The sequence below is a fragment of the Atlantibacter subterraneus genome, assembly GCF_007570865.1.
Classification (GTDB): Bacteria; Pseudomonadota; Gammaproteobacteria; order Enterobacterales; family Enterobacteriaceae; genus Atlantibacter; species Atlantibacter subterraneus.
In genome coordinates, this window is the sequence record NZ_VLPS01000002.1 from 57,672 (window position 1) to 115,342 (window position 57,671).

The 57,671-nt window shown below is 56.4% G+C and carries 50 protein-coding genes and 1 pseudogene (2 of these 51 cut by a window edge); 23 read left to right on the plus strand and 28 right to left on the minus strand.

What is annotated here, in order from left to right:
- Positions 1-289 carry the 3' portion of a helix-turn-helix transcriptional regulator gene (locus FND52_RS05550; RefSeq protein WP_244290552.1) on the plus strand. 161 nt of this gene lie to the left of the window's left edge, so 289 of the gene's 450 nt are visible here — the last part of the coding sequence; its start codon lies off the left edge, out of view; the stop codon is at positions 287-289.
- Positions 290-691: 402 nt separating this feature from the next.
- Positions 692-1,144: an IrmA family protein gene (locus tag FND52_RS05555; protein ID WP_144129939.1), complete on the plus strand. Its 453-nt coding sequence runs from the start codon at positions 692-694 to the stop codon at positions 1,142-1,144.
- 317 nt (positions 1,145-1,461) lie between these two features.
- Here the strand turns inward: FND52_RS05555 and FND52_RS05560 are convergent, their stop codons facing one another.
- The 13 genes from FND52_RS05560 to FND52_RS05620 all read right to left on the minus strand — a co-directional run bounded on the left by FND52_RS05560 (position 1,462) and on the right by FND52_RS05620 (position 20,232).
- Positions 1,462-3,030: a formylglycine-generating enzyme family protein gene (locus tag FND52_RS05560; RefSeq protein WP_144129941.1), complete on the minus strand. Its 1,569-nt coding sequence runs from the start codon at positions 3,028-3,030 to the stop codon at positions 1,462-1,464.
- 50 nt (positions 3,031-3,080) lie between these two features.
- Positions 3,081-4,295 carry an ABC transporter permease gene (locus tag FND52_RS05565; protein WP_144129943.1) on the minus strand — a complete coding sequence of 405 codons (1,215 nt, stop codon included), beginning with the start codon at positions 4,293-4,295 and terminating at the stop codon, positions 3,081-3,083.
- Entirely contained in the window at positions 4,285-5,010 is a 726-nt protein-coding gene (locus tag FND52_RS05570; RefSeq protein WP_144129945.1) for an ABC transporter ATP-binding protein, read from the minus strand. The genes FND52_RS05565 and FND52_RS05570 overlap by 11 nt, the downstream gene beginning before the upstream one ends.
- Complete coding sequence (locus FND52_RS05575; protein WP_144129947.1) at positions 5,010-6,971, minus strand: vWA domain-containing protein; 1,962 nt, start codon at positions 6,969-6,971, stop codon at positions 5,010-5,012. The genes FND52_RS05570 and FND52_RS05575 overlap by 1 nt, the downstream gene beginning before the upstream one ends.
- A complete protein-coding gene (locus tag FND52_RS05580) occupies positions 6,968-7,975 on the minus strand; it encodes a hypothetical protein (RefSeq protein ID WP_167509337.1) in 1,008 nt (335 codons plus the stop codon). Before FND52_RS05580 ends, FND52_RS05575 begins: the two co-directional genes overlap by 4 nt.
- On the minus strand, positions 7,969-10,677 hold the full coding sequence (locus FND52_RS05585; RefSeq protein ID WP_144129949.1) for a virulence factor SrfC family protein: 2,709 nt from the start codon (positions 10,675-10,677) through the stop codon (positions 7,969-7,971). Before FND52_RS05585 ends, FND52_RS05580 begins: the two co-directional genes overlap by 7 nt.
- Complete coding sequence (locus FND52_RS05590; protein ID WP_144129951.1) at positions 10,677-13,745, minus strand: virulence factor SrfB; 3,069 nt, start codon at positions 13,743-13,745, stop codon at positions 10,677-10,679. The genes FND52_RS05585 and FND52_RS05590 overlap by 1 nt, the downstream gene beginning before the upstream one ends.
- Positions 13,746-13,762: 17 nt before the next feature.
- Entirely contained in the window at positions 13,763-15,241 is a 1,479-nt protein-coding gene (locus FND52_RS05595) for an SrfA family protein (protein WP_144129953.1), read from the minus strand.
- Between the two features lie 50 nt (positions 15,242-15,291).
- Positions 15,292-16,428, minus strand: coding sequence for a tellurite resistance domain protein (locus FND52_RS05600; protein WP_144129955.1), 1,137 nt, complete (start codon positions 16,426-16,428; stop codon positions 15,292-15,294).
- Positions 16,429-16,543: 115 nt separating this feature from the next.
- Positions 16,544-17,050, minus strand: a complete 507-nt coding sequence (locus tag FND52_RS05605) for a hypothetical protein (protein ID WP_244290553.1) — start codon at positions 17,048-17,050, stop codon at positions 16,544-16,546.
- A 64-nt stretch (positions 17,051-17,114) separates the two neighbouring features.
- Positions 17,115-17,852: a coiled-coil domain-containing protein gene (locus FND52_RS05610; RefSeq protein WP_144129957.1), complete on the minus strand. Its 738-nt coding sequence runs from the start codon at positions 17,850-17,852 to the stop codon at positions 17,115-17,117.
- A gap of 918 nt (positions 17,853-18,770) precedes the next feature.
- On the minus strand, positions 18,771-19,940 hold the full coding sequence (locus tag FND52_RS05615) for a J domain-containing protein (protein WP_144129959.1): 1,170 nt from the start codon (positions 19,938-19,940) through the stop codon (positions 18,771-18,773).
- A gap of 130 nt (positions 19,941-20,070) precedes the next feature.
- Positions 20,071-20,232, minus strand: coding sequence for a DUF1127 domain-containing protein (locus FND52_RS05620; RefSeq protein WP_125295101.1), 162 nt, complete (start codon positions 20,230-20,232; stop codon positions 20,071-20,073).
- A 175-nt stretch (positions 20,233-20,407) separates the two neighbouring features.
- Here FND52_RS05620 and FND52_RS05625 point away from each other — a divergent pair, with 175 nt between their 5' ends.
- Positions 20,408-21,844: an aminotransferase-like domain-containing protein gene (locus FND52_RS05625; RefSeq protein WP_125295100.1), complete on the plus strand. Its 1,437-nt coding sequence runs from the start codon at positions 20,408-20,410 to the stop codon at positions 21,842-21,844.
- Between the two features lie 111 nt (positions 21,845-21,955).
- On the plus strand, positions 21,956-22,930 hold the full coding sequence (locus tag FND52_RS05630) for an apurinic/apyrimidinic endonuclease family protein (RefSeq protein WP_144129961.1): 975 nt from the start codon (positions 21,956-21,958) through the stop codon (positions 22,928-22,930).
- Here the strand turns inward: FND52_RS05630 and nepI are convergent.
- The gene (nepI, locus tag FND52_RS05635) at positions 22,917-24,098 is read right to left on the minus strand and encodes a purine ribonucleoside efflux pump NepI (RefSeq protein WP_144129963.1); all 1,182 of its coding nucleotides are present in this window, start codon (positions 24,096-24,098) and stop codon (positions 22,917-22,919) included. The two genes, FND52_RS05630 and nepI, sit on opposite strands and share 14 nt — an antisense overlap.
- A 110-nt stretch (positions 24,099-24,208) precedes the next feature.
- Positions 24,209-25,141 (minus strand): LysR family transcriptional regulator, encoded by a 933-nt coding sequence (locus FND52_RS05640; protein ID WP_125295097.1) that lies wholly within the window; start codon positions 25,139-25,141, stop codon positions 24,209-24,211.
- 99 nt (positions 25,142-25,240) lie between these two features.
- On the opposite strand from FND52_RS05640, the gene FND52_RS05645 reads away from it, so the two are divergent.
- Positions 25,241-25,675: a DMT family transporter gene (locus FND52_RS05645; RefSeq protein WP_144129965.1), complete on the plus strand. Its 435-nt coding sequence runs from the start codon at positions 25,241-25,243 to the stop codon at positions 25,673-25,675.
- Between the two features lie 9 nt (positions 25,676-25,684).
- Complete coding sequence (locus FND52_RS05650) at positions 25,685-26,173, plus strand: DMT family transporter (RefSeq protein WP_144129967.1); 489 nt, start codon at positions 25,685-25,687, stop codon at positions 26,171-26,173.
- Between the two features lie 64 nt (positions 26,174-26,237).
- Here FND52_RS05650 and FND52_RS05655 read toward each other — a convergent pair whose 3' ends face one another.
- Positions 26,238-27,164: a LysR substrate-binding domain-containing protein gene (locus FND52_RS05655; protein WP_125295092.1), complete on the minus strand. Its 927-nt coding sequence runs from the start codon at positions 27,162-27,164 to the stop codon at positions 26,238-26,240.
- Between the two features lie 171 nt (positions 27,165-27,335).
- Between FND52_RS05655 and FND52_RS05660 the strand changes: the two genes are divergently transcribed.
- From FND52_RS05660 to glgX, 10 genes are all read left to right on the plus strand, one after another.
- Positions 27,336-28,286 (plus strand): branched-chain amino acid ABC transporter permease, encoded by a 951-nt coding sequence (locus FND52_RS05660; protein ID WP_125295091.1) that lies wholly within the window; start codon positions 27,336-27,338, stop codon positions 28,284-28,286.
- Between the two features lie 8 nt (positions 28,287-28,294).
- Entirely contained in the window at positions 28,295-29,401 is a 1,107-nt protein-coding gene (locus FND52_RS05665) for a branched-chain amino acid ABC transporter permease (RefSeq protein WP_144129968.1), read from the plus strand.
- On the plus strand, positions 29,398-30,165 hold the full coding sequence (locus FND52_RS05670; RefSeq protein WP_144129970.1) for an ABC transporter ATP-binding protein: 768 nt from the start codon (positions 29,398-29,400) through the stop codon (positions 30,163-30,165). Before FND52_RS05665 ends, FND52_RS05670 begins: the two co-directional genes overlap by 4 nt.
- On the plus strand, positions 30,158-30,877 hold the full coding sequence (locus tag FND52_RS05675) for an ABC transporter ATP-binding protein (RefSeq protein WP_144129972.1): 720 nt from the start codon (positions 30,158-30,160) through the stop codon (positions 30,875-30,877). Before FND52_RS05670 ends, FND52_RS05675 begins: the two co-directional genes overlap by 8 nt.
- A 27-nt stretch (positions 30,878-30,904) precedes the next feature.
- Complete coding sequence (locus tag FND52_RS05680; protein WP_144129974.1) at positions 30,905-32,062, plus strand: branched-chain amino acid ABC transporter substrate-binding protein; 1,158 nt, start codon at positions 30,905-30,907, stop codon at positions 32,060-32,062.
- A gap of 17 nt (positions 32,063-32,079) precedes the next feature.
- A complete protein-coding gene (locus tag FND52_RS05685) occupies positions 32,080-32,562 on the plus strand; it encodes an L-2-amino-thiazoline-4-carboxylic acid hydrolase (protein ID WP_144129976.1) in 483 nt (160 codons plus the stop codon).
- Positions 32,559-33,785: a Zn-dependent hydrolase gene (locus tag FND52_RS05690; RefSeq protein WP_144129978.1), complete on the plus strand. Its 1,227-nt coding sequence runs from the start codon at positions 32,559-32,561 to the stop codon at positions 33,783-33,785. The genes FND52_RS05685 and FND52_RS05690 overlap by 4 nt, the downstream gene beginning before the upstream one ends.
- A gap of 417 nt (positions 33,786-34,202) precedes the next feature.
- Positions 34,203-35,987 (plus strand): malto-oligosyltrehalose trehalohydrolase, encoded by a 1,785-nt coding sequence (gene treZ, locus FND52_RS05695; RefSeq protein WP_144129980.1) that lies wholly within the window; start codon positions 34,203-34,205, stop codon positions 35,985-35,987.
- Positions 35,987-38,530 (plus strand): malto-oligosyltrehalose synthase, encoded by a 2,544-nt coding sequence (gene treY, locus FND52_RS05700; protein ID WP_144130021.1) that lies wholly within the window; start codon positions 35,987-35,989, stop codon positions 38,528-38,530. The genes treZ and treY overlap by 1 nt, the downstream gene beginning before the upstream one ends.
- Before the next feature lie 50 nt (positions 38,531-38,580).
- On the plus strand, positions 38,581-40,656 hold the full coding sequence (gene glgX / locus FND52_RS05705; protein ID WP_125295083.1) for a glycogen debranching protein GlgX: 2,076 nt from the start codon (positions 38,581-38,583) through the stop codon (positions 40,654-40,656).
- Between the two features lie 43 nt (positions 40,657-40,699).
- Here the strand turns inward: glgX and FND52_RS05710 are convergent, their stop codons facing one another.
- Positions 40,700-41,602, minus strand: coding sequence for an EamA family transporter (locus tag FND52_RS05710; RefSeq protein WP_144129982.1), 903 nt, complete (start codon positions 41,600-41,602; stop codon positions 40,700-40,702).
- Positions 41,603-41,764: 162 nt separating this feature from the next.
- Positions 41,765-41,962 (minus strand): annotated as a pseudogene (locus FND52_RS05715) (hypothetical protein); the annotation flags it as partial.
- Between the two features lie 349 nt (positions 41,963-42,311).
- Here FND52_RS05715 and nanR point away from each other — a divergent pair.
- From nanR to FND52_RS05730, 3 genes are all read left to right on the plus strand, one after another.
- Positions 42,312-43,103, plus strand: a complete 792-nt coding sequence (nanR, locus tag FND52_RS05720; protein WP_144129986.1) for a transcriptional regulator NanR — start codon at positions 42,312-42,314, stop codon at positions 43,101-43,103.
- 121 nt (positions 43,104-43,224) lie between these two features.
- Positions 43,225-44,127, plus strand: a complete 903-nt coding sequence (gene nanA / locus FND52_RS05725; RefSeq protein WP_144129988.1) for an N-acetylneuraminate lyase — start codon at positions 43,225-43,227, stop codon at positions 44,125-44,127.
- 61 nt (positions 44,128-44,188) lie between these two features.
- A complete protein-coding gene (locus tag FND52_RS05730) occupies positions 44,189-45,679 on the plus strand; it encodes an MFS transporter (RefSeq protein WP_144129990.1) in 1,491 nt (496 codons plus the stop codon).
- Here FND52_RS05730 and FND52_RS05735 read toward each other — a convergent pair.
- The 10 genes from FND52_RS05735 to FND52_RS05780 all read right to left on the minus strand — a co-directional run bounded on the left by FND52_RS05735 (position 45,676) and on the right by FND52_RS05780 (position 54,375).
- Complete coding sequence (locus FND52_RS05735; RefSeq protein WP_244290554.1) at positions 45,676-46,524, minus strand: MurR/RpiR family transcriptional regulator; 849 nt, start codon at positions 46,522-46,524, stop codon at positions 45,676-45,678. The two genes, FND52_RS05730 and FND52_RS05735, sit on opposite strands and share 4 nt — an antisense overlap.
- 98 nt (positions 46,525-46,622) lie before the next feature.
- Positions 46,623-47,093 carry an N-acetylneuraminate anomerase gene (gene nanQ / locus FND52_RS05740; protein ID WP_144129992.1) on the minus strand — a complete coding sequence of 157 codons (471 nt, stop codon included), beginning with the start codon at positions 47,091-47,093 and terminating at the stop codon, positions 46,623-46,625.
- 3 nt (positions 47,094-47,096) lie between these two features.
- Positions 47,097-47,963 carry an N-acetylmannosamine kinase gene (nanK, locus tag FND52_RS05745; protein ID WP_144129994.1) on the minus strand — a complete coding sequence of 289 codons (867 nt, stop codon included), beginning with the start codon at positions 47,961-47,963 and terminating at the stop codon, positions 47,097-47,099.
- Positions 47,960-48,649, minus strand: coding sequence for an N-acetylmannosamine-6-phosphate 2-epimerase (locus tag FND52_RS05750; protein WP_144129996.1), 690 nt, complete (start codon positions 48,647-48,649; stop codon positions 47,960-47,962). The genes nanK and FND52_RS05750 overlap by 4 nt, the downstream gene beginning before the upstream one ends.
- A 120-nt stretch (positions 48,650-48,769) precedes the next feature.
- Positions 48,770-49,246, minus strand: a complete 477-nt coding sequence (locus FND52_RS05755; protein ID WP_125295073.1) for a tellurium resistance protein TerW — start codon at positions 49,244-49,246, stop codon at positions 48,770-48,772.
- Positions 49,247-49,384: 138 nt separating this feature from the next.
- Positions 49,385-50,341: an HpcH/HpaI aldolase/citrate lyase family protein gene (locus FND52_RS05760; RefSeq protein ID WP_144129998.1), complete on the minus strand. Its 957-nt coding sequence runs from the start codon at positions 50,339-50,341 to the stop codon at positions 49,385-49,387.
- Positions 50,341-51,420: a cysteine protease StiP family protein gene (locus tag FND52_RS05765; RefSeq protein WP_144130000.1), complete on the minus strand. Its 1,080-nt coding sequence runs from the start codon at positions 51,418-51,420 to the stop codon at positions 50,341-50,343. Before FND52_RS05765 ends, FND52_RS05760 begins: the two co-directional genes overlap by 1 nt.
- The gene (locus FND52_RS05770) at positions 51,413-52,192 is read right to left on the minus strand and encodes an HAD family hydrolase (protein WP_125295070.1); all 780 of its coding nucleotides are present in this window, start codon (positions 52,190-52,192) and stop codon (positions 51,413-51,415) included. Before FND52_RS05770 ends, FND52_RS05765 begins: the two co-directional genes overlap by 8 nt.
- Complete coding sequence (locus tag FND52_RS05775) at positions 52,185-53,306, minus strand: phosphoribosyltransferase domain-containing protein (protein ID WP_425277904.1); 1,122 nt, start codon at positions 53,304-53,306, stop codon at positions 52,185-52,187. Before FND52_RS05775 ends, FND52_RS05770 begins: the two co-directional genes overlap by 8 nt.
- Complete coding sequence (locus tag FND52_RS05780; RefSeq protein WP_144130004.1) at positions 53,299-54,375, minus strand: ATP-grasp domain-containing protein; 1,077 nt, start codon at positions 54,373-54,375, stop codon at positions 53,299-53,301. The genes FND52_RS05775 and FND52_RS05780 overlap by 8 nt, the downstream gene beginning before the upstream one ends.
- A 326-nt stretch (positions 54,376-54,701) precedes the next feature.
- Here FND52_RS05780 and FND52_RS05785 point away from each other — a divergent pair, with 326 nt between their 5' ends.
- The 4 genes in view from FND52_RS05785 to FND52_RS05800 are tightly spaced (at most 22 nt apart) and all read left to right on the plus strand, a layout consistent with a single transcriptional unit that may run on beyond the window.
- Positions 54,702-55,286, plus strand: coding sequence for a TerD family protein (locus tag FND52_RS05785; protein WP_125295067.1), 585 nt, complete (start codon positions 54,702-54,704; stop codon positions 55,284-55,286).
- On the plus strand, positions 55,283-56,443 hold the full coding sequence (locus FND52_RS05790; protein WP_144130006.1) for a TerD family protein: 1,161 nt from the start codon (positions 55,283-55,285) through the stop codon (positions 56,441-56,443). The genes FND52_RS05785 and FND52_RS05790 overlap by 4 nt, the downstream gene beginning before the upstream one ends.
- A gap of 22 nt (positions 56,444-56,465) precedes the next feature.
- Positions 56,466-56,921: a tellurite resistance TerB family protein gene (locus FND52_RS05795; protein ID WP_144130008.1), complete on the plus strand. Its 456-nt coding sequence runs from the start codon at positions 56,466-56,468 to the stop codon at positions 56,919-56,921.
- Between the two features lie 22 nt (positions 56,922-56,943).
- Positions 56,944-57,671: the 5' portion of a TerC/Alx family metal homeostasis membrane protein gene (locus FND52_RS05800; protein WP_125295064.1), read on the plus strand. The gene runs 316 nt beyond the window's last position; only the first 728 of its 1,044 coding nucleotides appear in the window; it begins with the start codon at positions 56,944-56,946; the stop codon falls past the right edge of the window.

Genomic DNA, 57,671 nt, shown 5'->3' on the forward strand with positions numbered 1-57,671 from the left:
ACTTCCTGATCATCCCGGCATTAAGCTCGCCGAAATACTAGCTGCCTCACATATAGGGCTGAATAAATTTTCGGTTTACATGGGATGTCGCGAGCAAGAGATAGTTGAATTGTTAATCGGTTCAGTTTCTTTGACGAAAGCTATGGCGCTCCGCTTATCGCATGTGGTCGGTGGAAGTTGGTCAAAATGGATGTCTATTCAAGAGCAATTTGAATTACAGGTGGCACAACGAGAGATCAAAGAATTAATGATTTTGACTAATTTAGGGGATGAGATTGTTGGGTTATAACCCAACAATCTCAATGGCATGTGCGAGTTGCCTGCAAATGAATTGTGATTGTCCTCTTACATAGATGCTTCAAGAGGTATTAATATTGACTGCGGCCAAAATATAAGCACACCCGTTTTCGTTCCAGGCACTTTTTGAGATTTACGGGGTTTCAGCCATCAACCGGCAACAGTTAGAAAATCAGACCCTCGCTCAGGGGCGTGTCCACATTCTGTGCGAAAGGTTATTGGATATCTTTTTTTATGCTCTGCACGCGTTAGAAAGCCATTGATTTTCCAGCATCTCAGGGGGGAAGATGGGAGACATCAATAAAAAGATAACTGCCGCATTTTACGTTATCGTTAGCTGTCCGGAATGATTTACCTCTTTAAGGTTTTGCACTTCAAAATAGAGAAACATAATATGAAAAATGTCATGGCTGGTTTATTTCTGTTAAGTGGTCTTTGCGCAGCGATTAATCCGGCAATAAGCGCTGAAAATGAGCAACGTTATATCAGTATTCGTAATACCGACAGCGGTTGGATACAGGGCGTTTGTTCACTGGTGTTCACCTTGGATAATGGTGGATACGGGGAATTTAATCATTTGTCTGTTACGTTGCAGCTAACCGACAAATCCGGTGCAGCGCTGGAAACGGGTACGCTTGAAGTGGAGCCGTTTGGTGATAGCGACGCAACCCGTTCAACGAGTGCGGCAACTGAATTCAGTTGTGACGCGGTTGAAAAGACAGCCAGCGTCGTTATTAGCCGGGTTAACGAGCTCTCTGCGAATGGCGCATCACATGCATTGCCTCTGTCAATATTCGACCCGCAATATTACCAGCCGTTGAAAGTTAGCGTCGGGCCGGGAAAATAGATTTCTTGCATCTTTACCGGGGATGCCTAAGGCATCCCCTTCAAACAGGCTGCGTATTTACTTTTCGATTAAACCGATTATTCGATCGCCTTCAGCATCTTCCTGAGCAGCACGGCTAAATATACTGCCATCGCTTTGCGTACCTACCTTGATCGGCTCTTTACAGAGTTAATTGTTCCTGATCCTCATTGCTATAAATCTCGGCAAAAGATGACTGGACGCTGGCAACAAAACCTAAAGTTATTGCCGCGATTTTTAAGCTAAATTTCACGTTATTAACTCCTTAATAAATATGTGCGCTAAGTCAGAGGTTGCGATCAGTGACTGCTTTTAATTTGCTTACAGGTCTCAAGCCAACTGGCAGTATCGATTTTGCCGTTTGCCAGGTATTTTTGTTGGTTCTGCCAGTGCGCGGCGAGGAATGGCTTAAGGCCTGAAAGACGTTTGTTCAGGGTGAGCATTTGATCAAATACGGTCACTTCATGCTTCAGACCTTCCTGACCATAAAGCGTGGCGGAATCAACCAGGCTGCTGGCGTAATATCTGGTCAATTGTTGCAGGCGATCGGTTTGTTCGCTGAGTTTCGTTTTACGGATGGCACAGTTTTTGTCGCTGTCGTCTTTATCCTTGCATAACAATTCATAGTTGTGGTTCAGGAAATCCAGGAATCGGCCATCATCCTGTAATTTTGTGCACAGGAAAGACCCTAAATTTAAGCTGGCGCGGATTGATTGCGCTCGCTCTTCTTGCTGTTGCTGATTGCTGGCGCGAAGCTGGTTCTCCAAATCTTTCAGTTTCTTTTTCAGTTCCGTATCTTCAACGCCTGATGCCAGGCTGCCCAGCGCTTTTGCGGTGTCTGCTGACTCCGCTTTGTTCTTATCCTCGCCCGGTTTATTTTCACCGAGCGTGGCCCAGTTTTTCTCAAGCTCTTTCAACCGGTTGGTCGAGGTAATGGCCGGGGATACCATGACCAGACGCAGGCCCGTCGTTTTACTGGTGAAGGGATGCGCCTCATCGTAGTAGTTAATTTCTTTACGGGTGGCGCTACGGATCTCAGACTCATTTGAGATTACGCTGCCGCCGCGTACCACGAATCCGCCCGCCTGGCCATGAAGGCGGTTGATTTTATTAAGATAAAAGGGGGTAAACATCATTTCAGAGACATTGCCCAGCATATCGTACAGGCCGAGAGGGTTGGGATTTAGCAGACCGACCAGCTGTACTTTGCCGTTAGAGGATTGTGAGCCGGAATACCACTCATAATTTTTCATGTCATCCATCGGATAATGGGAATCGCGGAATTCCGCGCTATTCACCTTCAGGCCGCCACGAGCCGCAAATTCCCATTCGACTTCGGTGGGCAGGCGTAAAAATCCTGGATTACCGTCTTCTTTCGGCAATTTGTCGAGGGCGTTACTGCGTAACCATTGGTTATATTTATCGGCGAGGTTGACCGCATCAAACCAGCTTATATTGGTTTCTGCAATGCTCATCTTGCGCGATGGGGTAGGGCAGGTACCGCTGGTTAGTGCCTGGTACTGCAGCGCCGTCAGTTCATATTTGGCCATAAGATAGTAGCGGCCTTTGCTTTTTTTGGTCTCGGTAAAACTACCGGCGATAAAGGTCGGATAACTGTGTTCAACAAAGCCCCATTCCCCACCGTCTTCACCTAAGGTAATCGGCATATCATCCAGAGGGCCGGCTACCGGGATCTCAACCCGACGGAATACCATCGCGCCTTCGCAGGGCATGGGTAAGATAATATCTTCGCTATCCGGTTTCGGGTTATAGGTTTTCTCTGCCCAAGGCTCTGCCAGCACGGAGGACATTTTCAGCAGCAGGGTCAGCGCCAGCCAGCGTAATAAGGTGGAAGGAGTAAAGGCCATGAACGATCTCCGCGAACAATAAATGCTTTACGCAATAAAATGGATAAGAGTCATACCTCGCGCAGGCTCTGCGCAGGTTCAATATTTATGGCGCGCCAGGCACCGATGCCAGCGACCAGCGTCGCTACGATAAGGGTTAATAACAGAGCGACGAGACAGTGCCACGGTGTGATCCTGCAAATCATCTGTCCGGTTGCCTGGCTACCGGCTAATGCCCGATTAAAGACCTGGCTGGCCAGGAAATAGATAGCGAAACCGCCCAGATAGGCCATCAGGCTGAGCAGGCAGCCCTGAATAATGACATACGCGCCTACTGCTGGACGGGTAAAACCGAGCAGGCGCAAGACCGCGATTGGCTTACGTTTACGGTCAACATTCGCGATAAACGAGCCAATAAGTGAAGCGATGCAGCCAATCAGCGCCGTGGCGGCGATGGTGTTAAAAATAATGCCCAACACCCGATTGATGCTTTTTACATTCTCAATATCGGCTAAGCGACTGGTGGTTTCGATACGCTTCGCTCTGAGGTCGCGCTCAAGGCTGGCGACCCGATCGATATCCCGGGCATATAATCTGGCGCGAGCATAAAGCGGCGGTTTGCCGTTAAGCGGAGCGCCGCTGGCGATGCCCAGTTCCGTGACCGCATAGCCATCACGGAAATTCTCCAGCGCCAGCAATAATGAAGGATGCGTAAAAATGGCATCGCGATTGAAATAGGTCGCTGGCAAAATACCCGCCACGGTAACGCTTTTTCGGCCCCATTCCCGGCGTTCGTCAAACAGTCGGCTCACCCGCAATGTCAGCGAATCGCCCACGCTGGCTGCCAGCTTTCGCGCGGCTTCCTGGGTGATCACCACTTCGCTTTCCTGATGAAGTTCACGTTTTCCTAATAGCGGATCTCCGGAGCTTGTCGGGATAACTTCAGCATTTTCAATAAAATGCGTGTTGTCAGTTTGCAGGTCGGCCAGCGTGTTCAGCGAGCGCGTTTGCCCGATGGCAAAGCCGACATCAGGGCGCTGCTGTAACTGAGTAAGCCACGTCTGGTCATAGCTGCCGCTGCTTAGCATACGGATCTCAAGGTTACGAGGATCGTGGGCCAGATCTTGTTGTAATTGGTCCACAATCCCAAACCGCAGACCAAAAAGCAGCAGCAACGGTGCGATGACGGCGACAAGAGAGGAGACGATGCAAAAAGAGATGATGCGATCGTGCCACAGGTCTTGTAAGGCCAGGCGGGCCAGCAGTCTGGCTCGGTTAAAGGACAAAATAGGTTCCTTCCTGTTCGTGCTGCGCTGATGCCGTCAACGGTTCAGGTTGGGCAGTTAAACAGGGTAAATTGAAGTGCTGCACCAGCGGCCAGTCATGGCAAACAACCAGGGACATCATGCCCTCCTGGCGGACTAACTCAATAAACAGACTGAATAATTTCTGCGCGTTGTAAGGATCAAGCGCCGCGGTGGGCTCATCTGCCAGTACCAGCGCAGGACGGTGTAATATCGCGCGCGCGAAAGCGGTTCTCTGCCTTTCGCCAAAGGAGAGCTGGGTCGGATATTTAGCCAGTAACGGCGTCAGTTTTAGCGTTTCGATAACCCGTTCCAGCATGGCGTTGTCGGGAGGTTGCCCCAATAACTGGCACGGCAGGAGGATATTATCGTTGACATTCAGGTAGGGCAGCAGGCCGCCGTTTTGCAATACAAAACCAAGCTGGCGGGCGCGAATGGCGGCCAGCTCGTTATGCCGCTCGCCATTAAGTAGCGCCATAATATCGACATGCTGCGCGCCTTCGCTAAGCTCAAAGCGCCCAATTTTATTGGGCTGCAACAAAAGACCAATGGTCTCCAGTAAGGTGCTTTTACCACAGCCGCTTTCACCCGTTACCGCCATCACCTGGCCTGGCCGCAGCGTGAGCTGCGGCAGGTAAACCCGGTGGGAATGGCTGCCCTGGCCGCGAATGACGCACAGATCTGCAATCTGCAACATCAGGGCATCATTTCCAGTGGGATTGGATAAACGCGATCGCGCGGATCGCTGCCTTTGGCAAGCTCAACCCAGCGATCCACATCGGCGTTATATTTCTGGTAATGGCGCAGCTTGGACGACAGCGTGCGGATAAATTTCTCCTGCGATAATCCATCCCAGCTTTTCCATGTCTCTTCATCAAGGTTCAGCACATCGCTCTTGTAGGGAAGATCGGCCAGATATTCCCCCAGCACACCCAACTCGCCGATCCGGGCACTGTCATTTTGTTTAAGCTGGTTAGGGTCTGTCCCCATGGTTGCAGCAACGGTACGCAACTGTTCAAACATTTTAGTTGGCGAGATCATGCCTTCATTGGCCGCTTTCAGGATCTGGCTGACAGCATCGCTTAAATCGCTGAGTTGTCCCTTAGTCAGCAGAACGCGGACATCGGTAGTGGGGATATTTTGTTTGATCAGATCGCGGTCGCTGATCCATGCCTGGAAGACTAACGGCGCCTGGGTGCTGTTGCGTTTACCCAGATAAGCCAACTGCATGGCGTGCCCAATTAATGCGGTATCCTGCAGCAGTTTCTGTTCCGGCGTCAGTTTTTTCCCGTCATCCTTCGCGTACAGGGCGCTGCCAATTGCGGCATCCCCCATATATGCCGATTTCACCTGTTCAGTAATCGCGGCGGCAAGTGCATCTACCTGTTGCCCAAACATGGTGAGATCGCCGGCATTTACCGCCTGGTAAAGGTTGGATTGGGTGCTATCAAAGTTAGAGAGATCGCGATACTGGCTTTCGGCTTTAGCATGGTTCTCTTTACCGCCCGGCGTTTTAAGATGCAACGTATAGATAGCAATGCCGCGGTTACCTGCCTCCAGACGAAGCTGGCTGGCATCAAGGCCGGAGCCGGACAGCTTGTTGCTGCCGTCAATAGCGCCGGCATCGGTAATCAGAACCATGTAACGCGCGCCATACGGGCTCCAGTCAATGTCATCAATAGCGGACAACACGCCGGAGTACGCATCCTCGTCATACAGAGAACTGGATACCTTCGCTTCTTTAAGATCGGCAACCTTCTTCAGGAAATCCGGGCCATCTTTTACCTGGTTAGGGTCTGCATAGATTTTGGTGCGGTATTCAAGCCCCGGTACGGCTTTGGTATTTGAACGATAAGAGACCAGACCAAACTTGACCTGCCCATCCAGATGCTCGGCTTTGATCTTGTCATAAATCTTATTAACCGCTTGTTTGGTGCGCTCGATGTATGGCCCCATCGAGATGGTCGAGTCAATCACGAAGACCACCGAGGCATTAAACCCTTTTAGCTGGTTCACGCTCTCTTGTTGTTTCGGCGTCTCATCGGCTTTACTGACAGAAGCCACGTTCAGCAGGCGGGTGTAGAAGCCATCTTCGGTCATAACCTCTTCGCCGCTCAGGATGGGCAGCAGATAAAACTGTTTTTGCAGATCGACAAAATATTCGGGCTCTTCCGCCTGAATCCCTTCGGCATGCCCGTCACGCTTCAGTTTGGCGCGCAGCGGCGCAACCAGAGATACCGGATCAGGGGCAGAGAGAATGCTGTCAAGGCTTTGTTTTTCTTTAAAAAACAGCAAGCGATCGCGGTTTGCCGGGTTGGTAAACGCCAGCGTTAGCTGCATTTTCCAGTCGACGGTGCATGACGATGGCAACCAGCCGATAGTTTTGCCATAGCTGTCTGGCCCAACGTTGACCCAATTTTGACCCTTTACTTCTTCTTTTTTATACACATACAGGCTGCTAAAAGCAGGCTGTATCTGACCGTTCTCATCGCCCGCGGCTGTTCCGAGCTTGCAGCCAGGTGTGGTGAGAACCCGTTGGTATAACGTTTTTTTCCCTTCCTGGAGCAGCGGCTTGTCGCCATCGGCGGCAAAAACATGACCGCTAAGCAACAAACCGCACACAGGCAGAACCAGGCGACTCACTGGATTGCGGATCATTTTCCTAGCTCCTCAAGACGCTGTTTAGCCGTTTGATTGTCGGGTTCGGTTTGCAATACGGTTTCGTACCAGTAGGCTGCGGTATCTTTATCCGGCTCTTTGAAACACTCGCCTGGCTGGTGGAATTTAGGATCGTATTCAGCCGCGTATGCCAGGGCGATTTTGGTGTCGCCGCCCTGAGCGCGATTCGCGTAAAGACGCTGCGCGACGCCGCACTTGTTCGCCTGTTTCGCGGCCTGAATAATGGTCAGCAGCTTGTCGCTGTCGAGTTTTTCCTGCACGCAACTCTGTACGAAATCAAGCTCGTTAAGGTTTTGCAAACGCTCTGCCGAGCAGCCATTCTGCGCCGCTGGGGCAGGGGTCGGCGCAGCCGCTGCGGTTTCCTGTTGCGCTTGTACCGCCGGGACGATATCTGGCGCGTTATCCCGGCCTAAAAACCACCACAGAGCGCCGGCAATCACCACTAAGGCCAGCACTGCCGCGCCAATAAGCGGAAAACGGGATGCCCCGGATGCTTGCGGCGGCTGTTCCTCGGCGTGGATGACTGGTGAGGCGGGGGTAGGCTCAACAACCGTTTCTGCCGCAGCGACGGGGGCGTCTGCGGGCTCCGGCGCCGCCAGCATACTGCTGCTGCTGTAGTCACCCGTTTCGCCTCTGGCCTCTGAAGAGAGAAGTTCATCGCGTACCAATTGCAGCGTGGTATTGCGCGTTTCTCCTGACGGCAATTTGATTTGAATCTGTACCTGGCTTGCGGTCGCCAGCAGCGGATCAAGCAACGTGGGCCCAATACGAAAGCCGCTGCCGCTGGCAAGCGGGTAACCACCGTTCACGGTAAACCAGTGTGGAGCTGAACTCCAACTGGCATCAGGTTGCAAATAGTGCTGCGTATTGTTGCAAAGCGTGAAGGTCAGGTCTGACAAGAGTGCGGTATCGCCACGTAGACGAACCATCAGTTGTGCAGTACCCGGCGCTGCCGGTTGGCAGGCGATGATTTTAGCTAGCATGGTGTGTTCTCTTGTTTCAGTTGACTGATAATCTGGCCAAGTTGTCGATTATGTTCGAAGGAAATATCCCGAGTGGCGCTATGGCCCGCATTGTCCAGTACGACGCTCATCAACGCGGATAGCCAGTCTCCCAGATAGGCGACGCCAGGCGGTGGCGCGACGGCCGCGAGTTGAGGGAGTTCCTCACTGGCGAGCTGCTTCTGGCGTAGAAACACTTTGTTTTTCTCACCGACATAGCTATTGGGAACCTTCTCTGGCGGCAGGGTGAGGTAGCCAAACCAGGCGATAAAATCACGCATTGCCAGATGAGCGCGCAAAACCTGGCGCGCTCTCAGGTGCTCGCGAGGCGTTTCTGTCTGTTCCTGACCGGCAAGGGCTCGTTTCAATGTTCCTTCCAGATCCAAACGCGTGCCGGCGGTGATCAGCTCCTCGCAAAGCGGATTAATCAGCTCGCTACTCATGCCAAGCTGGCGCCACTGCGATGTTTGCTGGGGCAGTTCGCGCAGATGCGCCACCCAGGCTTTAAAGGCCTGGTGGGCAAAATCATCGTCCTGGCCCACGCGTTCCGGCGCGGAGGCTACCGGGGCATCGACAACAGCGGTATCAGCAGGCGTAGCCGCGAAGGGATTGCTGGCAAAGGGGTTATCGGCGAACGGATTCCCGCCAAACGGGTTGGCAGTAAACGCGTTGGCTGCCGGGGTTTTACCCTCTGTTTTCGGTTCAAGATCGCGAATACTGAGATAGATGTTATTCAGTTCCTGGGTGGGCAGAACCAGACGTTCGATCATCTCCCCCATACTGTGGGAACATGCGGATAGACCCTGCCATAGGTCTTTGGCAATGGCCTGTTTTTTCACAATCTGGTCGTCGCCGTCTTTTTCATACCAACGGCCAAGTCGATGATCGCCCGTGTCCAGACGGCATTGCTCGAGTTGATGCTGTAAACGCTGTAGCTTGAAGTCCAGATGGGCGACGCCGCGCAGCGCTCTGGTCAGACGCGCCATACCTCCGTCGTTTAACTCCAGCATCGCCTGCCAGGCCGCTTTTGGATCGGCAACGTGACGCTGCACGTTTTTACCGCAGACAAAGGTATTGCCCATGGTGTCGAGCACATCGCGATACCGTTCGGTGATACCGACCTCCTGGAGTCGCTCCTGGCCGGCGTCACCTTCCAGTTTCAGGAAAGGGTTATCCAGCCCCGGTTTGCGTACCAGGAAGCAGTTATTGAAAGGCTGATTGGTCGACCACTGTTGAAGCCAGTCATACTGTGAGAAGCGCTCCAGTAGTGTCATATGCAGCATGCCTTCCCAGCCTTCTTTTAACTGGCTTTCGGTGTGTTGCAGACTGTTGTTGATGCGCATATCACACATAGTGATCGCCCAGAACAGACCGGGTTTATTGCCCGCGCGCTCTTCGGCGCTTTTACCCTGGGTTTTCTCTACCCAGCGGTTCAACACCGGGCCAACGTCGGCAACATCGCTCTGTTTGGCAGAACTGGCGCAGACGACAAGGGCATTCATTTCCTGGTTATCGGTATAACGCTCGAACAGGTACGCGACTTTTCCGCGAAGCAGTAATTGCGAAATCGCGTTAAGGCCATCTCTGCCAGCCTGTTCCAACGCGGTAATTTTGAGACGGCCGCGATAGCCCGGAAAGTCGAGTAGATCCACTTTTTCCACGACGCTGTCCGTTTCCACTTCCGACAACGGGAAGATCAGCTCGGTGGTTAAGGCCGCCAGCTCAGCCTGAGTTAAGCTGGCGCTGCCAATTTGTTGATCCTCTTTCCAGTAGCGAATCTCAACGTTGCGATCCTGGCTGGATCCTAGCCGGTTAAGGCTATCTACGTTCATGATACTGCCGCTGCTGTGGTCGGTAAGCGTCTCTAACGGGGCAAAGACCATCCGTGCATGATTAAGCTTCGCCAACACATTGGCTAATGAGCGGTAAGTTTCAGTGAGGGCCGGCTGCTCTCCCCACAGTAAAGAAAAGAGCTCCGCGCGCTCATTTGGGCTCAGCGCCGGGGCGATTTTCAGCACCTGCGGCCAATAAGCGTGTTCCAGCTTCTCCACTGACTTTTTAAAAGAGGCGTTAAGATAATCCCATAAGGCGACCACATCTTCCTGGCTAACGCCGTTATCGTTTTGGCCCTGAGCGGCACGCTGGAGGAACGGGCGCAGACGCTCTTCAATCCGGCTCTGTTCCAACTGGTAGCTCAGTTGCTCATGGTTAAAGTCGTTAAACCAGGCGTTTGCCAGAATCTTGGCCAGATCGATTTCACTGAACAGGCGCAAGGGTACCGGATAACCGGCGGGAGCGGCTGGCGCCTGGCGGGTAAAGCGGGTGACCAAACCGGTGGCCTCTTTACCTCCGCCTACCGGGTTAACCTCTTTGATAAAGTCGACGCGTTTTTCGCCGTAAAGCGCTTCCAGCGAACCGTTGCTGCCCGCCGCCAACGCTGAAATCAAATACGATTTCCCGGCCTGAGAAATACCGAAAAAGCCGACGGTCATTGGCGTTCTGGCAACCTGAGTCAAGCTGTTGGCCAGATTACGCGTGCGCAGCAAACTCAGGCTGAGTTTGTCGGCTTCGTTGTCCAGTCGACGCGATCCAGTGCGTACGCTGTCGATCCAACCGAGCCCGTCCAGACAGCCCTGAGCGATAGCCGCCCAACCCTGAGAGAGAGATTTTTGTTCGCGATTCATTATTTTTTTACACTCCCGCTATCGAGCCAGTGTCGGCTATCAATGAGCCCTCTGTCGGGCATGGTATTGAGTTCCAGTTCTACATCACGCTTGCTGAACGACTTATCGGTGTTGCTGCTGACATCAGCAATGGTCAGACGATCGCTGATTAACCCGAGTTGATGAGCGCGTTTACCTTTATCTATCGTCAGTCTGACTTTGAGATACGGAGAGCCGTTATCCGTAGAGAGGGCGGCGGAGAATTTTTTACGTCCTTCTTCGCTAAAACGTAGGGTATAAAGCGGAGCCGCAGTCCAGCGTTCAGCATCAAGTTGCCGATAACCCAGGCGCAGATCGCCGCGCATAATGATGCTTTGCGTGGTCTTTTCACCGTTTTCATCAATAATGGCGGGCAGCGCGATCTGCCCATTTTCAGATTCGATATGTCGGTAAATGATGTCGGCATCGCGAATCAGGTTGTCCATATCGATGGTGCCAATATGGCGGATCGTCGAATAGGGTTTCAGCGCCGAGGTACGGAAATGGAAGTTCGGAATGCTGTGGTTTGCGCATAACTGCGTGAGCATGGCACCCACGGAGGCGGTACTTTTCGGATCGTCGATATGACCGTTTTTATGGAATGGGTACCAGGTGCCGGTCTGATAGCCATGCAACGGTAAAATGCGCCCCGGAGGCAACGGAAGGTTACGGCGAATAATTGCCTGAATCCCCGATAGCTGGGACGGACGACCGGTTAACAGCAGCAGATCGCAATGATAGCAAGACAGCACTTCACAGAGTGACGTAAGCACTTTATCGATGTTGAACTTACCTGCGCAGAAATCGTTATGTACTTTGGCTAGCGGAAGATTCAGCATAATCTCCGCCAGTTGGAAATGGGATGAGCCACCGGCTTTCTGGACTTCACGCCGTACAAATCCTTCCACTTCATCCCGAATACTGCCCGCAGGTAGCAGCTCGCCGACACGTTGGTTAATCAACGTGTGTGTTTGTTCATCCAATGGATCGTATTGCTCATAGGCACCAAGGATATGCAACGCGAGTGGAACGAACAGTTGCAGGCTGAGCTGTTGGCGCAGAACCGCTTCGGCCGCGCTGATATTCTGCGAACCGCACAGTTGGGACATCAGCGTTTCAATGGAAACCACCCCAGCTTCACGCAGAGCCTGCTCAAAAGCAGGCAGAACGTACGCCTGAATGACATCGAGCAAGATATCATCGCCTGCGATCTTAAAGCTGTCGCGAAAACGTTGGTGAGGGATGATATGCACATTGGTGCCGCCACCGGTGTGACCATTATGATCGAGCCGATAATCACTGATCACCAGATCGGTGGTGCCGCCGCCAATATCGATTGAGGCCAGAGTAATGCTTTCGCGATCGGTGCGGTCAGGCCGGCCAATGGCATCAAAAAACTCCTCCGGGTGACCGGCAAAGTTCTGATTAATCTCCGTATAGAGATAAACCAACTGCGCGCACGACGCTTCATCCCATTCAACTCTGATTTTAGGCAGTGGGATCTTGATATGGCCCTGAGTGTGTTCTTCCTGCTCGTCCTGGTAGGGCTCGTTCTCGCCATTATGCCAGCGCAGTGATTTCCACACCAAACCCACGGCCTGACGCATGCGCGCGTCAAGGACGCAGCGCTCCGCCATTGGCATGCCTGGCGGCACAGTGAGAATAATATGGCGCAACTGACGCGGGATACCGGCATGCCCCTGGCGAATACGCTGCTCCGGGCTGTTAATCTGGCTAATAGCCTGGGTCAGCACTTCGGCCAGCATAAAGGTCATCAGCGAGCTACGTGAATAGCGCGGGGTAAACACCGGGATGCGATCCATTTCATCTTCAATGGTGTGCAGCGCTTCGCCCCGTTCATCGATCAGGTTGGCAAAGGGCGCAGCAGTCGCGAGCGGGTTGCTGTCCTGCACGTAGCTGCCGTTAAAACGCCAACCCTGACCATAAAACTTCTCATCCCACAGATAGCGTTTAGGGCTCGATAAGCCAGTTGATCCTTCGCTGCCTTTACGACGCGCCGCTAAACGGCTAGCTTCGCCGCCAATACGGGCGATGGTTGGCCACTGGAACGCATCGTGGCGACCGCTGCGCACGGAGCAGTGATCTTTGCCGAAGAAGGCTTGCGAAAACTCGACCCGGCTTTCAAAGGGATCGGTATAGATGTGTTCCGGCGCGCTGAGATCGCGTAGTTTCAGCACATAGTTGTGCCTCAGGCCTGAACCTGACTGCCCATGATCTTCAATAAGAATGCCGCAGGTACGTGAATTTCCGACATCGAGGATAAGATCGACGGCGATGGGTTTGATGGCGTTGGTTTCCCGATTAGCAATCACCCTGAACTGCGGTAATTCAACGATCGGCGCCGTCTGGGTTTGCAGACCTTCAACCGGGATCGCCATTAGCGACAGGAGGTTGAGGTAATGCGCCAGTGGATACTGTTGATTAAGCTCCTGCTCCCGCTCGTCAAGATCCCGGCCTTTGCTCGCTTCTTTAAAGACTTCGATGAGCCAGTCGGTGATCCAGTCCTGAGTCAGGTACCAGTTAAGGGCATAGGTTGCCGTCGCGACAGCGAAGGTCGCGCCGGCATTAACATCTTCCTCATTCGGGCTAAGGTCTGCGGCAGCATGCTGTTTGGCCATAATGCGCGTGTCAATCGCCACCGTCATACGATGGCTATGCCCGTCTATATCGGGTTCCGGCAGTTTGACTAAACGAAAGCGCGCCCAGTTCAGCGGCCCTTCCTGATAGACATTGGGTGGGCTAAAACGCAATAAAGGCAGCGGCAGCCAAATGCCATCAAACAATTTAAGGCTTTGCTCAACCGGAATATCGTACTGGCTTTTTGCCTTCTCAATATTATTGGGGGCCGGTTGATAGAAATAGTAATCGCGCTGTTCGTTGTAGATTAAACGCGTCAGTACTCCGTTTGCTAATTTAACAAACTCGCCTGCGGGCAGACGGCCAGGGGACAAACCAAAATCCATAAACTGGATCCCGGAGTCACCCACCAGGGTAATTTGACGATCGAAAGATACAATCTCAGGCAACATAGTTATCTCGTCCCTGTTCAGGAATTAGGTTGAAGCATGCGAATAGGAAACGTTTTTTCCCCATTATTGCTGCCCATACAATCGGCATGACCGGCAGCCGGTGATTTGCACTCGATTGTCGGCACGATAAAGTTTGAACCGTCGCTACATTTCATTTGTTCAGAATTGGTAATGCTTAGCGCGCCCTGCTGCACCGTGCCGCTGGCAGGGCCAGTGCAGGTAACGCCGCTGGACTGGCGGACGCTGACGCTGCCATTGCCCTGGTCAAAGTTATATTGCAGTTGCAGAGGACGTCCGGTGAGCTTGTCCTGAATACCGCCATTCACGCGCCATTCGCCGTTAAGAAACTGCGCTGGCCCCTCGGGTAGCGTGGCAGGAAGCGTCAGCGGCTTGCCCTGCGCGGGGATCGCTGGTGGCGCGGTAACCGGTTGCACCGCTGGCAGCGTTTGGTCATCCGTGGCGAGCGGTGCCGCGGGAGGCGGCGTGACAGGCTGGTCAGCACCGGTTTCATTCGCGGCAACGGGCGGGGGCAGTATGTCGCCGCTGGCCAGGGCAGGAGAGACTTCTGCCGGAACGACAGGCTGAGAAGTCTCACGGGCAGGCTGCGCGTCTACCGCAGCCCCTTCCGGCACGTCGTGGACGGCAGGTAAGCCAGCAACGGTGTGTGAATGGGTATCAGAGATCGGGGGAGTTACGTTATGAACGTTTACCCCTGAGCGTTCCAATGTGGGATCTGCCACTGCCACTGCCGCTGTTTTATCCGTAGAGACGGCAGGCAGACCGGGGAGTGAAAGCGAAGGTACGCATCCGCGCAGCAGTCCCAGTAACAGTGCCAGCAGCAGCAATGCAAGCAGCAACCAGAGTAGCCAACCCCAGCGCCAGCGTCGGCGCCGGCGCGCCACAGGAGTGACAACAGGGGGAACTGGCGGCGCGACGGACGCTTCCGCTGGGGGCAGAGGCGCTGCGCTTGCGAGGGGGGCGGCTGGCACTGATGTCGGGCTCAGCCAGTGCATTGGATTACGTTGCTCGCCCTCCGGATGGATAAATCCCCAAAAGGTAATGACCAAAATGCCGTTGACCAGATAGACAAACTCGTAGTCGGGAAAATGGGTCACGGACTTCAGCAACTGGGCGAAAACACGGCGATCGCCGCCGGTGCCGCTTTGCTCTGCATTGAGCAGCTGTTCGCTGAGTGACTGAACCGCCATCTGAAATTCAGTAAACTGCAGGCGGGCTGATTCCCGCTCCGCTTCGCTTGCACCGCTCCATGGGATCACGTCGCCAGGGAAACTGCTATACCAGTCAGTTCTGTCCCCGCCCTGATCGTTTTGTGGGATGGCCAAATGCCGGGCCAGATCGCGCCCGGCATCGAGACGGTAAATGGCTTCACGGAGCTGGAAGGCCATTTTGAAAACCGGATAGCCGGTTTCACCCAGCGCCTTAAATGAGGAGTTATGCCCGGTACGCAGCAGGGGGCCCTGAATCGAATTTCGCATTATCTGAATCCTTTAAGGCTATGATTTAACAAAAGCCATTGTGGTGCAGGCTACTTTTTGCTCGCGCCAGGCGTCCATTCAAAACCCCAGCCATAGTGCTTATCCAGCGCCTTTCGATTGGGAAAGAAGCTGTCAAGCCGCTCAACGGTGATGTTGCCGTTGACGTTTTTGAGTCTGGCGATTGCCGCGACGTTATTAAGCTGATTGCTATCAGTGAGCGTCGATGTAATCGGCGGCTGATCGGGAACATAAATCGTGATGGTGGCATCCGTTCCGCGCCAGTTATCGGTGCCGCCATAAATGAAGCTATAAATCAGGACCTCATCAATCTCCTGCCAGTGGCTGCCGTTGATAAAGAGCCATTCTCCATCCTGCGCATTGCCCTCGCGTAAATCTTTTTCCAGCATCAGATACGGTTTTTTGTCATAGTTTCCGCGGAAATTACTCAACGCTTCGGCGCCGCTGATGTGGCCATCTTTCAGCCGAATAAAAGCGGCGATATCGAGATCAACCGGCTCTTTATGATTGCCCTGTTGCCACGTCAGGTTAATTTTGATGCGACCGAAATCGTTGCGTTTCTCCAGATTAACGCTGGGGTTCGTCTGGGTTAATTGCGTGCTGGCAGGCCTGACGACGGGCGTATCCTGTTGTACCGGCGCGGGGAGCGGGGCAGAGGGTTTTTTAGACCACCACCACCATGCACAGGCCACCAGCAATAACAACAGCAGCAGCAACAATAGCCACGGCAGAAAACGCCGCCACCACGGAATAACGACTACAGGCTGTGGCGCTGTTTTTCTGACAATGGCCCAGTTGATCAGCACCGGTTCGCCCCCCACGCTATAACAGTGGAGACCCTGCGAATGCGTTAATAGCGTTTGTAAGGCTTGAGCCGAGTGGTTTTCGCCGCGCGCGACCAGTTGGTCAATCAAACCAGCCAGAATATCGTGATATTGCTGGCGCTTGCTTTGTACGGCGAGTTGTTCGGTATCACTGAGTGCCGAAAAGGGCTTCGCCAGCCCCTGGCGTTCAGTCCACCATTCCAGATGACCTTGTGTACTACGCCGCACAGTGGCGTAAAGCAACGCCAGAGACGGCGGAAGATGACGGTGTATGATAGCAACCGTCTCCTCATAGATTTTCAGAGTCGCTTCATCAATAGGCGCAGCAGTTGTTAAACGTTGCATAACCGAAATCATTGTTGTTGTGAATTATCTGCGTGATATGCATACAACCGCATACCAGAGCCGTTGGGCGGTGGGCAAAAAATCGCTATGCAACCAGAGCCGCTTTTTTACGCCTTTAGCGAAGTGTATTGGCTTCCTCAAGGACTTTAATTCTCTGCCTGGCTTGCGCGACTTTCTTTTCAATTTCCGCAATCTCACTTGCGCTGCTGGCATGCTGAGACTGGCGTTGCAGCGCCTGCAACTGCGTTATTTCCCGCTGACGTTCACTGCTTTTGATTTTGCTGGATTTCAGTTGGCTAAGGGTTTGCGACAGGTCCGAACGCACGGCGTTTAACCTTGCCTGTTCATCGGCAACCTGCTGATTGACGTTTTGCTGTCGGTTTTGGGTATAGGCTTGCTGTTGTTTCGCTGACTCATTTTGATACTGGCTGAGTCGAACCTGTTGTTCTTTTTGATCAACCTGCTGGCGATAACCGCCGGAGGTTGCGCAGCTCAGTTTGGTGATAAAACTTGGATCCTGCGCATGCAAATCACAGTCCTGCGGAGAAGTGGCGCAACCAGTCAGTACGATAGATGCGAGAAGTACGTATTTTCTCATCGAATTGTCCATAAACAGAGTCAAATAACGATGGTTTACCTGCTAAAGCCATCTTAAAAAGGCCGATAATCTTATCGGCCAAAGGTTGTTAGCCAAGAGAAATCGCCTGGCGTTGTTCGTACAATTCGTTGGTTTCTTTTTCCAGGTCGCTGATCTTGCTATTCAGACTGGCGTACTCTTTGTTCAAACTTTCCAGTTTGTTTTTATCGGCTGAGGTGGTGGCGGCTTGACCTTGTAAAGCGACTTTATAGGCAGAGTCTTTTTCCTTCATGCCTTTCATCGTTTCTTTCATCTTGCTGATGTTGGCATCGATTTGCGATAACTGGACTTTAGCAGCCGCTTTATCAAAGCCTGCTTTGTCTTTTTGGATGCTCATTTTAGTTAAGGTGGCCTGGTTTTCGCTGATGACCTGCTTCATCGTCAGCGTCGATTTGTTCACTGCCGCAGTATCATTGCTGATGTCTGTATTCATTGCATCCAGGCGATCGGATGTTGAGGCATAATTTTTTTTCAGACCATCAAGATAATAGTTAGCCGTCATACCCGCCGCACATCCCGCAGCGCCACCAATAGCGGCACCCGCTACTGCTTTTTTGGTATCGCCAGCCAGGGCACCTATCATAGCGCCGAGAGCAGCGCCTGATAACGCGCCAACACCACAACCCTGCGCACCGGAAGCGCTAAAGAAGCGGGATTGCTCAGTGGTTGTCAAACGCGGATCGGGTTTTGTTCCCGACAGCAGAGAGCTTCCGGTATTAGCGCAGCCGCTTAACAACAAGGTTGCGGAGACCAGTAAACAGGCAGTAGTTCGCTTAAAGGTATTCACTATTTTTTTCCTTAAAAAAGTATTAAATCAACAACAAAAGGCTGTGTAATAAATCAATTTTGATTAAGTGATGTTTTTATAGGGAATAAACTGAATTTTTTATAAAGTGCGAGCAGAGATCCCTACAAAAAAGTAGGCTAATAACCGTCAAGTTAATTTCGTTGTGCAACTATTACGGTGTTAAATAATAGTTATCTTTTTTCATCGTTATTTGCCAAATGACTAAATGGTATTTTCAGAGCGCGTTATGATAGGATTTCGATTCAGATTGTGGGCTTCACCTGCGCGATAGATTGGTATACAAACCACCCACAGCCGGGTATCGAAGACATGATCCCTTGTTCACGACTCATAAGAATTTTCCCCGATTATACCCGATTCATTCATGATGTGAATTTAAAATAACGTTGAAATATTGCGCGCTTATTTTTGTAAGCTATTGATTAGTATGTCTTATATATATCAAATGAAAAAACGTCAAGTTTGGTAGTTGCATAGTGATTTTTTTGCAGACGGCAAATGTTGTTTTTTAGTTAAGGTTTGCGAACCGAGGTTAACCAATATTTCTAAATGCATGCTTATTGATGCTGAATTCGTTGTGATGTGTGATATAAATATTCCTTATTCTAAATTTTGTTAATTTATTAGCTTGTCGACATTACTATTATCCGGTTAAACCGACGTATTCACTTTTAGCACTCTCCAGTGCAGAGCCGGTAAATGAAATACAATAGCGAGCGGGCTGATGCATTGCTGAATAACCTGAAATTAGAAGGATGCCGGTGAATGGACAATAAAACCGGATATCGCGAAAAGGGAGCAGAATTAAAATGGCTATGCTTACCTGTCTCTTACTCACCTCGACCCACAGCACGCCTCGCCCTGGTGGGGGGCGCGTAACCTCACCACCTGTAAACGCTACGCCGCCGCATCCACTTGCGCTTCGCTAACCTGATGTTCAAGCGAGGCGCGCACGTCGTGCAGGGCTTTTTCCTGCTGAGCGAAATAGGCTTCCATATTGCTCAGCGAAGAGACCAGCAGCCAGGATTCCTCTTTTTCCAGTTCTGCCAGCTCGTTAACCAGGGTATCGATTTGCTCGCGTACCTGCGCGATTCGTTTGCGAATGCGTTCCAGATCGTTAAGCCTGTCGCTCGCCATCAGCGGCTCGAAGCCATGTTGCAGGCGGGCGACCAGCGAGCGAATGGCTTTCACGTCGCCGCGCTGCTTCGCCTGATTGAGCTGGACCATGATGGCGTTGGCTTCTTCTTTGCGATCGTCGGCCACCAGATCCGGGTGGCAGAGCTTGCTGGCCTGTCGCCACAGCCGTTTTAGCTCGTTGCGATCCTCTTCCGATAGCGCCTTGCCTTTACGCAGCCGAACCTCGACATCGTGATGCTGTTCGCGGTATTTCTCGAACTCTTCATTTGCCTGGTCCCGGGCCTGACGGGCAGGCTCCTCTTCGCGGGTTAACCCCGTTTCCAGCTCCAGCGCTTCGGCAAGCAGGTTGGCGATCAGGTTACTTTGCTGCTGGAGTTGCTTACGCGCATCGGCAGCCTGAACGGAATCCGCTGGCAGATCGCGCCAGCGTTGCGTCAGGGTTGCCAGCACCTCCACCGCCTGAGCCGTATACTGTTGGCAGCGGCGATAATCTTCTTCGCGACGGCGCGCTTCCGCCTGCTGGCGGCGCAGGTTCAGCTCTGCCAGCGTTTTACGCAGGGAGAGGATCTGCTGCATCAGCGGCCCGAGGCGCGAGAAATAGAGATCGTTAAATTCATCCAACTGCTGGACCCGCGCGTTGCGGCGATCGATCAGATCGCGCAGGCGTTCCTCCAGCGCTTTCAGCTCCAGCTTACTGGCCGCCATCTGCGGATCGCGCCACTGCGTAACCGCGCGCTGGCTTTGCAACCAGGCGGTAATCGCCGCCATCGCGCGGGTGTAGTTTTTGCCTTCCAGCGCGGTGACGATCCCCTGAAGCTCATCGTCAAACGCTTCGCTTTTCAGCCGTGCCAGCTGGCTCTGGATGATGTCATCATCTTCCAGCTCGATGGCATATTTAATGATTTCCAGCCGCTTGATCGGTGTGCTCATGATGCGTTTCGCTTTGGCGCTTAAGTAGTTGAGTTAAGGTTAGTTGTGGTTCAGTTCAGCGCAAATAATACACACGGATTATGATCGGCGCGATGGGGGATTTCTTTAGTATTAATACTCTCAACGCGCGTTAAATATCATGACGCGTCAGCCCGACATCCTTCAACTGCTCATCACTCATCCTCTGCAAAATCCGGCGCGTCCGGTGAATGCGATACCCGCTTTTTAGCGCTTCCCACAGCCAGATAAACACGACAAACGGACGTTTTGCACGATTTTCATTGAATTCCATGATGTTTTCCTCACTGGTCAGAGGCTTTATCATCAGGCAATTTCCCTGTGGCAATACATAGCCAAAAACAACTTTTATTTAACATACAGATTGGTTAAAACAGTATCTGAATGCCGTTTTCAGCGGCAAACTGTACCGGTTTATTTATCTGTATGACGCAACCCAAGGATACAGCATGACCCGTTACCAACATCTGGCTAATCTGCTGGCAGAGCGTATTGAACAAGGCTTGTATCGCAGCGGCGAGCGTTTACCTTCGGTGCGCACCCTGAGTCAGGAGCACGGCGTGAGCATCAGCACCATACAGCAGGCCTACCGATTGCTGGAAAACCTTCAGCTGATCACCCCGCTGCCACGCTCCGGTTACTTTGTCTCGCCACGTAAAGCGCAGCCGCCGGTGCCCGCCATGACGCGCCCGGTCCAGCGCCCGGTGGAAGTTTCCCAGTGGGACGAGGTGATGACGCTGCTTGATACGCGTGGCGATAAAAACGTGGTCCCTTTTGGCAGCGGCTCGCCGGATCTGGATCAGCCGGGGCTTAAGCCTCTGTGGCGTGAAATCAGCCGGGTGGCCCAGCATCAGCCGGAAGCGGTGATGAGCTATGACATGCTGACCGGGCGGCAGGAGCTGCGCGAACAAATCGCTCGTCTGATGCTGGATGGCGGGGCGGTGGTTTCGCCAGATGAAATTGTGGTAACCAGCGGATGTCACGGCGCGCTGGCTATCGCGCTGCTGTCGGTGTGCAAGGCCGGCGATATCGTGGCCGTCGAATCGCCGTCTTATCATGGCACCATGCAGATGCTGCGCGGGTTCGATATCAAAGCTATTGAGATCCCCACCGATTCGCAAACCGGCATCAGCATCGAGGCGCTGGAAATGGCGCTGGAGCAGTGGCCGATCAAGGGCGTGATCCTGGTGCCAAACTGCAATAATCCGCTGGGTTTTATCATGCCCGATAGCCGTAAGCGGCAGATCCTGTCGCTGGCGCAACGTCACGATATCGTGATTTTTGAAGATGATATTTACGGCGAGCTGGCGGCGGCTTACCCGCGTCCTTCAACCATCAAATCGTATGACGTGGACGGGCGCGTATTGCTGTGCAGTTCCATTACCAAAAGCGTCGCGCCGGGCATGCGGGTAGGCTGGATTGCGCCGGGCCGTTACTACGACAGGGTGGTGCATATGAAATACGCCGCCAGCAGTTTTGGCGTACCGGCAACCCAGATGGCGGTCGCCAGCTTTATCCGCGACGGGCACTATCACCGGCACGTGCGGCGTATGCGTCAGATTTATCAGCAAAATATGGAAACGTATACCTGCCTGGTGCGGCAATACTTCCCCTGCGGGATCTGCATGACGCGCCCGCAGGGCGGCTTTTTGCTGTGGCTTGAGCTGCCAGAGGATGTGGATATGGTGTCGGTCAGCAAACAGCTTCGGCTCCAGAACATCCAGATTGCGCCCGGCTCGCTGTTTTCGGCGTCGGGGAAATATCGCAACTGCCTGCGCATTAACTGCGCGCTGCCGCCGAACGAGCGCAACCGCAATGCGCTGAAGCAGATTGGCGAGGCGGTTCAGGGCGCGATGGAGCATTTTGCCATCGTTCGGGGGACATAATTCGCCACGCCACAGGCGAGGTCCTGGCGGTATTGCCCCTCTCAGATACCCGTACCGCGCGTGAAGCCGACAAGCTGCTACACTCACCCGAGGCCATCTCCCGGAGGACGCATGAAATTAGGCTTTGCTTGTAAATATCTGGACGCTGACTTCAAACAACCGTTTCCCTGCAAATCCACCACCCGCACCCGGTTTTTAAGCCTGAGCCATGACGAGAGAGCCACGCTGCTTCATGCGTTAGCCACCACAAATCTCACCAATCTGTATCTGATTTTCCAGCAGTTGGCCCAGCAGCCGCCCGCGCTGCGAATGATGCGTATCGGCAGCGATTTGCTGCCGCTGTACACCGTGCCCGAGGCTACGGCACTGTATAACGAATTTTTGCCGACGCTGGCTCCGCTGTTCACAAAATGCGGGGCGTTCGCCAGGGCTAATGCTATCCGGCTGTCGTTTCATCCAGGGCAGTATTCGGTGCTGGCGTCAGACAATCTGCTGGTGGTGGAAAGGGCGCTGGAGGACGTTGAGTATCACGCGCTGTGCGCCATGCTGATGGGCTATGGCCAGGCGTTTCAGGATTTCAAAATCAATATTCATATGAACGGCAAAGCGGGTTTTGCAGGATTTAAACGCGCGTTTGGCAAGCTTAGCCCGCAGGCGCGGCGCATGCTGACGGTGGAAAACGATGAAATCTCCTGCTCACTGGATGATGTGCTGCAGGCGAAAGCGCTATGCCCGGTTGTGGTGGATATCCACCATCACTGGGTGAAAGAGAATGAATTTCTTCAGCCGGACGACCCACGTATCGCGCAGGTCATTGAGTCCTGGCGCGGCGTGACGCCGGTGATGCATTACTCCATCTCGCAGGAGGGGATGATCCCGGAGCAGGGGTTCCCGGATCAAAACGCCCTGGGCATGGCGAAAACCAGGCTCAGGGCGCACTCGGATTTTTACTTTAACCCCACGCTGAACGACTGGGCGCTGTCATTTGACGGTTTCGACATCATGTGCGAAGTGAAAATGAAAAACCTCGCCCGCGACCGGCTGTACCACTATGCGCTGTCGCGGTCATCAATTACTTCACTTTAACCTTGCTCGCCACCAGCAGCGCGGTTAACAGCATCAGGGTGCCGGAGAGCGCCAGCGGGGAAAGCAGCCCGAGATTATCCAGCGCATAGCCGCCTACCGCTGCGCCGCAGGTATTGGCTAACTGGATCACCGCCACCTGGATAGATCCGGCTTTTTCTGCCTGATCGGCCAGCGAGCGGGTGATCCAGGTCGACCAGCCCACCGGCACCAGCGCAAACGACAGTCCCCAGATAATGGCAATCGCAGCGGCGACCATCTGATTCTCGCCCCACATCATCAATACCGCAGCGCTTAATGCCAGGATCAGCGGCGCGCAGGCCAGCGCCAGCTTCACGGAACGTTTCAGAATGTGGGAGGAGAACGAGGTGCCGACAAAGCTGGCGATACCGAAGCTCAGCAGTACCAGCGTCAGGCCGTCAACGTCGAACCCCGCCAGGTTCATATAGATGGGGCGGATATAGGTAAAGAAGGAGAACTGCCCGGCGAAGGCCATAAAAATCGCCAGCATGCCCGCCAGCACGCCCGGACGCTTCAGCAGGCCAAACATATTCTGGTGATGCTCGGTCTGACCCGGCATTGCTGGCAACGCCTTCCAGACCCAGATAATACAGGCAAATCCCATCAGCGCCGCCGCGTTAAACACGTGCCGCCAGCCGATAATTCCGCCGAGGAAACTGCCCAGCGGCGCGGCGATCACCAGCGCGATCGACACCGCGCCAAAAATCACCGACAGCGCTTTGGGGATGCTGCGGCTGGGCACCAGCCGCATAGTCAGCGAGGCCGACATCGCCCAGAAACCGCCGAGCGCCAGCCCCAGACAGGCGCGGCCCACCAGCATCAGCGTGAAATTATCGGCAAACGAGACCAGCAGGCAGGAGAGCGTCAGCAGCACGGAAAAAGCGATGACTACCCGGCGGCGATCGGTTTTCCCGATGATCTGGGTGATAAACAGGCTGGCGAACATCGCGACAAACGCGGTGACCGTGACGGACTGTCCGGCCACGCCTTCCGAGACCCCGAGATCCTGCGCCATCGGCGTCAACAGACTCACCGGCAGAAATTCAACGGTAATCAGACAGGCCACGCAAAACGCGACGGCAAATACCGCCGACCAGTTGGGACGAGCTATCTCAGTAGTAAAAGGCGGTGCCGGTTGCGCATCGATCATTATTGTTACCTGGCTTGGTTTTCAGCGAGAAAGTTGCGCAGTGTAACAAACTAAATCGTGATCTAATTAACATTTTGGCAACTTAACGCCAGCCTGTACTTTCAGACGCATTAATTCTGCCAGTAAAGCGGCTCGCCAAATACCTCAACAAAGTAATCGATCACCACCCTGACGTTGAGCGGTTGATGCCGCGTGTGGGGATAAATTGCCGCAATATACAATGGCTCAGTTCGGATTGACGCTTCACTCTCCGGCAGCAGCCTGACCAGTTCGCCTGTTTTCAACCGATCGTTAATCAGCCAGTCCGGAAACAGGACGATGCCCATGCCATTAAGCGCGGCTATCAGTAGCGTTTCGGCGTTATTCGAGGTGAGTAACGGCGCGATTGCGTAATGCACCCACTCGCCGCCTGGCGATTTGAGCAACCAGCGATTCGGGCCGGAAGAACCCCGATACACCAGGCACTGATGCTGATGAATGTCGGCGGGGGAGTGCGGTGTGCCGTAGCGCGCCAGATAAGCGGGTGACGCGGCGAGGTGATAACGCTGCACGCCAAAAACACGCGCCTGGAAAGAGGAATCCGTTAACGGCCCGATACGGAATAGCAGGTCAGCCGCATCGCGATGCGGATCGATATAATCATCCGTTTGCGTCAGGTCGATCAGCAGGCGCGGAAAGCGTTCAGACAGGCCCGCCAGCCAGGGCGCAATATGCCGCTGACCGAAAAACACCGGCGCATTGATGCGTACCAGCCCGGACGGCTCCAGCGTCCGCTCCAGCAGTTCAATTCGCGCTTCTTCAATTTGTCCGGTCATCATCCGGGCATGCTCAATGAACAGATGCGCGCTCTCGGTGGGAATAATCGCCCGGGTATTACGATAGAAAAGCTGCTGGCCCAGCGCATCTTCCAACTGCTGAATCACCCTCGACACTTGTGACGCCGAGATGCCTTCACGCCGGGCAATAACAGAAAAATTCTGCGTCTCGTAGACGTCGATAAACATTTTCAGCGCGCGGAGAGTAATGGAGCCGGGATCGTTCATTAATGCATATCCTGCAAAAGTGTTTGGTTGATTATACGGTTTTTAACGGTAGCTTGCCGCTATAAGCTTCTGCGTCTTGATTCCAAAAGGCGAATGGCGATGCATTTTTTACTGATTTTATGCGTGATTGCGGGCGGCATGGGGCTGTCGGTGGAGGCGGGTTTACTGGGGCCATTGGGTAAAGAGGTCGGCGATTTATGGGCGACGTTCAGCATCTTCAGCGTTGGTGCGGCGCTAACCTTTCTCCTGATGCTGTTTTTCAGCCCGCGCAACAGCCCCTCTTTTTTCGCCCAGCCTGCGTGGCAATTATTGGGCGGCGTTCTCGGGCCGATTTACGTCATCATCCTGACCGTTGCCGCACCGGTTATCGGCATTGCCATGACCATGATTGGTATCCTGGCGGGCCAGGTGTTTAAGAGTCTGATCATCGATCACTTTGGACTGCTGGGCACGGCGCGCAGAAAGATAGATGCGAAGCGCATCATCGCACTGATTTTTATCATTATCGCACTTTCATTAGTGGCGAAAGGGTAGGTTAACACTATGACATTTATCATCATTATGCTGACGGTGGCAGGCGGAGCCATGCTGAGCATCCAGGCCGCTATCAATGGCCAATTGGGCAGTAAAGTTGGCGTTTTTCGCAGCGCATTTCTGACGTTTTCCGTGGGTGCGCTGATTACCGCCTTACTTATCTTCTTCTTCGAGCCGAAACAAACGGTTACGCTACTGGATGTGCCAAAATGGCAACTGCTTGGTGCCTTATGTGGCGTACCTTATATCGTCATCATGGTGATTGCCGTGCAGCGTATTGGTACCGCCGTCGCGACGGTGGCCGTGATCTTCGGACAGCTCGCCATGAGTATGCTGATCGATCATTTCGGCTGGCTGGGCAACGACGCCATTGCGTTCTCCTTCACCCGCTTGGGCGCGGTGATTTGCCTCGGGATCGCGCTGTGCTTTATCTACGCCAGTAATCGTAAACCTTCGTCTGTATCGGCAAAAAATGACCAGCAGTTGCTGAAGAGTTAAGTTTCATCGCCGCATCCCTTTGCCGTGAGGTCAGTGGGATGCGCTACTAAATTTCTCGTCACCTTTACTGTACCGCCTCACTCCTTAACCAGTTCTGCAACAGCACGCCATCCGGCGTCATATCGCTGTCTTTACGCACGCACAGGTAATAATCCCGGCCATCATCAATCGCGTGCTCAAATATCTTCACCAGCTCGCCGCTTTTCAGATACTGGGCGATCAACGGCTCGCGCATCAGCGCACAGCCCAGCCCCGCCTGCACGCCTGCCAGCGTCAGCAAACCATCTTCAAACAGCGGTCCGGCAGAGCGGGGAGGGCGCTTAACGCCCTGCTGCACAAACCACTGGCCCCAGGTGGTGCGCTCTTCATCATGCAGCAGCGGCATTTGCAGCAGCTGGTCCGGCGTATCGATATGGCCGTGCAGGCGCAAAAAATCGCGGCTGCATACCGGCACCATCCGCCCGGAGATCAGTTTTTCACTCTGGTAGCCCGCCCACTGACCGTTGCCAAAGCGGATCGACATATCCGACGCGTCGCTCAGGTAGTTGCGATGGTTGGCGTAGACCACGTTAATTTCGGTTTGCGGATTGGCGCGCATAAATGCCGGAAGGCGTGGAATAAACCAGCCCATGCCGAACAGCGGGATCAGGCTAATCGTCACCTGGCGGGTTAACGCCTGATCCACCAGATGCTCCGTGGCCTGGCGCAGCACGTTAAACGCCGCGCGGATCGAACGGTAATATTCGCGCCCCTGCTGGCTGAGGATCAGCCTGCGCCCCTGACGTTCGGTAAGCGGCATTTGCAGATAGCCCTCCAGCACTTTCAACTGGTGGCTCACGGCGGAAGGCGAAATCGCCAGCTCCTGCGCCGCCAGGGTAACGCTGCCCAGCCGGGCGATGGCTTCAAACGCGCGCACTGCCCGCAGCGGCGGATCGTTAGCGAGCCGGCTGTCGGCATAATCAGGCAGCAGAGACTGTTCTGTTTTATTCATATATTGATTTCTTTAGGGTAATTCGCCCATGTCGTGTGTTGCGCATTGTCTTGTAAATCATTCACATAAAACAAGTTCGAAAAAACATAAGAAATAATATATGCGTATTTTACAATTTAATTCACTTATTAGATGTTACCCGCTGAAAGAGCAATTTGTCGGGTAACCACGTTGGACACACTCATACAACAACTGATCAATGGCGTGATGCTGGGCAGCATCTACGCGCTGATCGCGCTCGGCTATACCATGGTGTATGGCATTTTGCGCATTATTAACTTTGCACATGGCGATATTTTGATGGTCGGCGCGTTAACCACGCTGTCGGCGCTTAACGTACTTAACAGCCATTTTCCCGCGATGCCGCAGCTGCTCCAGCTCGGTTTCGCGCTGGTCATTGCCATGGCGGTCTGCGCCCTGCTGGCGATGGCAGTGGAGCGCTTCGCCTATCGCCGCCTGCGCAACGCGCCGCGTCTGGCACCGCTGATTTCCGGGATCGGCGTTTCGGTGCTGCTGCAAACCGTGGCGATGATTATCTGGAGCCGCAACCCGCTGATGTTCCCGCAAATCCTGCCGATGGACCCGATTACCGTCACCGCTGGCAGCGAGGCGCACCCGCCCGCGATTATCACCGTGACCGGCATCGTCACCGTGGTACTGGCGCTGGTGGTGATGGTCGGCCTGTGGCTGCTGGTGGAATACACCCGCCTGGGTCGCGGAATGCGCGCCGTGGCGGAAAACCCGCGCGTCGCCACCCTGATGGGCGTTAACCCCAACGCGATTATTACCCTGACTTTCGCCATCGGCGGCGTGTTTGCCGCGCTGGCAGGCGTGATGATGGCCAGCAACTACGGCAACGCCAGCTTCTCGATGGGCTTCCTGCCGGGCATCAAAGCCTTTACCGCGGCGGTTCTCGGCGGTATCGGCAATATCCGCGGCGCAATGATCGGCGGCATTCTGCTGGGGATTATCGAATCCCTCGGCGCGGGCTACCTGGGTGAACTGACCAACGGCGTGTTCGGCAGTAACTATCAGGATGTGTTCGCCTTCATGGTGCTGATTCTGGTGCTGGTGTTCCGTCCGGCGGGATTACTTGGCGAGCGCGTGGCGCACAGGGCGTAGGGGAAAACATGACAACTGCACAACTTCAGGCACCTGCCGTTCCTCGCCGTTTCTGGTCCGGCATGACGCTGTTTATTCTCGCGCTGCTGATTGCCCCGGTGGTCGCCAGCCAGCTTGGCGGCAACTACTGGGTGCGCGTTATCGACTTCGCGCTGCTCTACATCATGCTGGCGCTCGGGCTGAATATCGTGGTCGGCTATACCGGCCTGCTGGATATGGGCTTTATCGCCTTTTACGCCGTGGGCGCGTATCTGGCGGCGCTGCTGGCCTCGCCGCATCTGCTGGAGGTGTTTCCGGTGCTGGCGGCGTGGTTCCCGGACGGGCTGCACACCTCGTACTTATTGATTATCCCGATTGCCGCGCTGGTCGCGGCGGTGTGCGGCATTCTGCTTGGCGCACCGACCCTGAAACTGCGCGGCGACTATCTGGCGATTGTCACCCTCGGCTTTGGGGAAATCATCCGCATCCTGATGCGCAACCTCGATCGCCCGGTCAACATCACCAACGGCGCAAAAGGCATTACCGGCGTCGATACCCTGAACCTGTTCGGCCTGAAATTCAGCGGCGTCTACCACTGGTTTGGCGTGAAGGTTCCGGCGCTGTGGCTGTGGTACTACCTGCTGATGCTGGTGATTGTGGCGATTATTTTCGTCTGCCTGCGACTCCAGCATTCGCGCATTGGCCGCGCCTGGCACGCCATTCGTGAAGACGAGGATGTGGCCCGCGCCATGGGCATCAACGTGCGTAATTATAAGCTGCTGGCCTTCGCCATGGGCGCATCGTTTGGCGGCGTGGCGGGGGCGCTGTTTGGCGCGTTCCAGGGTTTTGTTTCCCCGGAATCTTTCACCCTTCAGGAGTCGATCGCGGTACTGGCGATGGTGGTGCTGGGCGGCATGGGCCATATCCCCGGCGTGATCTTCGGCGCGGTGCTGCTGACCGCGCTGCCGGAAATCCTGCGCAGCCAGGCGGCACCGGTGCAGCAGGCGCTGTTCGGCACGGTGCTGATCGACCCGGAAATCCTGCGCCAGCTGTTCTACGGCCTGGCGCTGGTGGGCGTGATGCTGGTGCGTCCGTCCGGCATCTGGCCGGTGCGCCACAAGGAGATAAAAGCATGAGCCTGTTAACCGTGCGCAATATGTCTAAACGCTTTGGCGGCCTGACGGCGGTGGATAACGTCTCCCTGACGATTAACGCCGGAGAGATCTACGGCCTGATTGGCCCGAACGGGGCAGGCAAAACTACCTGCTTTAACCTGATCACCGGGCTGTATCCGGCGGATTCCGGCGAGTTTCTGATTGCCGATAAGCCCTATACCCCAAAGCACATCGAAAAGGTCACGGCGGCGGGTATCGCCCGCACCTTCCAGAACGTGCGGCTGTTTAACGAAATGTCGGTACTGGAAAACGTAATGGTGGGCCGCCATGTGCGCACCCGCAACGGCTTATGGGCGGCGCTGTCGCGCCATAAGCGCGCCCGCGCTGAAGAAGCCGATACCCGCGAACAGGCGTGGCGCTGGCTGGAATATACCGGCATCGCTAAATTCGCCCACTATCGCGCCTGCGACCTGGCCTACGGTCACCAGCGTCGGCTGGAAATCGCCCGCGCGCTGGCGACCGATCCGCTGCTGCTGGCGCTGGATGAACCCGCCGCAGGGATGAACGCGGTGGAAAAATCGGCCCTCGGCGAACTGCTGATGCGCATCCGCGACGACGGTAAAACCCTGCTGATTATTGAACATGACGTGAAGCTGGTGATGGGCATCTGCAATCGTCTTACCGTGCTGGATTACGGCAAAACCCTGGCCAGCGGCACGCCGGATACCGTGCGCCGCGACCCGGCGGTGATCGCCGCATGGCTTGGAGGCAACGCCCATGTCTGAGTTATTAACCGTTGAACGCCTGGACGTGCATTACGGCGGCATTCAGGCGGTGCGCGACGTCTCATTCAGCCTGAAAGAGGGCGAGCAGGCCACGCTGATTGGTGCCAACGGCGCGGGGAAAAGCTCCACCGTGCGCGCCATCACCGGGCTGGAAACCTTTGGCGGCGAGATTGCCTTTAACGGCCAGCCGGTGCGCAAGCGCAAAGCCGAAACGCTGCTGCGCGACGGGCTGGTGATGGTGCCGGAAGGGCGCGGCATTTTCGCCCGCATGACGGTGCTGGAAAACCTCCAGATGGGGGCCTGGCTGCGCCGCGACGCGGCAGCGGTCAGGCAGGAATTGAACCAGATATTCGAGCGCTTTCCGCGCCTCGGCGAACGCCAGAACCAGCTTGCCGGGCTGCTGTCCGGCGGCGAACAGCAGCTACTGGCGCTCAACCGTGCGCTGCTCAGCCGCCCGCGCCTGCTGATCCTCGATGAGCCGTCGATGGGCCTGGCCCCGAAGATGGTTGAAAACATTTTTGAGGTGATCGCCGGGCTGCGCCATCAGGGCGTGGCGCTGCTGCTGATTGAGCAAAACGCCCGGCTGGCGCTGGAGGTGACCGACCGCGCGTGGGTAATGGACAGCGGCAGCATCGTCCACCAGGGCGACTCGCAGGCCATGCTGGACGATGACCAGATTGCACAGATTTATTTGGGCGATATGCCCGTTTAACACACCAACCAACATCAGGGAAAAACAATGAAAACAGCAACAATCCGTGCGCTCAGCGCCGCCATTCTGCTCAGCGGTTTTGCCACAACCGGCGCGTGGGCCGCCGATAGCGAAACCGTGGTTATCGGCCTGGCAGGCCCGCTGACTGGTCCATCCGCCCGTATCGGCAAGGATCTGGAAAACGGCGCGCAGCTGGCGATCGATGACGTTAACAAGCAGCACCTGACCATCGGCGGCAAAGCGGTGACCTTCAAACTGCAATCCGAAGACGACCAGTCCGACCCGCGTACCGCCGTCGCGGTGGCGCAGCGTCTGGTGGACAGCGGCGTCGCGGGCGTGGTGGGCCACTGGAACACCGGTACCAGCATTCCGGCGGCGCGCGTGTATCACGATGCGGGCATCGCCCAGGTGGCCCCGGTCGCTACCGGCCACGCCTATACCAAACAGGGTTTCGACACCAGCTTCCGCGTGATGGGCCACGACGATGACGGCGGTCAGTACGCCGGTAAATACGCCGTTGAAACCCTGAAGGCGAAACGCATCGCGGTGATCGACGACCGTACCGCGTTTGGCCAGGGTCTGGCAGATGAGTTCATCAAATCACTGGAAGCCCAGGGCGTGAAAATCGTTGACCGCCAGTACGTTGACGACAAAACCGTGGACTTCAGCGCCGTGTTGACCGCCATCCGCAGCAAAAATGCTGATCTGATCTTCTTCGGCGGCGTGGACAGCCAGGCGGCACCGCTGGCGCGCCGTATCAGGCAATTGGGCATGAACGCCACGCTGATGGGCGCGGGCGGCTTCGTCAGCCAGACCTTCCTGCAACTGGCCCAGAAAGAGGGCGAGGGCGTGGTGGCGCTGGAGCCGGGCCTGCCGGTGGACCAGATGCCGGGCGGTAAAGCCTTCGAACAGGCGTACCAGTCGCGCTGGCACAGCCATATCGAACTGCACGCGCCGTTCGCCTATGACGCGACCCGCGTACTGGTGGCCGCAATGCAGAAAGCCGACTCCGTGGATCCGGCGGAATACCTGCCCGCGCTGCGCGCCATCAGCTATTCCGGCGTCACCGGCCAGATCGCCTTTGACGCGCAGGGCAACCTGAAATCCCCGTCATTTACCGTTTACAAAGTGGTCGACGGCAAATGGCAGCCGCAAACCGTACTGGGCGGCGCAAACGCGAAGTAACGCAGTGAGGCAATGTGATGAGTGATAATAATGAGCTGGGCATTCTCGCCCGCCGCAAAATTGAAGCAGAAATTATTAAGCCGATTTATGAAATCCTGGTGCGCGAGATAGGGAAAGCCCGCGCCCAGGCGGTAATTGGCGAAGCCATTGAGCAGGCCGCCATTAACGCCGGGAAAGAGTTTGCCGCTAAAGAACCTAACGGCGCGGACGTGAAGAGCTTTATCGCCCTGCAATACCTGTGGGAGAAAGATAACGCCCTGGACGTTAAAGTCATCGACGCCAACGACCAGCAGTACAACTACAATGTCACCCGCTGCCGGTATGCCGAGATGTACCACGAGATGGGGCTTGGCGAGATCGGCCATCTGCTCTCCTGCGCTCGCGATGAGAAATTCATCGTCGGCTACGCGCCGGATGTCGAGCTGACCCGCACCTCCACCATTATGCAGGGCGGCTCGTGCTGCGATTTCCGCTACCGCAGCACTAAGGACAAGGCATGATCGCCGTTAACGCCGCGCGTCTGTGGTCAACCCTCGAGACAATGGCGCAACTCGGCGGCACGCCTGCTGGCGGCGTCACCCGTCTGGCGCTGAGCGAAGACGATCGCCTGGCCCGCAATTTGCTACGCGACTGGGCGCGGGAAGAGGGGTTCAGCTGCGACGTCGACAGCATGGGCAATATGTTTATCCGCCGCGCGGGTAAAAACCCTGAACTTGCGCCGGTAATGACCGGCTCGCACGTCGATTCCCAGCCGCTGGGCGGGCGCTATGACGGCATCTACGGCGTGCTGGCCGGGCTGGAAGCGCTGCGCACGCTCAACGATCGCGCCATCGAAACCGAACGCGATATCGTACTGGTGAACTGGACCAACGAAGAGGGCGCGCGTTTTGCGCCTGCGATGCTGGCCTCCGGCGTCTGGTCCGGGCAGTTTTCTCAGGAATACGCGTATTCGCGCACCGATAGCGCAGGCGTCAGCGTGGGCGAGGCGCTGGAGGCTATCGGCTATCAAGGCGAGACGCCCGCCCGCGCGTTTCCGGTTCACGCCTGTTACGAACTGCATATTGAGCAAGGGCCGATTCTGGAAGAGGAAGCCATTGATATCGGTTTAGTGCATGCGGCGATGGGCCAGCGCTGGTTTACCCTCACTCTGGACGGATTTGCCGCCCACGCGGGAACCACGCCGATGCACAGCCGCCGCGACGCGCTCACCGCGTTTGCCGACCTGGCGCTGAAGGTTGAAGAGATCGGCATACAGCATGCGCCAGACGGACGCGCCACCATCGGCATGGCGCACATTACGCCGAACTCGCGCAACGTGGTGCCGTCCCGCGTGGTATGCAGCGTGGAATTTCGTCATCCGCAAACCGAGGCGCTGATCGCGATGGAAGCCGCACTGCGCCAGGCGGCAGATAGCCTGGCGGCGCGCGGCGTGACGGCGAACGTAGAGCGGATTTTCGATTACGCGCCCATCGCCTTTGACGCAGGCTGCCTGAGCCGCAGCGAACAGGCGGCCCGGGAGCTGGGTTACAGCACCAAACGCATGGTATCCGGCGCGGGCCACGATACCTGCTACATCAGCAAAATTGCCCCGGCGAGCATGATTTTTATTCCCTGCGTAAAAGGCATCAGCCATAACGAAGCAGAAAATATTTATCAATCCTGGTCGGAAAAAGGCGCGAATGTGCTGTTGAACAGTGTGCTGCTGGCGGCGCAGGAAGGGTAAATAACGACAGTGCGGCGGCAACGCCGCATTTCACGCTGGCCGAAACGGAAAAGCCGCCCGTGAAAGGAACTCTTTCATTTTTTTAGCAAAATATATTCCGCGCATTAACCCGTTCATCTTTCACGCTTCCCTGCCGTTCTGAGCGGTATTGCCCCTGCGCTGCTTTGTGACTGTCTCCCTTCACTTTTCACCCCATAGTCTATGATTGATTTTCGTATGGAACCTGGTGTCACGGTATCTGGAGACCGTTTCAATCCCCCTCTCTTTGCGGTGCCGGCATCTTCAGGACAACCTGGAGACGACCAGCCCGTGGTGGCATTCAGGTCTGACTTTCGCGTTTAAGCTACTGGAGCTCGCCTCGGCGACAAACGCGCGATGGCGTGCATTGCTCACTTTTGGGTTAAACGAGGCATTGATATGGGATCCAAAACTTTTGTTAAAAGCTGGGGCAGTGAGTTTGTAACGGATGGCGTAGTGCGCTTTCGCCTGTGGGCACCCGGGCAACAGAGTATGATTTTGCGGCTCAATGGCGAAGAAACGCCGATGAAGACCGCCGATGACGGCTGGTTTGAACTTGAGGCGACCGGCGTATCGCCCGGCGCGGAGTACCAGTTTGTGCTCGCTGACGGCATGGCGGTCCCCGATCCGGCGTCGCGTGCGCAAAAAGCCGATGTCAACGGGCCGTCTCTGGTCATCGACCCTGACCAGTACGCCTGGCAAAACACCGGCTGGCAGGGGCGTCCGTGGGAAGAGACGGTGGTCTATGAGATGCACTTTGGCACCTTTACCCCCGAAGGCACCTACCGCGCGGCGATTGAAAAGCTGCCGTATCTCGCTGAACTCGGCATCACCATGATCGAAGTGCTGCCCGTCTCGCAGTTCGGCGGCAACCGCGGCTGGGGCTACGACGGCGTACTGCTTTACGCGCCGCATTCCGCCTATGGAACGCCGGATGATTTTAAAGCCTTTGTCGATGCCGCTCACGGCTACGGCCTGTCGGTAGTGCTGGATATTGTGCTCAACCACTTCGGCCCGGAAGGCAACTATCTGCCGCTGCTGGCCCCGGACTTCTTCCATAAAGAGCGCATGACCCCCTGGGGGCCAGGCATCGCCTATGATGTGGACGCGGTGCGCCGCTATATTGTCGAAGCGCCGCTTTACTGGCTGAAGGAATACCACCTCGACGGCCTGCGCTTTGACGCCATCGACCATATCCATGATCTCTCGGAAAAACACGTCCTGAACGAGATTGCCGAACGCATCCGCGCGGAAATCACCGACCGGCCGATTCACCTGACGACCGAAGACAGCCGCAATATCATCGACCTGCATCCACGCACTGAACAGGGTGCCGCGCCGCTGTTTACCGCAGAATGGAACGATGATTTCCATAATGCCGTTCACGTGTTCGCTACCGGCGAAACCCACGCCTATTACGAAGATTTTGCTGAACAGCCGGAACAACACGTTGCCCGCAGCCTGGCGGAAGGGTTTGCCTGGCAGGGAGAATATTCGCCCCATGCGGGGAAAGCACGCGGTGTGGACAGCACCGGCCAGCCGCCCATCGCCTTTGTCGATTTTATCCAGAATCACGATCAGACCGGCAACCGCGCGCACGGCGACCGGTTAATCGAGCTGGCGGGCGCGGATCGCACCAAAGTACTGCTCGCCACGCTGCTGCTCTCTCCCCATATCCCGCTGCTGTTTATGGGCGAGGAGTATGGCGAAACCAACCCGTTCCTGTTTTTTACTGACTTCCATGGCGACCTCGCCAAAGCGGTGCGCGAAGGGCGGGCTAAAGAGTTTAAAGGCCATCACGGCCACGATGGCGAAGACGTGCCCGATCCCAACGCCGCGCAAACCTTTGAACGCTCGAAGCTGGACTGGCACCGCCGCAGTAGCGAGCAGGGCAAACAGTGGCTGGCGCTGACTCGCCAGCTGCTGCAACTGCGCCAGCAGCACATTGTGCCGCTGCTGGCCACCGCACAGGGTGCCGGCAAGGTGGTGAAAACCGCGCCGGGCCTGGTCGCCGTAAGCTGGGCGTTCCGGGAGGGCACGCTGTCGATGACGCTCAATATCGGCGCAACCGCGCAGCCGCTGCCGGATTTCCCCGGCGAGACGATTTTCGCCTGGCCGAGCGCGGCAGATGATTTGCCGCAGAATTCCATTATTGTCCGCCTTGCTTCAGGAGAGGCTATTTGATGATACCCACCGCGACGTATCGTATTCAGTTTCGCAACGGCATGACCTTCGACCGCGCCGCTGCGCTGGTTCCTTATCTTAAGCGGCTGGGAATCAGCCATCTGTATGCCTCGCCGATTTTTACTGCGACATCCGGGTCGACCCACGGCTATGACGTCACCGACGCTAACGAAATCGACCCGTCCATCGGCGGGCGCGAAGGCTTCGACCGGATGGCGAAAGCCCTCAAAGAGGCCGGGCTGGGGCTGATTCTGGATATCGTGCCGAACCATATGGCGACCTCGCTGGAAAACGCCTGGTGGCGCGATGTGATCGAGCATGGCGAAAACAGCCGCTACGCCCGGCACTTTGATATCGACTGGACGCGCCGCCTGACGCTGCCGTTTCTCGGCGACAGCTTTGAAGCGGTGCTGGAAAGCGGTGATATCAGCATCCAGGCCGATCCGCAAACCGGCAAGCCCGCGCTGGCCTATTTCGAGAACTTTTACCCGCTGACCCCGGAAAGCTGGCAGGGCCGCGAACAAGCGGTGCTGAGCCTGACCGATAAGGCGGCCATCGCGGAGCTGCACGAACGCCAGCCGTACCGCCTGATGTCGTGGCGGGACGCGCCGCGCGAGCTGTCGTTCCGCCGCTTCTTTGAAGTCACCGGGCTGGTGGGGATGCGGGTAGAGGACGATGCGGTGTTTGACGACACCCACCGGCTGATCCTCGAACTGGTGCATTCCGGCGCGGTGGACGGGCTGCGCATCGACCACGTCGACGGGCTGGCCGATCCCAAAGCCTATGTGGAAAAGCTGCGCCAGCAGGCCGGGCCGGAATGCTACATCACCGTGGAAAAAATCCTCGGCAAGGGCGAGCATCTGCCTGAGGACTGGCCGATTTCCGGCACCACCGGCTACGAGTTTATTTCATCACTCTCCGAGGTGCTGGTGGATGATGAGCAGATCGACGCGCTGCGCGACGTTTATCACAGCGTGGTGGGCCAGCCGGTGGATATCAAAGCTGAATTGCGCGCCGCCAAACTGCTGATGGTGGATCGCAATTTTGAAGGGGAGTTCACCCGGCTGCTCAACCTGGCGGTCAACATTGCCGAAGCGGATGGCGTGGCGCTCGACGAGCCGACCATTCGGGCGGCGCTGCGTGAACTGCTGATCGCCTTCCCGGTGTATCGCACCTACGGCACGCTCCAGGGGATGCCGATGGAAGGGCAGGCGCTGCTGGCGAAAATCGTCGATAAGGTCAAGGCCAGCGAGTTTGCGCCCGATCCGGCGGCGCTCGATTTCCTGACCCGCGTGCTGCATGGCGAAGTGTCCGCTGGCGCGGCGGATACCGCCGGGCACTTCCGCACCCGCTTCCAGCAACTGACCGGCCCGCTGATGGCCAAATCGGTGGAGGACACGCTGTTCTTCCGCCAGAACATGGGGCTGGCGCTCAACGAAGTCGGTGCCGAGCCGGTGCAGCGCGCGTTTTCGCTCGACCGCTTCCACAAAGAGATGAAAACCCGGCTGGAGCGCCAGCCGGACGCGATTTCCAGCACCTCGACCCACGACACCAAACGCGGCGAAGACGCTCGCGCCCGGCTGTACACGCTCACCGAAGCGCCGCAGCTGTGGGACGAGTGCTTTGCCCGCTGGCGGCAGATGAACCAGACCAAAGTGGTGTTTCTCAACGACGGCACCGCGCCGCGCGGCGTGGACACCTGGATGCTGTATCAGGCGCTGGCGGGAGTGTGGCCCGCCACGCTGCAACCCGATGATGAAGCGGGTATCAAGGCGCTGGAACAGCGCTTTCTGGAGTTTGTCGAAAAGGCGCTACGTGAAGCCAAGCTGCGCACCGACTGGGTGGACAGCAACGAAGCCTATGAAAACGCGGTGCTGGATTACGCCCGGCATATGCTGGATCCGGCGAATCAGCCCTTCCTGCAGGATTTCTGCGCGGGGCTCCAGCCGTTTATTCACGCCGGCCTGGTCAACAGCCTGACCCAGACGGTGATCAAACTGACCGCGCCGGGCGTGCCGGATATCTATCAGGGCAGCGAGGCGCTGAACTTCAGCCTGGTTGACCCGGATAACCGCCGCGACCCGGATTTCGCTAACCTGCAACGGATGCTGGACGACGAGCGCCCCAACTTCAGCGCCGAAGAGAACTGGCTCAGCGGCCAGGTAAAGCAGCGGGTCATTGCCCACGTGCTGCGATTGCGTCAGCAAAAACCGATGCTGTTCCGCCGCGGCGACTATCTGCCGCTGTCGGCATCCGGCAAGCGGGTGGATAACGTCATCACTTTCGCCCGGGTGCAGGACGACGATGCGCTGATCGTCATCGCCCCGCGCCTGGTGTTTAGCGCGCTACACGGCGGCTTTGAGCTGCCCCATACGGAGCTCTGGACGGAGACGGCAATCCCGTTGCCGGAACGGCTGGCTAACCACCGCTACCGCGACATTCTTAGCGGAAAAGAGATCTTACTGACGGATCGCATCGACCTTAATTCAGTCGATTCCTGTTCATCCGTGTTGCTGCAACGGGTTAACTCCACTGATAGCTAAACCGTTATCCGCTGCATTTGCTGAAATTTCTGGTTTCAAGAGAGGGATTCATGTCTAAAGGTAAACCGTTTGAAATCCTGGCGGGGCACGCGCACCAGCTCGGTGCCAACTACGATGGCGAAGGCGTGAACTTTGCGATTTTTTCCGCCCACGCGGAACGTATTGAACTGTGTCTTTACGATCCGACCGGTAAAGTTGAAATTGCCCGGCGCGATCTGCCGGAATGTACTCATGAAGTGTGGCACGGCTACGTGCCGGGCCTGAAACCCGGCGCGCTGTACGGTTTCCGCGTCCACGGCCCTTTCGATCCGGAGAATGGCCACCGCTTCAATCCTAATAAACTGCTGCTCGACCCCTACGCCCGGGATCTGGTGGGCGATCTGGCGTGGAACGAAGCCCATTTTGCCTACGATCTGTACCACGAAGATAAGGATCTGACCTTTGACGAGCGCGACAGCGCGCCGTTTACCCCGAAATGTCGGGTTATCGATCCTAACGAGTTTAACTGGCACGATCAGAACCGCCCGACCGTTCCGTGGCCGAAAACCGTGATCTACGAAACCCACGTCAAAGGGTTTACCCAGCTTAATTCCGCGCTGCCGGAAGAGATGCGCGGCACCTACGACGGCATGAGCCATAAATCCACCGTTCAGTACATCAAGAGCCTTGGCATTACCTCGGTGGAGCTGCTGCCGGTGCACTGGTTCCCGGACGATCAGCACCTGCTGGATCGCGGGCTGAAGAATTTCTGGGGCTATAACTCGCTGGGCTTCTTTGCCCCCGCCTCGCGCTACTTCGGGCCGCGCGGCATCCAGGGCTTTCGCGATATGGTGCGCGCGTTCCACGACGAAGGCATCGAAGTGCTCCTCGACGTGGTGTACAACCACACCGCCGAGGGCAACGAACTGGGTCCGACCCTGTCGTTTAAGGGCATCGACAACTTCTCCTATTACCGCACCATGCCTGACCAGCACCGCTATTACATTAACGATACCGGGACCGGCAATACGGTTAATACCTCCCATCCGCGGGTGTTGCAGATGGTGATGGATTCTCTGCGTTACTGGGCAGATTCGATGCATATCGATGGTTTTCGCTTCGACCTGGGCACCATTCTTGGCCGCGAGCCGGAAGGCTTTGACCAGCGCGGCGGCTTCTTCGACGCCATCATGCAGGACCCGAAACTCTCCCGCCTGAAGCTGATTGGCGAGCCCTGGGATATCGGCCCCGGCGGCTATCAGGTGGGCGGCTTCCCGCCGGGCTGGGCGGAGTGGAACGACAAATATCGCGATACGGTGCGCGAATACTGGAAGGGCGATAACGTCTCAACCGATTTCGCCGCCCGCCTGCTGGGATCTGGCGATCTCTACGATCAGCGTGGCCGCCGCCCGTGGGCCAGCGTCAACTTTATCACCGCCCATGACGGCTTCACCCTCAACGACCTGGTGTCGTACAACGAGAAGCACAACGAGGCCAACGGCGAAGATAATAACGACGGCCACAACGATAACCGCTCGTATAACTACGGCGCGGAAGGCCCGACCGACGACGAAGGCATCAACGCGGTGCGCGAGCGCCAGAAACGTAACTTCCTGGCCACGCTGTTCTTCTCCCACGGTACGCCGATGCTGCTGGCGGGGGATGAATTTGGCCGCAGCCAGATGGGCAACAATAACGGCTACTGTCAGGACAGCGAGATCTCCTGGGTACACTGGGACAACCTGCCCGCGTCCAGCGAAGCGCTGCGCGAGTTTACCCGCCATATCATTAAACTGCGCGCTGAACAGCCGCTGCTGCGCCGCGATAACTGGCGCGATGGCATGGTAATCGAATGGTTCAACGCCGGCGGCGGCCCGCAGCAGCCGGAGCAGTGGGATGAAGGATCAACCCTGGGCGTGTACATTGGCCGCACCGACTTCCAGACCGAAGAGGGCATCTGGCACGATATTCTGATGCTGTTTAACCCGTTCGAAGGCAACGTGCCGTTCCGCATCCCGCAGTTTGGTGAAGGCGGCTGGGTACTGGAGCTGAGCACCTCAGAGACGGTCGAACCGGGCCTGGTGATCACCAAAGAGAAGGATTTTGAACTGGAAGGGCGCAGTCTGGCGCTGTTCAGAAGGCCGTAATGTAATTCCACAGAAACCAGCCCGCATTACGCGGGCTGAATTTTTACGCCGGGCGCACCTTGCGACGTGAGTCCAGCGAAATCAGCGCCACCGATGAGAGGATTAACAGCGTGCCCAGCCAGTCCGGCAGGGTAAAAGAGATCCCCAACAGCGCCAGCGACAGCAGCGCGCTGCTCAGCGGTTCCGCGCAGCTCAGAATGCTGGCTTTCGGGCCGCCGATCATCTGCGCGCCTTTCAGGTAAATACTGAAGGTGAGGGCGGTGCCGACCACCACCAGATAGAAAAACGCCATCAGCACGTGGCTGTTAATGGTTACCCCGCTGTGCTGGCCGGAATAGAACGGCAGCAGCGCCGCGCCGCCGATCAGCATACTCCAGCCGACAATCGGCAGCGTGCCGTACTGGCCGATCAACTTCGAGGGATAGGTGGTGTAAAACGCGGCGGCAAACGCTGAGGCAATGCCCCAGAACAGCGCGGCGCCGGATATCGACAGCGAGGTGGGGTTGCCGTGGGTAACCAGCAGAAACGTGCCGATAAGCGATGTCGCCACCGCCATGATGACATAGCGTGATGGGCGCTTTTTCAGGATAGCGGCAAACCACATCACAATGATGGTCGGCGACAGAAACTGTAAAATCGTGGCCGTCGCGGCGTTGGATTTTTCAATGGCGACCAGAAAGGTAAACTGCACCAGCAGCGCCCCGAACAGGGAAAAAATAACCAGGCTGATGGCGTCACGGCGGATCTTAAACATCGCAAAGATTTTATCGCCCTGCATAAAAGAGAGCGTCAACAGAATGAATCCGCTAAACAGCAGGCGGATCATAGTCAAAAACGGTGCGGATATCTGGCTTTGTTCCATAATGTACTGCGCGGCGACGCCGGAACTTCCCCAGAATATGGCGGCGAGCAGAACATACAGCATCCCTTTTTTGGCGTAACTCATTTGTTTCCCGGCGGTGATATTAATAAGCCGCTAAAGCATAACACAGTATTAATAACGGATGCTTTAACCGCGATGCCGCAAATGCCCTGCAAACGTTAAGGGGGTAAAAAAACCGCCACGGTTATTCGCCGGGTGGCTTTTAGTATTTTGAAATTATTTCACGGCCTGCTGCGCATTTTCCATGGCCTGTTTTTCTGAAGCGGAGAGGATCGCGGCCTGACGCTGCTGCTCTGCTAAGTAGCAGGTATCACGGCTGATGCCTTTGGCCTCGCAATCCGACTGGCGCTGCGCCGCGCTGGAGCAGCCCGCGACTAAGCCTACAAAAGCGATACAACCTGCCATCATTATTAACTTTTTCATTGTTTAACCTTTTATAAAATTATCCTGATAGTTCAGGTGTGAAACTACAATAATTTTCAGGCCGGGAATAACCCATCGGATTAATACGAATATCCACTGGTAAATAACGTAGTTTAATTATTTTATCCGTGCGTTATTAAAATAATAACAATAATTAATCGTTAAATTTACAACCCGATTTTTCCGTCCCTTTATTATCTCAATAATAACAATTACGCGGCGTAGCGTCAGGGCGGCCATGGCCATCTGGCGCACCGTCAGGCGCTGACGCTTTCGCCACCTTTTTAAAACCGTGCTATGATGCGTTTTTATCCATAACTCCCTGTCACTGTTCATTAATACGACGTTTATGAAAGATACTGGCGAACAATCCCCAAAAGAGACTTCTCAAACTATTGGCAATGCATTGCGCCGTCGCCCGCTGGCGCGTGTGAAACTGTCTGAAATGGTGGAAGAAGAGCTGGAGCAGATGATCCGCCGCCGCGAGTTTTCCGAAGGTGAGCAGCTCCCGTCGGAACGCGAGTTAATGACTTTCTTCAACGTTGGCCGCCCATCGGTGCGTGAAGCGCTGGCGGCGCTGAAGCGCAAAGGGCTGGTGCAGATTAATAATGGCGAGCGCGCCCGCGTGTCGCGGCCCTCCGCGGATACCATCATCAGCGAACTCTCCGGCATGGCTAAAGATTTCCTGGCGCATCCCGAGGGCATCGGCCATTTTGAGCAGTTGCGCCTGTTTTTTGAATCCAGCCTGGTACGCCATGCCGCCGAGCACGCAACCGATCGGCAGGTTGAACGGCTGGCGAAGGCGCTGGAGCTTAACAGCCAGTCGCTGGATGACAACGCCGCGTTTATCCGTTCCGACGTTGAATTCCACCGCGTGCTGGCGGAAATCCCCGGTAACCCGATCTTTATGGCGATCCACGTCGCCCTGCTCGACTGGCTGATCGCCGCGCGCCCCACGGTGCCGGATGACGAGCTTTACCAGCATAATAACGTGAGCTATCAGCAGCATATCGTTATCGTCGAGGCGATCCGCAACCGCGATCCCGATGCGGCGGATCGGGCGCTGCATGACCATCTCAACAGCGTATTCGCTACCCGTCACGCTTATCAGCAAAGTAAAAAATCCCGCAAGAAAGCGTAACGATCGTTTAGTGAAGTAGATCCCAATCTGAATCTTTCCCTGCAAAGTGGCGCTTTTGTGGTCTGGTATAACAGGTATAAAGGTATATAGTTACGTCACATTCATCATCCATGAGGTTGCTATGTCCGCCACATTAAAAGGGGTTATGCCCGCGCTGCTTACGCCATTTGATCAACACCAGAGACTGGATACCGACAGCCTGCGCCGGCTGGTGCGGTTTAATATTGAACAGGGGATTGACGGGCTGTACGTCGGCGGCTCAACCGGCGAAGCCTTCGTACAGAACATCGCCGAGCGCGAAGAAGTGCTTGAAATTGTTGCTGAAGAAGCCAAAGGGGAAATTACCCTGATTGCCCACGTCGGCACCGTCAGCACCGGGGAAAGCCAGCAGTTAGCCGATGCCGCCAGCCGTTACGGCTACGATGCCGTCTCCGCGGTGACGCCGTTTTACTATCCGTTCAGCTTTGAAGAGCATTGCGACCACTATCGCGCCATTATTGATTCCGCCAATGGACTGCCGATGGTGGTGTATAACATTCCGGCACTCAGCGGGGTTAAGCTCAGCCTCGATCAGATCAACACGCTGGTGACGCTGCCTGGCGTTGGCGCGCTCAAGCAGACCTCCGGGGATCTGTACCAGATGGAGCAGATCCGCCGCGCCCATCCGGACCTGGTGCTGTACAACGGCTATGACGAGATTTTCGCCTCCGGCCTGCTGGCGGGCGCTGACGGCGGTATCGGCAGCACCTATAACATTATGGGATGGCGCTACCAGGGCATTGTAAAGGCGCTGAAGAAGGGGGATGTCGCCCAGGCGCAGCGGTTGCAGACCCAGTGCAATGAAGTGATCGACCTGCTGATTAAAACCGGCGTGTTCCGCGGCCTGAAAACCGTTCTGCACTATATGGACGTAGTGGCCTCGCCGCTGTGCCGTAAACCGTTCGCGCCGGTGGATGAAAAATATCTGCCTGAACTGAAAGCGCTAGCGCAAAAGCTCCAACAAGAAAAACAACAACAGCAATAACAATACCGGATGCCGGAGCCATCCGGCACCTACCCTACAAGACGCGTTTCGGGAGACTCATATGAGTATCACTACCCAAAATATCCCGTGGTATCGCCATCTCAACCGGAGTCAGTGGCGGGCATTTTCCGCCGCCTGGTTGGGATATTTGCTTGATGGTTTCGATTTTGTCCTGATTGCCCTGGTATTGACTGAAATTCAGGGAGAATTCGGTTTAACGACGGTGCAGGCCGCCAGCCTGATCTCCGCCGCATTTATTTCCCGCTGGTTCGGCGGCCTGATGCTGGGCGCAATGGGCGACCGCTACGGGCGGCGTCTGGCGATGGTTTCCAGTATTGTGCTGTTTTCCGTGGGCACCCTGGCTTGCGGCCTCGCGCCGGGCTATACCACCATGTTTATCGCCCGTCTGGTGATCGGTATGGGGATGGCCGGGGAGTATGGCTCCAGCGCCACCTATGTCATTGAAAGCTGGCCGAAGCATCTGCGTAATAAAGCCAGCGGCTTTTTGATTTCCGGTTTCTCGGTCGGCGCAGTGGTCGCGGCGCAGGTGTATAGCCTGGTGGTGCCGGTCTGGGGCTGGCGCGCGCTGTTCTTCATCGGCATTCTGCCGATCATGTTCGCCCTGTGGCTGCGTAAAAATATTCCTGAAGCCGAGGACTGGAAGCAAAAACACGCGGGTAAAGCCCCGGTGCGCACTATGGTGGATATCCTGTATCGCGGCGAGCATCGCGTACTTAACGTGCTGCTGACCATCATTGCGGCTACCGCGCTGTGGTTCTGCTTCGCGGGCCAGTTGAACAATGCGGCGATTGTGGCGGTGCTTGGATTATTGTGCGCGGCGATTTTTATCAGCTTTATGGTGCAGGGCAGCGGCAAGCGCTGGCCGACCGGTGTAACGCTGATGGTGGTGGTGCTGTTCGCGTTCCTTTACTCCTGGCCGATTCAGGCGCTGCTGCCGACTTACCTGAAAACCGAACTGGCCTACGATCCGGCCACGGTAGCGCGGGTACTGTTCTTTAGCGGATTCGGCGCGGCGGTAGGCTGTTGCGTGGGCGGTTTCCTGGGCGACTGGCTGGGCACCCGTAAAGCCTATGTGTGTAGCCTGCTGGCGTCACAGTTGTTGATTATCCCGGTGTTCGCCATCGGCGGTGCCAACGTCTGGGTTCTGGGCCTGCTGCTGTTCTTCCAGCAGATGTTAGGGCAGGGGATTTCCGGCATTCTGCCGAAGCTGATCGGCGGCTATTTTGATACCGACCAGCGCGCCGCCGGGCTGGGCTTTACCTACAACGTCGGCGCGCTAGGCGGGGCGCTGGCACCGATTATTGGCGCGGTGATTGCCCAGCGTCTCGATTTAGGTACTGCGCTTGGTTCGCTCTCCTTCAGCCTGACTTTTGTGGTGATCCTGCTGATTGGCCTGGATATGCCGTCCCGGGTCCAGCGCTGGTTGCGCCCCGAAGCCCTGCGCACCCATGATGCCATTGACGGCAAACCGTTCAGCGGCGCGCGGGTAAAAAGCGTAAAGCCGGGTGAACTGGTGAAGAGCAAAAGCTAAGGCTTGAGCGCCGCCATGGTTTTTAACTTATTCGCCCGGGCCTGTTCCGGGCGAGCTTGTACCAGCAGGCTGTACAGTACATCCAGCACAAACGCCTGAGCCACTCGGGTAGCCAGCGAATCGCCCTGCAATTCCCCCTGATGATGGCCGTTGATTAACGTGATGTCAGCCTGCTCCAGCAGCGGTGTGGCGAGATGATAGGTTAACGCTACGGTGGTTGCGCCCGCCGCTTTCGCCAGATGCAGCGCCTTGACCGTTTCTGGCGACGCGCCGGAATGGCTGATGGCGAAAGCCACCTCATCGGGCCGCAGCAGCGCCGCCTGCATCGCCATCTCGTGACTATCCTGCAACGCTACCGCGCGTAAGCCTATGCGCATCAGCTTGTGCTTCATCTCCTGGGCACTAATGCCCGATGAACCGACGCCAAAAAGGTAGACTGCTTCGGCGTTCAGCAGCGCATCCACCGCGCGCCGCACCTGTTGGGCATCCAGCAGGGTACGGGTTTGCGTCAGTACGCTGTTGACCGTTTCCTGGAGCTTGCCGCTGACCGCGTCCACGTCGTCATCCGGCGTGATATCGGCATCCAGCATCGCGTCGCTGCGCGCCAGTTCGATGGTGAGATCGCGTTTAAAATCCTGAAAGCCGCGAAAGCCCAGCAGGCGGCAAAACCGCACGATGGAGGCTTCGCCCGCCTGGGCGTCCTGTGCCAGCCCGGCGACGGTCAGAGTGGTGACCCGCTGCGGGTTTTGCAAAATAAACTGAGCAATGCGCTGGCTGGTGCGGCTCAGGCTGCTTTGCATCGCCCCGAGGGTGGCGAGGATTTTACCGGGTTGCAGTGGTGGCATAGTGAAGGTGTCGGGTGTGTGAGTCATCGCGGTATAGTACTCAAAAAAATGCCGCGACGGGGGACGCGCGGCAAAAGTCTCAACAGAGAAGACGCTTATTAAACCGGGAGCAGGGCGTCCCGGTGCAGTTTAATCACCACTTTTTTGATGGGCTCGCGACGTGTGTCATGGCAACCCGGCTTGTGCGGTTCGCCGGGCATAAAAATGGCAAACATGCCGGGCTCCAGGGTGAGGCTCTGGGAATTATGGATGTCGTTGCATAACTGGTAATCCTGCTCCGGATGCCACTCCTCCAGCTCACGCGCGCTTTCCGCGATGCCGAAATGAATAGTTTCACAGCCTTCCAGCAGCAGTTGAATATCAATATACGCCCGGTGCAGCTCGGCTTTTTTCTCCTGCGGCGGCTGGGTGGTCAGCGTCATCACGTTCATAAAGAGCCGTTCGCCGTCGAGGGTGTAGCTGTCCGGCTGCTTTTGCGCCGGGTTTTCCGCCAGCGCCAGAACGAGGGCGTCGTACAGCGGCTGGGCTAAGCCCGCCGCAGCCAGGTGGTCGATATGGCCGGTAATCATCGGTTACTCCTTAGCAAAAAGCGCCGCGCCCAGTAAACCGGCGTCCTGGCGATAGTGGGCGGGTCGCAGTTCGACGTGATACACCGCCGGTTCCTGCATCAGGGCGGCGTGAACATGCTCCAGATAGCCAGGCGCGAGGCCGACGCTGCCGCCAATCACCACGCACTGGCAGTCAAACGCGGCTTTGATATCGGCGATCAAGCGCGCCAGGGTGCGGGCGGAACGGTCGACAAGCGCCAGCGCCTGCGGGTGATCCTGTCGGGCGTGGGCAAAAATGGCTTTCGCATCCAGCCCGGCTAAATCATTGCGCGCCGCGGCGGCGATGCCGCGCCCGGAAGCAATGGCTTCCACGCAGCCGGTACGCCCGCAGCCGCAGCGCGGGCCATTCGGATCGGCAAGGGTATGGCCCAGATGCCCGGCCAGACCGCCGGGGCCTTGTAAAAGAGCGCCGTGGCTGATGACGCCGCCACCCACGCCGGTGGAAACGGTTAAAAACACCATATGATCGACGGTCGCCGAGAGCGCCTGGTATTCCGCCCAGGCGGCGGCCTGGGCGTCATTCAGGGCGATGCCCGGCAAGCCGGTGATGTGCGTCAGGGTTTGGGTCAGGGGGAAGTTTTCCAGCCCGCCGAGGTTCGCCGGGTTAATCGACGTCAGTACGCCATGCTGAATAATGCCGGTGGAGGCAACGGCGAAGCGCGTGGCTCGTGCGGCAAGCGGGGCGACCAGCTCGCGCAATGCCGTCTCCAGCGCTTCCGGCGTTTTGCTGGCGGGCGTCGGCTGTTCGCAACGGGTGACGATCGTTAACGCATCATCGATTAGCGCTGCCGCCAGTTTGGTGCCGCCAATGTCTATCGCCAGGATGGTCATTTTTTCACGTCCTGTAACGCATCCCGGAACCACTGGCAGACATGCTCCAGCCGGGTGATTGCTGAACCCACGGTAACGGCGAATGCGCCATGTTGCAGCGCCTGAGCTGCCAGCTCGGGTGAGTTGTAGCGGCCTTCCGCCATTACCCGGCAACCTTTAGCCGCCAGCGCCGATACCAGCGCCAGATCCGGCTCTTTGGGCGTGACGTCGCGGGTATAGCCGGAAAGTGTGGTACCAATCAGCTCCGCGCCCAGCAGGTGGCACTGCAAGCCATCTTCCAGCGAGGAGCAGTCCGCCATCGCCAGCAGGCCGTGAAGATGAATACGCGCCAGCAAATCCTCAACGCTCGCCGGACGCGGACGTGCCGTTCCGTCAAAGGCGATGATATTGGCACCCGCGGCGGCAAGGGCATCCACATCTTCCAGCCACGGCGTGATGCGCACCGGGAAGTCCGGCAGATCGCGTTTAATAATGCCGATAATCGGCGCGCTCACCATGGCGCGCGTGGCTTTCAGGTTATCGATACCCTCAATGCGCAGCCCCGCCGCGCCCGCCTGTTCTGCCGCCAGCGCCATAGCCGCGACGATCTCCGGTTTGTCTAACGGGCTGCCCGGCACCGGCTGGCAGGAAACGATAAGTCCACCGAGTTTAGTGATGCGATTTTCCAGCTGAATGAGCAATGACATGATTACTCCACTTAATAACAAGTTATGAAATTACACTCCAAATGAAGATAAAGAGCGGGCAGGGGGGCTGCAACCTTTCATACCAGGTTATGTGAAGCGGGTTGGATTTTGACGCGGGGATTACTCGCCCGCTTTTTGTTCGGCTTTGATTTCGCGGATTAACCGATCGGCATATTCCCCGACGATCATCTCCACGGCTTCGCTGCGGGTGATATTGCTGAGCAGCGCCAGCAGTTCGATTTTTTGCAGGATCGACATTTTCAGCGACAGCGAAACCGCCTTTTTCTTCTCTTTATCCAGAGAAACAAAGCTGACGGGTTCGCTGGTTTTGCGCTCGGCGTTGACGTTCAGCGCCTCGTTCATCCGGCGCAGCTGTTTTTTATCCAACAGTCCGGCATGGGTGAGTTGGTAGGTGTGGTTGGCTTTGCTGTACTTAATTTCCGCTGAATAAAACTCTCTGAGTTCTTTAAGCACCCGGGTCAGGGTGGGTTCAGAGCAGGCCAGAGTCGCGATGATTTTGGCGGCGGAGACAGGCTTGCCCGGCCCCAGCAGGGTCGCCAGCGTATAGACTCGGGCTTGTCGTGTGCTCAGTTGCATAATGGGAAACGGCCTGCGTTCAAAGTTTACATTAAGCGTGCCAGACGACGCGGCGCGAAATCATCGCCAAACGTCTTATTGCTGGCAACGTATTCCCGGTAAAAAAATGCGTCTCGTTGTCCATTGATTGCATATTGCTTAATTTTTCAGCGTGGCGGTAAGCAATCGAATACCGTCCTGCGGCTGCTCGGCAGCGATGCCATAAACCTGGGCGCGGGAAAGAATGCCGGATGCCCAGCGGCGGTGGGTTGCAGGTTCGCACATTGCCCCCTGGGATTTAAACACCGCCTGGGTGGAATTCAGAATACGCAGCGCATCGGCGTGATCGGTGGGCGACACCATCAGCGCCGCTTCGATCTTGCTGATTTGATTGGGATGGATCGCCGTTTTGCCGACCAGGCCGTGGGCCATATCCAGCGCCAGTTCCCGATCCATGATCTGGTGATCGTCAATGTGTTCGCACACTGGCGCGGTGAGGGCAAAATCACGCGAAGCAAACACCGCTACCAGCATTTTGATGGCATAGCCCATCGGGCCGTCATACAGCGTTAAATGGCGCGAACGGCGCAGGGATATCACGTTCATCAGATCGTTGCCGCCGATGCGCAGGGCGATGATGCGTGAATGACACGGGTGATCCACCAGCGTGGTCGCCAGCTCGCGCATCTGCACCACGTCGAATACCTCTTCGGTTTCCAGCGTCGGCATCATGCATAAATCAGTGGGTTCAAGGATGCGCCACCAGGCCGGCAGCGAGGCCAGGGTAAATTTCGGCAGCACGAAGCCGTCAATGGCGCTGACGTCCATCTCCCGTACCAGCCGCTCGCCCATGGCGCTGTCGCGCGGGCGGATAAACACCAGCGGCCAGCACGCATTGCCCTGGTTGGCTTTGGCCCGCGTGAGTTGAACCAGCAGCGCGCGTAAATTTTCCAGCGCTTGCGGAATATCGCCGTCGCTGACCGCGTCTTCCAGGCAAATCACCAGCGAGCGCAGGCCGCTGATTTTGTTATTCAGGATGGCATCAGCAATATCAGTGCGGGTTGCGGGCATATACAGCGTCGCGCCCAGACGCCAGGGTGAAAGCCGTTTATCCATCAGAGCACCTTCTTAATGATTGTCACCGCCCGATACTGGCCGATGGCCTCGCCCACTTCAGTAATGGTGATGCCTTTTTCCCGCGCCAGGTACACCAGCAGCGCCACGTCGGGATCGGCGGCGGAGCGTACCAGCACATGGTCCGGCACCCGGCGCAACACGGCGCGGGTGGCTTCGGCGATGCCGGGCTTGATGCGGTTGATGCTGGAAATCTGGTAGCGGTCAGCCAGCGTCTGGATCACCCGCTCGCTTTGCTGCTGAAGCTGCGCTTTTCTCGCCTCCGACAGGTCGCCGTGGGGCAGGCTGCTGAAATCCAGGCGCTGGCGGTATTGCGCCACGGTATCCACCAGCATCCGGCTGCATTCGAATTGCGCCAGGTGATCGCAAATCACGCAGCCGTGCAGGCCCTCGGCGGACCAGATCGAACGGGAAATCATGCCGGAAACCGGCGCGCCCATAATACCGAACGGGATCAGCCAGTCGTCATCGCTGGCGGCGAGCCAGGCTTTGCCGCACGGATCGGCGAGTACCGCCAGGCGCGGCTGTTCAGGGTAGCCGGGACGATGTTGCAAACTGCGCCGCAGCTCGCCGGAGATCGCGCCTTTTCCGGTCCAGCCATCGACAAACACAATGCCATCGGTGCCGTGGCGCGCTTCAATCCACGCCAGCGCCGCTTCATCAATGCCCCGGTCGCGGATAATACTGATGCCGTAATGGTGCGATTGTTTACCCATTTCGCGCAGGGTCTGGTGCAGCATCACGCCGAGCGGGACGCCCGCGCGCACCAGGCTTGCCAGCACGATCGGCGTGTCACCGAAGCGCTCCGCCAGCGCCTGCGCCAGTATCGCCACTTCTTTGGCTAAACGTTCCGCGCCGCGATCCAGCGCCTGAGAAAAAATATCCAGATGCCAGGCGGTGGGCTCTGGCTCCTGGCTGAGCATTTCCGAATAGTGGCGCGCGCCGGACTGGATCAACTGCTCTTTCTGATCGACCGGCGTCATTTCCATTTCAACGGGGTTGAGCAGAAAGTGAATGTCCTGTGGTGAATACGAGCCGGAAAACGGCGTGAAATCAGTCATACAGTTCTCCAAATAGCGTCTGCGTGATGCTGTGGGCAAACTGGCTCTGGCGCGGCAGGCCGAACCAGGTGCAGAGCCGCATAAAGCGGTGGTCGCTTAAGCTGTCGCCAAGGCCGATCACCGGGAAAACGCCGCGCTGCTGGCGCAGTTTTTCCAGCAGCCAGGTTACCGCCAGCCCTTTTTCCACTACCGTTGGCAGCCAGGCGACATTATTGCTGTTGCGATGGATGTAATAGCCCTCGGTGGGGAAGGTCTGTTCGATTTCGTCGGCGATGGCGTTGAGTTCGTCCAGCCGGGTGCTGTCGCGGTGTTTCATCACCAGATACACCGGTACGTCGCCGTATTCGTAGTTAATCCGCGCCCAGCCGTTGATATTGCGCGCCGCCATCAGCTCGGTAATGGCGCTTTGCATGGCGAGGAGTTTGTCGGCATAGGGCTGTAATTTCGCCAGCATCAGCGCTTTCCAGGCGTCGTCCGGCTGGCCCTGCGGATCGAGGATCACTGCGCCATGGGTGGTCACCGCCCAGGATCGGAACGGGATGGTGACGCGGGCGATCTCTTCGGTGCCGCGCGCGGTGACCGGGATCAGCTCGGCGTGCTCCAGCATCCAGTCCACCAGCATCGCCTGTTCTTCGGTCATAAAGCTGCGCGGCGCCAGGCTGCGATCCAGCGCGCCGGTGCGAAACGGGGCCAGATCCAGCTCATCCACCATCTTGCGGCGGGTCTGGAATAACGTGTCGTCGAGATCGGAAAAAATCACCGGCCTATTCATAGCTAATTACCTCTACGCGGGGCGCAACCTGGCGTAGCGCATCCAGCAGTACTGGATCGATGCTGGTGGCGGGGGTTTCCGCGCACAGCAAAATGCGGTCGAACTGCTGGTGCGCGACGTTATAGACAAAATTGGGGATGCCGAGGCCGTAATTGTCGGTAAAGGCAATGGCGGACTGAATGGCGAACCCGGTGGCAATCGGCGAGCGGGTCGTGGAGCTGTACTTCACCTCCGCGCCCGCGTTTTCCAGCCGCTCCGCCAGCAAAAACGGTTGCCAGACAAATTCGCTGGTGCCCAGCACCAGGATCTTTTCACCGGGCCGGGCGGTAATATGCGCGCCCAAATCCGCCGCAGGGGTCGCCATGCCCAGCCGTCCCCAGTTCTGGCGGCCCGTAATCGGCACGCTGCCCGTCGCCGTAACGTTCACCGCAGGCATCACCGGTACGGGCGCATCGGGATTCGGTTCCCAATGCCAGTCGCCCTGCACCAGCGATACGGTGGCGATCGGCAAGTTACAGCGCTGCGCCAGCGCGTCGCCGCTCCAGTCGGTGAGGGTGACCGCCAGAACCTGGGCGATCTGCGTCAACCCGGCGCTTTGTAGCGCGTCCAGCAAATTAATAAACGTGTTGCCAGTGGTGGCTTCGTCATCGATAAGCACCAGCGTGCGGGCGTTAAGCACCCGGCGGCGCAGTTCGGCATCATCCGGCAGATAAATCAGGTGATCGGTAGCGTGGCTGTGGTTCTCTTTAAATTCGCACAGCAGCTCGCCGGGCACCGGATGGCGTGTCGAGGTCAGATACACCGGTTCCGCCGCCTGGTGGCGCAGTTCATCAAACACGCCTGCGCCAAGGCCGACCGCAGTTTCCGCCATGCCGATAAACAGCACCGGGCCCGCTTCAAGCTTAGGAAACTGTTCCGCCAGCTGTCGATACACCGATCGCATGATGCCGGGGGCGACCGGGATATGGCGGCCCAGCACTTTGCTGACGAACAAAAAGGCGCGCTTCGGATTGCGGCGCTCCGCCAGCTCAAACAGTTCATCCAGCTGGCGCATACCGCCGGTTGGCGTCACGCGTAACGTTCCGCTGGAGAGCGTGCGGCTAAATTCACTCATGGTCATTCTCTTCGCGATGCCTGTTGGTCAATGCGGTTGGGTAGTTGACCGCTTCGGTCAGCGGCCTGACGACGGCTGGCGCAAAGGCGCGCTCCGCTTCATCCAGCACGTCCTGCTGGCTCATCAGCCCAAGCTGGCGGAAGGCGAACAGGCCTGGCAGGTTCACCCCGCTCAGGCGGGTATAACCGATGCCCCCGGAAGGACGCATATTGATTTCCAGCAGCAGCGGTTTGCCGCTGGTGGTGTTGCGGGTTTGCACGTTGACCAGCCCATCGGTCTTCATCAGGCGCGCGCAGGCTTTCGCCAGTTCGAAAGCCTCGCCGTGGTTTTCCAGATACTGCACCGAGCCTTCTTTACGGCGGCCCACCGCCGCCAGCACCGCGCCGTCTTCCACCAGCATATCCACCGAATATTCCGGGCCGGGGAGATACGGCATTAATACCAGCGGTTCGAATTTGCCCGCCTGCTCCAGGGCGCTGAGATAAAAGCGTGCGTTCACTTTGCGGCTGTCGGGGTTAATAAAGTGCGCCATCGGCGAGACGTTTTCATCAAATCGCCAGAATCCCATGCCATAAATGCCTTTCACCGGTTTAACGCACAGTGATTTGCTGGCGAACGGGGAGCGGGCAATCAGCGCGCGCAGTTCGTCTACCGATTCCACCCGCAGGGACGGGACCACGGGTAAACCGGCTTTTTCCATGGCATGGGCGTATTCGACTTTATCGTCGGCCAGTTCAAACATGGCGGGCTGAAGAGAGCCGGTAGTAAGCGTGACGCCGCTGGCGGTAATCGCCGCGCGATGGGCTTCAAACCAGGTGGCGTGGCGGCCGGTATGAATCGCCTTAACGCCCAGCTTTTTCACTGTGGCAAGAATAAACGCCAGCCGGTCGTCGGCGTCCTGCGGTTCAGTCAGCGCGATATCGGCCTGGGAGAGGATCTCATGGCGTTCGTTGCGGTGCGACGCAATCACCGTCACATCGGTTTGCTTCAGATTAGCGAACGCGCGGATGCCCTGAATCAGATCGCGCTGGGAGGACAAGCCTTCCATTAGCCAGATGTTGTTAGTCATTTTATTTATTACCGATAGGGCGGGGTTGAATGGCTACAGTTAGGTAATAAGTCTAGAAAGCGGTAAAAAAGTTGTCAATCATAATATGATCTGATTTCGGTAGGATTTATTTCTATGTTTTCCTTCCCATTTTGCTAAAATTTTTCAGTAAATTTCTGCGTGTTATACGTTTTTAATTTTTTGAAATATAAGTAATTTACCTTTCTTTAAAAATTCACAGGTAAAATGATCTTGTTCATTAACTACATCATGATATGATTTTTATCTGAAGGATTTTGGTGTAAAAACGCAACCTTTTTCACGAGCCACTTTATGGAGATCTGACCATGGTTTCATTAACAAAAAACCAAACTGTTTCACTCAGCAAGCAATCGTCGGCGCTCAACCAGCTGCATTTCGGCCTGGGCTGGGATCCCATCAAGAAGAAAGGGATGCTAGGCAAACTGTTTGGCGGTAATGATTCCATCGATCTTGATGCGGGCTGCGTACTGCTCGATAAATCAGGCGGCAAAATCGACACCGTCTGGTTCCGCAAGCTGAAATCCTCCTGCAACTCCGTGGTACACAGCGGCGATAACCTGACCGGTGAAGGCGACGGCGATGATGAAGTCATCCGCGTGGATCTGACGCGTCTGCCTGCCCAGGTGGAATATCTGGCCTTTACCGTTAACAGTTTCCGCGGCCAGAGCTTTAACGATGTGGAAAACGCCTTCTGCCGCGTGGTCGATCAGAACAACAAAGAGCTGGCGCGCTATCAGCTGAACGAGCAGGGCTCGCACACCGGCATCGTGATCGCTTCTCTGCGCCGCAACAATGGCGAGTGGGATTTCACCGCGCTGGGCAAAGCCTGTAGCGGCCGCACCATTGACGATATGCACAGCGACATCGTCGCGGCGGTGGTGCGCTCATGAACATGACGGCGGGAGGCAATGCCTCCGTTCCTTCTCAACCGTTGACGGTGCGCGTGCTGTCGGGCGCGGCGGTTGACGCTTCCGCTTTCCGGCTGTTCGCTACCGGCAAGGTGAAGGGCGACGCCGATATGGTGTTTTACGGCCAGCCTAAAAATGACGACGCCACCATCGCGCTGACCAATGACGGCAATAACACCGCGTTTAGCGTGGATCTCAACCGTCTTCAGGCCGATGTGCAAAAAGTGGCCTTTACCGTGACCTGCGACGGCAACCAGACCGTAGCGGGCCTGCAACGCCTGGCAATCCAGGTGGAAGCGGCGGGGCAAGTACTGCTGAACGGCGTAGTGGACCTGAACGGTCGCCAGGAAGCCGCGCTGATTTTAGGCGAACTGTATCGCCGCAACAGCGAGTGGAAATTCCGCTTTATCGCCCAGGGCTTTAACGGCGGGCTGAAACCGCTGGCGGAGCATTTCGGCGTGGATGTGGCGGATAGCCCGGCACCGACGGCGGCCCCAGCGCCGACGCCTGCGCCCACTCCGGCAGCGTCTAAAATCAATCTCAGCAAGGTTTCCCTGACCAAAGAGAAACCGGCAATCAGCCTGACCAAGCGCGATAACTTCGGTGAGATCCGCATTAACCTGAACTGGCATCGCGGCAACCCGGCGACCGGTTTGCGTGCGGTATTTGGCGGCAGCAAGGGTATCGATCTGGATTTAGGCGCGTTTGTTGAACTGAGCGATGGCTACAAAACCGTGATTCAGGCGCTGGGCAACCGTTTCGGCTCTATGGACAGCGAGCCGTATGTCCAGTTGCAGGGCGACGATCGCACCGGCGAGTTTTCTACCGGCGAGTGGCTGCACGTGAATGGCCGCGAGTGGAAACACATCCGCGAAGTGCTGATTTTCGCCTTTATTTACGAAGGCGTGCCGAGCTGGGACAAAACCGACGGCGTGGTATCGCTGTTCATCCCGGACCAGCCGCCGATCGAAACCCGTATGACCGAAGGGCAGAACAACCGCAACATGTGCGCCATCGCCCGTCTGGTTAACGAAAACGGCAATATAAAAGTAGAACGAATCAACCAGTTCTTTAATGGACATAGCGATATGGACAAGGCGTTCGGCTGGGGCTTTAGCTGGAAGGCGGGTTCCAAGTAATTTCTTTGGCAGAGGGTGTTATATGAGTTTCTTCAATAAAGTAAAAGGGGCGTTTAACGCCAGCCGCGACGAGTTAACCAAACAGGTTGGCCGTTTCAAAAACAAAAAATTTATGCAGGGCACGGTGGCGGTCTGCGCGCGTATCGCGGTATCCAGCGACGGCGTCAGTTCCGAAGAGAAGCAGAAGATGATCGGTTTTCTGCGCGCCTCCGACGAGTTGAAAGTGTTCGATACCTCTGAGGTTATCGACTTCTTTAACAAACTGGTGAGCAGCTTCGATTTCGATATGGAAATCGGCAAGGGCGAAACCATGAAGTACATTCTGGCGCTGAAAGATCAGCCCGAAGCCGCGCAGCTGGCGGTACGTGTGGGGATCGCGGTGGCGAAAAGCGACGGCAATTTCGACCCGGACGAGCAGAAGGCGGCGCGTGAAATCGCCCTGGCACTGGGCTTTGAACCGGCCGAATTCGGTCTTTGATAGCATTTCTTAAGGGTTTTGTATGGTATCTACGCATATTGGCTTTCCAACAGAAACGGTGGTGGTATTCGTTGCGTTGGCAGTGGGAGCCATTTTTATCGACCTGTTCATGCACCGGCATGACAAACCGATCTCGCTGAAAAGCGCGGCGCTGTGGTCCGTATTCTGGGTCCTGGTGGCGATGGCGTTCGCGGGGTTCCTGTATGTTCACCACGGCGCGGAAGTCGCCAGCCTGTTCGTGACCGGTTACGCGCTGGAGAAGGTGCTGTCGGTCGATAACCTGTTCGTGATGATGGCGATTTTCTCGTGGTTCGCCGTGCCGGACCGCTACCGCCACCGCGTGCTGTACTGGGGCATTATCGGTGCCATCGTGTTCAGGGGGATTTTCGTTGCGATTGGTACCGGCCTGCTTAGCCTCGGTCCGTACGTCGAGATCGTCTTTGCGCTGATCGTGGCCTGGACGGCGGTAATGATGCTGAAAAGCGGCGACGACGATGACGAGATTGAGGATTACTCCCAGCATCTCGCCTACCGTATGGTTAAGCGCTTCTTCCCAATCTGGCCGAAACTGAGAGGGCATGCCTTCCTGTTGAATCAGAAAGAAGTGGATGAAGAACTGGCGAAGCCGGAAAACAAAGACATTACCATTGGCCGCGGCCAGAAAGCCGCGCTGTACGCCACCCCGCTGATGCTGTGTGTGGCGGTGGTGGAGCTGTCGGACGTGATGTTTGCCTTCGACTCCGTACCGGC

Excerpts from the sequence above, each read along its gene's own strand:
- FND52_RS05620 (WP_125295101.1), bottom strand. The coding sequence starts at position 20,232 with ATGGAATTCAATGAAAATCGTGCAAAACGTCCGTTTGTCGTGTTTATC.
- FND52_RS05600 (WP_144129955.1), bottom strand. The coding sequence starts at position 16,428 with ATGCAACGTTTAACAACTGCTGCGCCTATTGATGAAGCGACTCTGAAA.
- FND52_RS05780 (WP_144130004.1), bottom strand. The coding sequence starts at position 54,375 with ATGACTAACAACATCTGGCTAATGGAAGGCTTGTCCTCCCAGCGCGAT.
- FND52_RS05680 (WP_144129974.1), top strand. The coding sequence starts at position 30,905 with ATGAAAACAGCAACAATCCGTGCGCTCAGCGCCGCCATTCTGCTCAGC.
- FND52_RS05615 (WP_144129959.1), bottom strand. The coding sequence starts at position 19,940 with ATGAGCACACCGATCAAGCGGCTGGAAATCATTAAATATGCCATCGAG.
- FND52_RS05560 (WP_144129941.1), bottom strand. The coding sequence starts at position 3,030 with ATGGCCTTTACTCCTTCCACCTTATTACGCTGGCTGGCGCTGACCCTG.
- FND52_RS05595 (WP_144129953.1), bottom strand. The coding sequence starts at position 15,241 with ATGCGAAATTCGATTCAGGGCCCCCTGCTGCGTACCGGGCATAACTCC.
- glgX (WP_125295083.1), top strand. The coding sequence starts at position 38,581 with ATGTCTAAAGGTAAACCGTTTGAAATCCTGGCGGGGCACGCGCACCAG.
- FND52_RS05665 (WP_144129968.1), top strand. The coding sequence starts at position 28,295 with ATGACAACTGCACAACTTCAGGCACCTGCCGTTCCTCGCCGTTTCTGG.
- treY (WP_144130021.1), top strand. The coding sequence starts at position 35,987 with ATGATACCCACCGCGACGTATCGTATTCAGTTTCGCAACGGCATGACC.
- FND52_RS05795 (WP_144130008.1), top strand. The coding sequence starts at position 56,466 with ATGAGTTTCTTCAATAAAGTAAAAGGGGCGTTTAACGCCAGCCGCGAC.
- FND52_RS05770 (WP_125295070.1), bottom strand. The coding sequence starts at position 52,192 with ATGAATAGGCCGGTGATTTTTTCCGATCTCGACGACACGTTATTCCAG.
- FND52_RS05655 (WP_125295092.1), bottom strand. The coding sequence starts at position 27,164 with ATGAATAAAACAGAACAGTCTCTGCTGCCTGATTATGCCGACAGCCGG.
- FND52_RS05760 (WP_144129998.1), bottom strand. The coding sequence starts at position 50,341 with ATGGATAAACGGCTTTCACCCTGGCGTCTGGGCGCGACGCTGTATATG.
- FND52_RS05625 (WP_125295100.1), top strand. The coding sequence starts at position 20,408 with ATGACCCGTTACCAACATCTGGCTAATCTGCTGGCAGAGCGTATTGAA.
- FND52_RS05575 (WP_144129947.1), bottom strand. The coding sequence starts at position 6,971 with ATGATCCGCAATCCAGTGAGTCGCCTGGTTCTGCCTGTGTGCGGTTTG.
- FND52_RS05765 (WP_144130000.1), bottom strand. The coding sequence starts at position 51,420 with ATGACTGATTTCACGCCGTTTTCCGGCTCGTATTCACCACAGGACATT.
- FND52_RS05555 (WP_144129939.1), top strand. The coding sequence starts at position 692 with ATGAAAAATGTCATGGCTGGTTTATTTCTGTTAAGTGGTCTTTGCGCA.
- FND52_RS05650 (WP_144129967.1), top strand. The coding sequence starts at position 25,685 with ATGACATTTATCATCATTATGCTGACGGTGGCAGGCGGAGCCATGCTG.
- FND52_RS05730 (WP_144129990.1), top strand. The coding sequence starts at position 44,189 with ATGAGTATCACTACCCAAAATATCCCGTGGTATCGCCATCTCAACCGG.
- FND52_RS05755 (WP_125295073.1), bottom strand. The coding sequence starts at position 49,246 with ATGCAACTGAGCACACGACAAGCCCGAGTCTATACGCTGGCGACCCTG.
- FND52_RS05670 (WP_144129970.1), top strand. The coding sequence starts at position 29,398 with ATGAGCCTGTTAACCGTGCGCAATATGTCTAAACGCTTTGGCGGCCTG.
- FND52_RS05585 (WP_144129949.1), bottom strand. The coding sequence starts at position 10,677 with ATGAATCGCGAACAAAAATCTCTCTCTCAGGGTTGGGCGGCTATCGCT.
- FND52_RS05580 (WP_167509337.1), bottom strand. The coding sequence starts at position 7,975 with ATGCTAGCTAAAATCATCGCCTGCCAACCGGCAGCGCCGGGTACTGCA.
- FND52_RS05710 (WP_144129982.1), bottom strand. The coding sequence starts at position 41,602 with ATGAGTTACGCCAAAAAAGGGATGCTGTATGTTCTGCTCGCCGCCATA.
- FND52_RS05645 (WP_144129965.1), top strand. The coding sequence starts at position 25,241 with ATGCATTTTTTACTGATTTTATGCGTGATTGCGGGCGGCATGGGGCTG.
- FND52_RS05675 (WP_144129972.1), top strand. The coding sequence starts at position 30,158 with ATGTCTGAGTTATTAACCGTTGAACGCCTGGACGTGCATTACGGCGGC.
- nanK (WP_144129994.1), bottom strand. The coding sequence starts at position 47,963 with ATGACCATCCTGGCGATAGACATTGGCGGCACCAAACTGGCGGCAGCG.
- FND52_RS05630 (WP_144129961.1), top strand. The coding sequence starts at position 21,956 with ATGAAATTAGGCTTTGCTTGTAAATATCTGGACGCTGACTTCAAACAA.
- nanA (WP_144129988.1), top strand. The coding sequence starts at position 43,225 with ATGTCCGCCACATTAAAAGGGGTTATGCCCGCGCTGCTTACGCCATTT.
- nepI (WP_144129963.1), bottom strand. The coding sequence starts at position 24,098 with ATGATCGATGCGCAACCGGCACCGCCTTTTACTACTGAGATAGCTCGT.
- FND52_RS05785 (WP_125295067.1), top strand. The coding sequence starts at position 54,702 with ATGGTTTCATTAACAAAAAACCAAACTGTTTCACTCAGCAAGCAATCG.
- FND52_RS05590 (WP_144129951.1), bottom strand. The coding sequence starts at position 13,745 with ATGTTGCCTGAGATTGTATCTTTCGATCGTCAAATTACCCTGGTGGGT.
- FND52_RS05790 (WP_144130006.1), top strand. The coding sequence starts at position 55,283 with ATGAACATGACGGCGGGAGGCAATGCCTCCGTTCCTTCTCAACCGTTG.
- nanR (WP_144129986.1), top strand. The coding sequence starts at position 42,312 with ATGAAAGATACTGGCGAACAATCCCCAAAAGAGACTTCTCAAACTATT.
- FND52_RS05685 (WP_144129976.1), top strand. The coding sequence starts at position 32,080 with ATGAGTGATAATAATGAGCTGGGCATTCTCGCCCGCCGCAAAATTGAA.
- FND52_RS05640 (WP_125295097.1), bottom strand. The coding sequence starts at position 25,141 with ATGAACGATCCCGGCTCCATTACTCTCCGCGCGCTGAAAATGTTTATC.
- FND52_RS05735 (WP_244290554.1), bottom strand. The coding sequence starts at position 46,524 with ATGCCACCACTGCAACCCGGTAAAATCCTCGCCACCCTCGGGGCGATG.
- FND52_RS05690 (WP_144129978.1), top strand. The coding sequence starts at position 32,559 with ATGATCGCCGTTAACGCCGCGCGTCTGTGGTCAACCCTCGAGACAATG.
- treZ (WP_144129980.1), top strand. The coding sequence starts at position 34,203 with ATGGGATCCAAAACTTTTGTTAAAAGCTGGGGCAGTGAGTTTGTAACG.
- FND52_RS05750 (WP_144129996.1), bottom strand. The coding sequence starts at position 48,649 with ATGTCATTGCTCATTCAGCTGGAAAATCGCATCACTAAACTCGGTGGA.
- FND52_RS05570 (WP_144129945.1), bottom strand. The coding sequence starts at position 5,010 with ATGTTGCAGATTGCAGATCTGTGCGTCATTCGCGGCCAGGGCAGCCAT.
- FND52_RS05775 (WP_425277904.1), bottom strand. The coding sequence starts at position 53,306 with ATGAGTGAATTTAGCCGCACGCTCTCCAGCGGAACGTTACGCGTGACG.
- nanQ (WP_144129992.1), bottom strand. The coding sequence starts at position 47,093 with ATGATTACCGGCCATATCGACCACCTGGCTGCGGCGGGCTTAGCCCAG.